This window comes from Cupriavidus sp. 05N38 (assembly GCF_056397345.1).
In genome coordinates this window covers 57,184-114,722 of the sequence record NZ_JBFTNF010000017.1, presented here as the reverse complement: position 1 = coordinate 114,722, position 57,539 = coordinate 57,184, and the positions used below count along the sequence as shown (strand labels likewise).

The following is a 57,539-nucleotide window of genomic DNA, read 5'->3' as shown; positions in this document are numbered from 1 at the left end:
TGGCGGTCGGGCCATACTTCATGGCACGCCTGCAGAACCTGGTGTGGAACCACACCACGCTGGCGCCGCACGCGTTCCGCAGCGAGGTGAAGGCGAGCCGGCTGTTCTTTATCTTCGTCACCAACATGATCGCCAATGTGCTGACGCTGGGCCTGTTCATGCCATTCGCCAAGGTGCGCTCGATGCGCTACCGCATCGAAGCCATGACCATGCTGGCGGCGGCGCCGCTGGATGCCTTCGTGGCCGGCGAGACCGAGCAGGTCGGCGCGCTGGGCGATGCGGCGGTGGACTGGTACGACATCGACATCGCGCTCTGAACCACCTTGCTCTTCTTTGTCACCTAAGGACGCCAGGGCCCCGATGCCGGATTCCTCCCAAGCCCAGGCGGCTGCTCCGGTAGCCGCCACCTATTTCGATGGCCGCTCGTCGCGCGCCCATGCGGTCCGCTTGTCGATCGAAGGGCGCGAGGCGGTACTGCGCGAAGCCGGCGGCACGGTGCTGCGCAGCGCGCCGTTGTCGACGCTGCGTGTTTCCGAGCGGGTCAAGCGCGCACCGCGCCTGGTGACATTTGCCGACGGCGCGTTCTGCGAGATCACCGACCACGCCGGCCTGGCCGCGCTGCTTGCCGTCAGCGGCCATCGCGAGGGCTGGGTGGTGCGCGCGCAGAATAGCTGGCGGCTGGCCTTGTTGTCCGTGCTCGGGCTGGCGGTGGCGCTGGTGCTGGGCTATTTCCTGGTGTTGCCGTGGGGCGCCCGCATGGTCGCGCGCAGCGTGCCCGCGGCGCTGGAAGCGCGGCTCGGCGAGGCCACGCTGGCCGGCATCGACAACGGCCTGCTCATGCCGTCCGCCTTGCCCGCGGCGCAGCAGGACCGCATCCGCGCGGACTTCGCGGCGCTGCGGCGTCCGCCCGATCCCGGGCACCAGTACCGCATCCTGTTTCGCCGCGGCGGCCGGCTCGGTGCCAATGCGCTGGCCTTGCCGGGCGGCACCATCGTGGTGACCGACGAGCTGGTGAAACTGGCTGGCACAGGCCCCGGGCTGATGGGGGTGCTGGCCCACGAAGCCGGGCATGTGGCGCAGCGCCACGGCCTGCAGCAGATCTTGCAGGCCTCCGCGGTGGGGGCGCTGGCGGCTTACTTCTTCGGCGACTATTCCAGCGTGCTGGCGGGCGTGCCGGCGGCCATGCTGACGCTGCGCTATTCGCGCGACCACGAGCGCGCGGCCGATGCCTACGCCGTCGAAGTCATGCAGCGCAACGGGCTGCCGGTGGCGGATTTCGCCGATGTCCTGCAGGCGCTGGAAAGCGCGCACAAGCGGGAGGTGGATGCGCAGGTGGCCGGGACGGGGGCCGGCGCGCAGGGCGGTGCTTCGGCGGGCAGCGGCGAACGCGAGACCAAGCGCGAGCGGCGCAGCCGCCGTGCCGCCGAAGACAGCGGCGAGGACGACGACAATGGCTTCTTCGCCACCCACCCGCTCACGCGCGAACGCATCGAGGCGCTGCGCGCGGCGCAGCGGGCCCAGCATTAGTGGCTAATATTGGTGCCCAGCACTAGGGCCGCGCCGGAGCAGCCCCCGGGCTAGACGGCAGCGGGCCGGGCAGCTTCCGGCGGCGACGGGGCCGCCACCTGTTCCTGCAGCCAGGCATGGAATTGCTGGATGGTCTTCTCGCGCGGATTGGCCTCGCGCCATGTGACCCAGTAGTGAAGGCTGGAGGGGATGCGCGTGGTGCCCAGCTGCACCAGCTCGCCGCTGGCGATATAGTCGCGCGCCAGTTGCAGGCGCGCGGTCGCTGCGCCCAGTCCGGCCACCGCCGACTGCAGCATCATCCCCGCGTCCTGGAAGATCGGCCCGCGCTCGGGCTCGCTGGCGGGCAGGCCGGCGGCCTCCAGCCAGTCGCGCCACGGCCGCAAGGCAAAGCGCAGCATCGGCAGGCGCGGCAGGTCGGCCAGCGTGAAGCCGGGGTAGCGCGCCAGCAGCGCCGGGCTGGCCACCGCGACCACGTGGTCTTCGGTCAGGTTGTGGCAGGCAAAGCCGGGCAGGTCCACGCGCTGGTGCCAGATGCCCACGTCCACCGAGTAAGGATCCGGCGGGCTGATCTCGGCGTGCAGTCGCAGGTGCAGGTCCAGCCCCGGCATGATGGCGTGCAGGCTGGGCAGGCGGCGGATCAGCCAGGCATTGGCCAGGTCCGCCATGACGCTGACTTCGAGTTGCACCACCTGCGGCGCGCAGCCGTTGCTGGCTTCGCGCAGGCCGTCTTCCAGCTCGGCCAGGCCGTCGCGGATGCGCGCGGCCAGGCGCGTGCCCACATTGGTGGGCACCATCAGGTGCGCGGTGCGCTGGAACAGCTTGGTAGCCAGGTTGTCCTCCAGCGCTCGGATATGGTGGCTGATGGCACTGTGGGTCAGGGACAGTTCTTCCGCCGCGCGCGAAAAACTGCGGTGGCGGGCGGCGGCTTCCATGGCGCGCAGTGCCTGCAGCGCGGGCAGGTGCGGTGTCGTGCGCGGGCGCGTGGCGCCGGGTGCCAGCGTGCATTCGGGCTCGCCGGCCGCGGCCGTGGAAGCGGCGGGGGCAGCCGGGGGCGTTGCCGGACGGGCGGGTTTGGGGGCTCGGGAAGTCATTGCCGTCAAATTCTACTCACAATTGCGGCAGGTATCTTTCGTTGGCCTTGCACCTCGAGACTGAGGACAATGCGGAGATGAATTCTGCCAATCCCGCTTCTTCCGCTTCTTCTGCTTCCTCCGCTTCCTCCGCTTCCCCGGCGCCCCGTGCCGCGAGCCGGCCCGGGCCCGCCCTGCCGCGCGATGCCGGCATGCGCTGGCGCGTACTCTGCATTTTCTCGCTGGGTTTCCTGGTTTCCTATATCTTCCGGGGCGTCAACCTGGGCTTCGCGCCGCACCTGATCCGCGAGATGGGCCTGAGCGCCGCCGATCTCGGCCTGCTGACCAGTTTCTATTTCCTGGGCTTCGCCTGTGCCCAGATTCCGGCGGGGCTGCTGCTCGACCGCTTCGGCCCGCGCCGCACCGAGGCGGTGCTGCTGCTGGCCGCGGTGGCGGGTGCGCTGGTGTTTGCCAGCGCACCCAATATGGCCACGCTGGCGGCCGGCCGCCTGCTGATCGGCATCGGCGTGTCGGTCTGCCTGGGCGCCGCCATCCAGGCACTGTCGATCTGGTTCCCGCTGTCGCGCATGCCGCTGCTCAACGGAGTGGTCATGGCCATCGGCGGCCTCGGTGCCGTCGTGGTGGGTGCGCCACTGGGATGGCTGCTGTCCTGGRCGGACTGGCGCACGGTCAGCTACGGCCTGGCCGGCCTGACGCTGGCCATGGCCGCGCTGCTGTGGTTCGCGGCCCCCGAGGCCGGCGGCGCGGGCAAGCAGCGCCTGGCCGAGCAGTTGCGCGGCACCTGGCAGGTATTCCGCAACGAGCGATTCCTGCGCGTAGTGCCGCTGGCGCTGCTCAATCAGGGCATCTTCCTGTCGGTGCAGACCTTGTGGGTGGGCGCCTTCCTGCGCGATGTGGCGGGCTATTCACCGGAGCAAGGCGCGCGGCTGGTGTCGGTGATCGGCTTCGCCATGATGGGCGGCTGCGTGTTCGCCGGCTGGGCCGCGCGGCACCTCGAGCGCGCCGGGCTGAGCCTGTACGCCTTTGCCGGCCTCGGCATGAGTGGCTTTATCGTGGTCCAGTGCCTGATCATCGCCGGCGTGCCGCTGCCGCCGGCATTGATGTGGGCCGCCTACGGCGTGTTCGGCTCGAGCGGCATCCTGGCCTACGCCGTGCTGGCGCGCAGCTTCCCCGACGCACTGATCGGCCGCGCCACCACGGCGCTGACCCTGACGGTTTTTCTGGCGACGTTCGCCTGCCAGGTCGGTGTCGGCCTGGTGCTCGATCTCTGGCCGGCCACGGATGGCCGCTATCCGGCACAGGCGCACCTGACCGTCTGGGGCGGCCTGGTGGCGCTGCAGGTGGCCGCCGCGGTCTGGTATGCGCTGGGTAGCAAGCGGGGCGCCGCGCCGGCAGCAGCGGGGCGCTAATACTTTGGAATGACCCCCTAAAGAGCGATGCCGTGGCAGCGCGCCATGGCATAGAGTGGCCCAAAAGGCTTTCCGGCGGGCGCAGGCCCGACTGGACGGCTCCAAGGGGGAGGGTCTATGAAGCCGAGCAATCCGGTTGCCGGTGCCATGCCAGCGGCGGGTGCCAATCCTGGTATCGCCGCGCACGAAGCCTTGCGCTGGCGGCATGCGCTCTGCGTTCTCTTCTTCTTTTCGGGATTCCCGGCGCTGATCTACCAGTTGATCTGGCAGCGCGCGCTGTTTCGCATCTTCGGCGTCAATATCGAATCGGTGACGATCGTCGTCACGGCTTTCATGCTGGGACTGGGGCTGGGCAGCCTGGCCGGCGGCCTGCTGTCGAGGCGGCGCGGGCTGCCACTGCTGCCGCTGCTGGCGGCGATCGAGCTGCTCACCGGCGCGTTCGGGCTGGTCTCGCTCGATATCTTCGACTGGGCCGGTTCGCTGGCGCTCGGCATGCCGCTGGGCGTGACGGCACTGGTCGCGCTGGCGCTGGTGCTGGTCCCCACGCTGCTCATGGGCGCGACATTGCCGGTGCTGGTCGGGCACCTGGCGCGCCGTTCCGGCAATGTGGGCGGCACCGTCGGACTCCTTTACTACGTCAATACGCTGGGTGCCGGCGTTGCGTGCCTGATCAGCGCCGCTGCGCTGTTTCCCTTCCTCGGCATGCAGGCCGCCGTCCATGTGGCCGTGGCGATCAATGCGACCGTGGCGGCCGGCGCGCTCGCGGTGCACTGGCTGGTCGGCGACGCGCCCGATGCCGCGGCGGCGCAGGCGCGGCAGGGCGTGTCCGCCGCGGTTCCCGCGGCCACGCCGGTCCTGCGCTTCTGTGCGGTTTCGATCCTGGCCTGCGCCGGCGGGGCAATCTCGCTGTCGTACGAAATCTTCTTCTTCCGCGCGGTGTCCTATGCCACCGGCGGCAGCGCCTCGGCCTTTGCGCTCACGCTGGGCGTCTTCCTGCTCGGCATTGCGTCGGGCGCGCACCATGCGGGGCGCTGGTGCCACGGCGCCGCGGAGCAGGGGATGCAGCGGCTGGCAATCAGCCTGCTCGTGGCGAATCTCGCCGGCTTGCTGTTCCTGCCCATGCTGGCGCACCTTGTCGCGTCCGGCGTGGTGCTGCTCTGCGCGATGTGCCTGGTCGYGTTCTGGGTGGCGCGGGCGTGGGGGGCACTGTTGCCGTGCCTGGCGCACTGGGGCGTGGCCGCCGATCACCACGCCGGCATGCGCACGGCACTGCTCTACCTTGCCAATATCGCTGGCTCGGCGGCCGGCAGCCTGCTTACCGGCTTCGTACTGATGGAGTATCTCGGCCTGCTCGGCATCGCGGTGGTGCTGGTCTGCGCCGGCGTGGCATGTTCCTTCCTGCTCGGCGCGTGGCTGCCATTGCCGGCCGRCTCGCGGCGGTGGCAGACCGCCGGTGCCGGCGCGCTGTGGGCGCTGGCGGTAGTGGCCTTGCCCGCCTTCGGCGGTGGCGCGCTGGAGAGCCTGCTCTGGAAAGACGCTCCCGATCCCAAGGGGCCCTTCGCACACGTGATCGAAAACCGCAGCGGCATCATCACGGTGGACCGCGAGGGCACCGTGTATGGCGGCGGCATGTATGACGGCCGCTTCAACGTCGACCTGCGCCACGACACCAACGGCATCATCCGTCCCTATGCATTGAACCTGTTCCACCGCCATCCGCGCGATGTCCTGATGGTCGGCCTGTCGTCCGGGTCGTGGGCGCAGGTGATCGCCAACAACCCGGAGGTGCGTTCGCTGACCATCGTGGAGATCAATCCCGGCTATGTGGACCTGGTGGCGCGCATGCCGGCCGAAGCCTCGGTGTTGCGCAACCCCAAGGTGACGATCGTTGCCGACGACGGTCGTCGCTGGCTGCGCATGCATCCCGACCGGCGCTTCGATGCCATCGTGTCGAACACCACGTGGCACTTCCGGGCCAACACCACCAACCTGCTGTCCTCGGAGTTCTTGCGGCTTGCCGGCGATCATCTGGCGCCGGGCGGCGTGCTCTACTACAACACCACCGATTCGCCGCGGGCGCAGCGCACGGCCTGCCTGTCATTCCCTCACGGGGCGCGTTTCAAGAACCATGTGGTCGTATCGCGCGAGGCGCTGCCGTGGGATTTCAAGCACTGGAGCCGGACGCTCGCAGCCTATCGCATCGACGGCCGCCCGGTGCTGGACGCGGGCAGCGGCCAGGGCGCGCGCATCGTCGACGCCATGCAGGCGGACTGGCATGCCGCGCACGCCGGCAGCCGGTCCGGCCCCGGCAATACGATCGAGGAGTGCGCCAGTATCCTGGCCCGCACGACAGGACTGGCATCGGTCACCGATGACAATATGGGCAGCGAGTGGCGTCATCTGATCGGGCTCGACTGAATGCATGACGCAGGCGGTGCGCCTGTCGGCGAAGGGGGCCGGCAGGCACCAGACCGGGGGAATTGACATGGTATCCGGCACGGCGCTCTGGACGCGCGGCGACACCGTCCGCTGGGGTTCGATCCTGGCGGTGCTGGCCGTCGACGCGCTGTGGCTGCGCCTGAGCGGCCGCTCGCTCGCCGCCGAGGCGCTCGAGAGCCGCCTGCTGGCGTTTGCCGTGCTGGGCACGCTGTGCGGCTTGCTGATGCTGGCGGCCAGGGCTTCGGCGGCACGCGGCGCGTCTGGCCGGCAACGGTTGGCGGCGCTGGCGGCGATGATGCAGGCGCTTGCCTGGCTGGTGCTGTTCCTCAATGGCATGTGCGTACTGTCCTACCTGCTGGTCACGATGGCGCCGCCGCTGATCGATGCGCGGCTGGCCGCCATCGATGCCGCCCTTGGTTTCAGGTGGCCCGCGGTGCATGCCTGGGTGCGCGCGCATCCGGACCTGAGCGGCGTGCTGCAGTGGTGCTACGAGGGCGGGCGCATGCAGTTGCTGCTGGTGCCGCTGGCGATCGGCCTGTTTGGCCCGGCCGAGCGCCTGCGCGAGTTCCTTTCCTGCATGATGATTTCGCTCGCGCTGGTGCTGCTGATCTCCACGCCGCTGCCGGCCAGCGGCGCGTACTACTTCTTCGGCCACCTGGGCGGGGTGTCGCCGGCGGAGCTGGCGCAGTATTCCCACTTCGCGCCGCTGCGCGACGGCAGCCTGCGCGTGTTCGATCTCAACACCGCGCAGGGGCTGGTGTCGATGCCGTCGTTTCACACCGTCATGGGCCTGGTCTTTATCCGGGCGATGTGGTGGTCGCGGCTGGCACGGTTCGCGGTGCTGCCGTTCAACGTGGTGATGATCCTGTCCACGCCCAGCCAGGGCGGGCACTACCTGGTGGACGTGCTGGCCGGCGTGGCAGTGTGGGCGGCGACTTTCCTGCTGGTGCGCGCCTTGCACCAGGCGCGCGAGCCGCGGCCATGGCGCGCGGCGCTGCCCGCCGTGTCTTTGGCGCGCCCGCGCGGGGCGATGGAAAACTAGTGCGCTGCCGCTGTCGTGGGCGGCAGATACCCGCCCACGACAGCGGCAGCGCGGACTACAGCACGATTGGCCGGTCGTCCAGCTCGTTGCGGTTGGGTTTGCCGCCTTCGGCAGGGAAGTGCAGGGCAAGCAGGTGGTGGATCTTCTCCACCGCCGCCAGCACCGGCCTGACCGATAGCTCGCGCGCGAGTCCGGCGGCCAGGTCGTCGCAGATCGCGTGCCAGGTGTCCGGGCCGACGCGCGCGTCGATGCCGCGGTCGGCCAGCAGTTCCACTGCGTGATCGGCCAGGTTGATGTACAGCAGCACGCCGGTATGGCCTTCGGTGTTCCACACTTCGAGCGCGCCGAACAGCGCGCGCGCGCGTGCGCGCGGCGTGGTGCCGGCGAAGGCCAGTGATACGGGCAGGCTGGATTCGATCACCACCCGCACTTCGCCCAGGTGCCGCTGCTCGCCGGCGGCGACCGCCTGTTGCAGCTGCTGCCTGGCATCGGCGGGGAAGTGCCTGGCGGCGACGCCGGGCCGGGTGCCGAGATGACGCAGGGCGCGTTTGAAATGTGGCATGCGTGGCTACCAGTTGCCGGAGGCACCGCCCCCGTCGAATCCGCCGCCGCCACCGCCGCCGAAGCCACCACCACCTCCGCCACCCCCGCCGAAGCCGCCACCGCCACCACCACGTCCCCAGCCACCGCCGAGCCCGCCGAGGGTGCCGCCGAGGCCGCCGGCGGCGGCATCCCAGCCGCGCCGTCCGGTCACGATCTGCGGGCCGCGCGGGCGCCGTGCCGCGGAGGTGAAGAAGAACAGGATGATGGCGAGCGGGAACAGCACCGGCAGCCAGTCGGTCCACGAGCCGCGCTGGGCCGGCTTGCCGCCGGCCTGCGGCCCGGCCAGGCCTTCCTTGTCGATGGTGGCCTGGATGGCCGAGACGCCGGCCGCGAGGCCGCCGTAGAAGTCGTTCTGGCGGAAATGCGGCGCCATCACGTCCTGCAGGATGCGCTTGGACATCGCATCGGTGAGCGAGCCTTGCACGCCGCGGCCTACCTCCAGCCGCATCTTGCGCAGCCCGGGCGGGTTGTCCTTGGCGATCAGCAGGATCACGCCGTCGTCGATGCCCTTGCGTCCGGCGCGCCAGGCGTCGGCCACGCGGATGCTGTAGGCGTCGATCGGCTCGGGCTCGGTGGTCGGCACCATCAGCACGAAGATCTGGCTGCCGCGCTGCTGCTCGTACTCGGCCAGCACGTTTTCCAGCGCGCTGCGCTGGCCGGCGCTGAGCGTGCCGGTGAGATCGGTCACGCGCTGGGTCAGCGCCGGCACCGGCACGAAGCCATCGGCGCCGGCCGCCGCGGCGGCCAGCGCTGGCCATGCCAGCAGCGCGCCGAGCATCGCCGCCAGCATCAGCAGCGGCGCCAGCACGGTGGCGCGCCCGCCGCGCAGGATGCGCTCAGCGTGCGTCGGGGAGAGTCGGGCCAGGTCTTGCCGCATGCGCTTTGCCTTTTGCCGCCGGGCTCAGAACTTCACTGTCGGGGGCGCCGAGATCGCCTTCTCGTTCTCCACCGTGAACGACGGCTTGACCGGGTACTTGAACACCATTGCGGTCAGGTTGGTGGGGAAGCTGCGTGCCAGGACGTTGTAGTCGCGCACCGCGACGATATAGCGCTGGCGCGCCACGGTGATGCGGTTCTCGGTGCCTTCGAGCTGCGACTGCAGGTCGCGGAAGGACGCGTCCGCCTTGAGCTGGGGATAGTTTTCCGACACCGCCAGCAGGCGCGACAGCGCGCCGCTCAGCTCGCCCTGGGCTTGCTGGAAGCGCTTGAATGCTTCCGGGTCGTTGAGTGTCTCGGGTGAGACCTGGATGCTGGTGGCCGCCGCGCGGGCCTTGGTGACCGCCTCGAGCGTCTCGCGCTCGTGCGTCGCATAGCCCTTGACGGTATTGACCAGGTTGGGGATCAGGTCGGCGCGGCGCTGGTACTGGTTGATCACCTCGCCCCAGGCCGCCTTGACGGCCTCGTCCTTGGTCTGGAAGTCGTTGTACCCGCAGGCGGACAGCAAGCTGGCGCACAGGGCCAGCAAGAGCCAGCGCAAGACAGACCGCGGCGAAGACAGGGAAAGGGCTGCGCGCATCGGAGACTCCGGAATTCGTGGAAACACCAGTGTAGCGCAGGGGCCGGCGCGGGCAAGCGATTCGTCCCGGCGCAGTTGACGGGGGGATGCCGGCACCGGTAGATTGTCGGTTTTGGCGCGGTCGGCTCTCCAGACTTGCACCACGCCTGCACCACCCTGCATCACCGCACAGCCATCGATCACCAGCCTGCCATGCGCGCCTTTTCGCCGGTTTCCGCTCCTGCTTCCGCTGCCTCGCAGCGGCAGGTGCTCGCGCGCGCCAAAGCCAAAAAACAGCCGCTCGTCTGACCGGGGCGTGCTGTTCCGTCAGATGAGCGACGGAACGGCACCTGCGATCAGGGGCGAGGCCAGGTTCATGCCCCTTCACTGCCCCTAGCGGGCCCAGCTGCCACCCGGCGCACTTCTGCACGGTTTCTTCCTGACCGGTCGCACAGGAGTGTTTCATGCAGCAGACAGAACAAGCAGTTCAGGCAGTTCAAGCAGATCAAGCACGGCAAGCAGGACAGGTCTTCTCGGGAATCTGGCTGCCGCTGGTGACGCCGTTCGCCGGGAGCGACGTCGATCATGCAGCGCTGGCGCGGCTGGTGCGTCGCTATGCGGACAGCGGTATCGCGGGCCTCGTGGTGTGCGGCAGCACGGGCGAGGCGGCAGCGCTCGACGAAGACGAGCAACTGGCCGTGCTGGACACCGTGCTGGATGCCGCCGGCGGCCTGCCGGTGACGATTGGGGGTGTCCGGCAGCAATGCGCGGCAGGCTCAGGCGCGCGTGCGGCGCCTGGCCGGGCGTCCGCTGGCGGGCTTGCTGACGCCTGCGCCCGCCTATGTGCGGCCGTCGCAAGCCGGGTTGCGCGATTACTTCGGCATGCTGGCCGACAGCGCCGCCGCCCCGCTGGTGTTGTACGACATTCCTTACCGCACCGGCGTGAAGCTGGACACCGACACCATCCTGGCGCTGGCCGCGCATCCGAATATCCTCGCCATCAAGGATTGCGGCGGGGACTACCACGGCACCCAGGCCGTGATCGCCGACGGACGCCTGGCGGTGCTGGCCGGCGAGGACCACCAGCTGCTGGGCACGCTGTGCCTGGGTGGCCGGGGCGCGATCATCGCCTCGGCGCATCTCTATCCGGAGCTGTTCGTGGCGCTCGCGCGCGCGGTGGCGGAGCAGCGCCTGGAACAGGCAAGGCGCCTGTTCCATGCCCTGATGCCGATGATCCGGCTGCTGTTCGCGCAGCCCAATCCCGGTCCCGTCAAGGCCATGCTGGCGCGCGAGGGCTGGCTGCGCAATGCGCTGCGCGCGCCGATGACGCCGGCCAGCGAGGCACTCGAGACGGCGCTGGCGCGCGCCTGCGCGGACCTCGGCGAGGCCGCCGCCGCCCTGCGCGGCTAGCGCCGGCAGGGGCGCAGCGCTCAGCCGGCGGCGAACGCCTTGCGCGCCGCTTCGATGGTGGTGGCGAGGATGGCGTCGTCGTGCTGCGCCGAGACGAAGCCGGCCTCGAAGGCGGACGGCGCCAGGTACACGCCGGCATCCAGCATGGCGTGGAAGAAGCGGTTGAAGCGCGCRGTGTCGCATTGCGTGACTTCGGCGAAGCTGCCCGGCACGCCGTCGCGGAAGTACATGCCGAACATGCCGCCGATGGCGTCGGCCGCGAACGGCACCCCGGCTTCGCGCGCCGCCGCGGCGAGGCCGTCGGCCAGCTTGCGGGTCTGCACGGCGAGGCGCTCATGGAAGCCGGGCGCCTGGATCAGCTTGAGCGTGGTCAGCCCGGCCGCCACCGCCAGCGGGTTGCCCGACAGCGTGCCGGCCTGGTAGACGCCGCCCAGCGGCGCCAGGCAGGCCATGATGTCGCGCCGGCCACCGAAGGCCGCGGCCGGCATGCCGCCGCCGATCACCTTGCCCAGGCAGGTCATGTCCGGGGTGATGCCGTAGTGCGCCTGCGCGCCGCCCAGCGCCACGCGGAAGCCCGTCATGACCTCGTCGAAGATCAGCACGGCGCCATGCCTGGTGCACAGCGCGCGCATGGCCTGCAGGAAGGCATCGCTGGCGCGCACCAGGTTCATGTTGCCGGCCACCGGCTCGACGATCACCGCGGCGATCTCGCCCTGGTGCTTGACGAAGGCCTGCTCGAGCTGCTCGACGTTGTTGTACTCCAGCACCATGGTGTGCTTGGTCACGTCGGCTGGCACGCCGGCCGAGGAAGGCGCATTCTTCGTGGTGTCGGCGAAGGTCAGCAGGCCGGAGCCGGCCTTGACCAGCAGGCTGTCGGCATGGCCGTGGTAGCAACCCTCGAACTTCACGATCAGGTCGCGCTTGGTGAAGCCGCGCGCCAGGCGCAGCGCGCTCATGGTGGCCTCGGTGCCGGACGATACCAGCCGGACCTGCTCGATCGACGGCACCAGCTTGCAGATTTCCTCGGCCATCTCGATCTCGGCCTCGGTCGGTGCGCCGAACGAAAAGCTCAGGCCGGCGGTTTCCTGCACCGCGCGCACCACCTCCGGGTGGGCGTGGCCGACGATCATCGGGCCCCACGAGCCGATGTAGTCGATGTAGCGCTGGCCGTCGGCGTCCCACATATAGGCGCCTTCGGCGCGCGTGATGAAGCGGGGCGTGCCACCCACCGAGCGGAAGGCGCGCACGGGCGAATTGACGCCGCCGGGGATGGTTTGCTGGGCGCGGTCGAAGAGCTGCTGGTTACGAGACATGGCTTTGCGTGAGGTCAAAAGCGGGAGAAAACGAAGAAACGCGTTCCATCAGGCGCCAAGTCACGCGGAAATGCCTGCAAAAAGGCTGCAATGCGTGGCATTTACGCGGTAACGTGCGCGAACACGGCGTATTTGGCCCGAATCCTGCTTGCCTGGCTGGCGCCGGCGGCGCCGATTCGGTACCATCTGGCCCTGAATTTTAATGGAGAGTGACTGAACCGTTATGGAATACAAGACCTGGATGTGCCTGATCTGCGGGTGGATTTACGACGAAGCCGCCGGCGCGCCCGAAGACGGCATTGCGCCCGGCACCAAGTGGGAAGACGTACCCATCAACTGGACTTGCCCGGAATGCGGCGCGCGCAAGGAAGATTTCGAGATGGTGGCCCTGTAAGAGGCACGATCGAAAAGAGCCTGGCGTCGTTGCGCGGCACGGCAAGTGCCACTTGTACTGCCTGCGGCCGCGCCCTTGCAGGGCGCATGCGCGCTGGCTGGCGCGCACCGCCAAGCAGGCGGATCGCCATGCGATCCGAATTCCCCGCTCCGCCCTGGCCAGGACGGCCTCGCTTTATGTCGATAGCGTGATAGCGCTTCTTGGGCCACGTCTTCGGCCACGTGAAGTTGCCATGGACCGTGGGGCGGCAGACGGCCGCCGCCGTGCCGGGCAGATCGGCGTGACGCGCCCATGACGGATCCGCCCCCGGCAGGCCAGTCCGCGTTGCCGCGTCGCGTCGATGCGACAGATCGCCAGGGGCTGGCCGGGATTCCGGATTGACGGCCCCACGGCGACTTGTCACACTCTGTTTCAAATTTGAAAATCCGCCCTTTGGGGGGTGGACCAGGCAGGCGCGGGTACCACGCGCCGCCATTTGCCAGCCGCGGGCCACCGCGGCGGCGTGTTTTTCGGGAATCAGGACGTATTGTTTCGGGGGCCGCCGGAGCAGCCAGGCTGCGCCGCGCGGAAGTTCTCAAGTCAATGCCGGCGTGTCCCGCAGGGGGCGCGCTGGTTGCGGGAACGGTATGCGGGTCGATCAACTACAAGAAAGTATTCGGGTCAGCCTGGGGGTCAACCCCGGAGTCAGCGGCGTGGTCGAAGCCGGTAAAGCCGGCGGCGGTGCTGCGCCCGCGCGGCGCAAGGTGCTCGTCATCGACGACTCCAGCACCATCCGCCGCACCGCCGAGATCTTCCTGTCGCAGGCGGGCTGCCAGGTGCTGCTGGCCGAAGACGGCTTCGAAGCCCTCGCCAAGGTGGGCGACATGCATCCGGACCTGATCTTCTGCGACATCCTGATGCCGCGGCTGGACGGTTACCAGACCTGCGCCCTGATCAAGAAAAGCCCGCGCTTCCATGCCATTCCGGTGATCATGCTGTCGTCCCGCGACGGCGTGTTCGACCGCTCGCGCGGCCGCCTCGTCGGCGCGCGCGACCATCTCGCCAAGCCGTTCACCCGCGAATCGCTGCTGCAGGCGGTAGACGCCTGCCTGCCATGTGCCGCCGCCGTGGCCAGCGCCGAGCCGGCCTGAGCGCATACCCAGGAATACTCATGACTACCAGCAAGACCATCAGCAAGATCCTCATCGTCGACGACTCCCCGACCGAAGCCCTGTTCATGTCCGACCTGCTCGGCAAGAAGGGTTTCAAGGTCTCGGTGGCCGGCAACAGCGACCAGGCCTTCGCCAGGCTCGAGAACGAACGCTTCGACCTGATCCTGATGGACGTGGTGATGCCAGGCCAGAACGGCTACCAGGCCACCCGCGCCATCAAGCGCGACGACCGCTTCAAGGATATCCCGGTCATCATGTGCACCAGCAAGGGCCTGGATACCGACCGCATCTGGGGCATGCGCCAGGGCGCGTCCGACTACATCGTCAAGCCGGTCGACGGCGAAGAGCTGCTCGGCAAGATTGCGGCGCTGGCCCACTGAGGCGAGCCCGCGCGGCCACCCGTTACCCCTCCTTCCTCTCACCGGAAATCCGCTCATGAACGCGCCGCGCCAGGACCTCCGTGCCCGCCAGACCCGGCTGCAGGACTACCAAGCCATGCTGGCCCGCCGCTTGCGCGAGGCGCGCAGCCTGCCCGCGGTGGAGAGCTACCTCGGCCTGCAGGTGGGCCAGCGCCACTGGCTGCTGCCGCTGCTGGAGACCGGCGAGGTGATGGAGATGCGCCAGCCCAGCCGCGTGCCGCTGACGCAGGGCTGGTACACGGGGCTGGTCAATGCGCGCGGCAGCCTCCTGGGCGTGATCGATTTCAGCCTGTTCTGCGGCGAGGGAGCCACCCCGCTGCAGCCGGGCAGCAAGATCGTGGTGTTGTCGCGCCAGGTCGAGCGCGCGTGCGGCATCCTGGCCACGCGCGTGATCGGCCTGCGCCATGCGGGCGAGCTGAGCCTGCCGGCCGGGACGCAAGGCAGCCGGCCGGAGAGCCCGTCCGAGGGCGCGCCCGAATGGGAGGGCGCGCGCTTCGCCGACCGCGACGGGCGGGACTGGCAGGTGCTGGACGTGCGCCGCCTGCTGGCGTCGCCCGCCTTCCTCCAGGTGGGCCGGCAGGCCGCCTGAGCGCGCAGCGGGCAGGGCAGCGGTACGGATGGGGAGGGGGCGGGTCCGCGCATGGTCGCGGGCGCGCCGCAGAGAAACCAAGAATCGAAAAATAACGAACAGAGGGTGGGTGCTATGGGTTTCAAGAACTTCAGCCTGGGTCGCCGCGGGCCGGTGGCCGCCGCCGCCGAGATGGCGGTGAATGCCGGCGCGCCGGCGGCAAGGAGCACCCCGGCCGAGCGTATCGCGGACAGGCTTGGCCGCATCCCGTTCGCCAGCCAGCAGCGCGCGCTCACCGGCGGCGTGATGCTGTCCCTGGTGGCGCTGCTGGTCTCGGTCTATGCCGATAATCGCGAAGCCAACAACGGCGCGGCACAGATCGAGATCGCCGGCGACATGCTGATGCACTCGCAGCGCCTGGCCAAGGCGGTGCCGGTGGCGCTGCTGGGCAATGCGCAGGCCTTTACCCAGCTGCGCCAGTCCAGGGAGGAACTGGCGGGCGACTTGCAGGCCCTGCAGAACGGCAGCGACACCAAGCACGTGCGCGCCAGCAGCGGCGCCGCCGTGCCGCTGCTGGAAAAGGCCACGGAATCCTGGCGCCGCACCGAGAAGAGCGCGGGCGACGTGCTGGCGCAGTTGCCCACCCTGATCACCATCGGCCAGACGCTGCAGATCTTCAACGCCTCCAACCCCGAACTGCTGGAAAGCGCGGAGCAGGTGGCGGCAATCAAGCTGCAGAGCGGCGCCAACGCACGCGAGGTGGCCGCCTCCGCGCAGCTGGTGATGCTGACGCAGCGCCTGGGCAAGAACCTCAACGAATTCCTGGCAGGCGAAGGCGTCAACCCGGAAACCGCGTTCCTGCTGGGCAAGGACACCAATACCTTCCGCGAAACCCTGGACGGGCTGCTCAACGGCAGCGAGGCGCTGCGCCTGTCGGCCGCCGGCGATGCCGAGACCCGCACCTACCTGCAGCAACTCTCGCAGCGTTTCGACGCCGTGCAGAAGACCACGCAGACCATCCTGCAGAACCTGCCCGGCCTGATCGCCRCCAAGCRTGCCCAGCAGCAGATCTTCAACGACAACGAAGCCCTGCGCGGCGAGCTGTCGCAGTTGCAGGCCGCCTACGCGGAAGGCGCGCGCGTGCGTCCGCTGACGCTTGGCGCCACCATCGTCTCGGCCGCGCTGACGCTGCTGTTCCTGGCCGGCCTGGCCGCGCTCTACCTGCGCGACTCGCGCGCCAAGGCGCTGGAAGCCGAAGCCCGCGAGCACGAAGCCGACGCGCGCCGCCTGGATGAAAAGCGCAACAACGACGCGACCCAGAAGGCGATTCTGCAGCTGATGAACGAACTGCAGGACATCGCCGACGGCGACCTGACCAAGCAGGCCACCGTGACCGAGGACATCACCGGCGCCATTGCCGACTCGGTGAACTACACGGTGGAAGAATTGCGCGAGCTGGTGGGCCGTGTGCAGCAGACCGCCGGCGAGGTCACGCAGGCTTCCGGCCAGGTGCAGGACACGTCGATCGAACTGGTGGCCGCATCCGAGGAACAGTCGCGCCAGATCCGCCAGACCGGCGAGTCGGTGGTGGAAATGGCGGACCGCATCACGCAGGTGTCGCGCGGCGCCGCCGAGTCGGCCAACGTGGCGCGCGCCTCGCTGGCCGCCGCCGAGCAAGGCCAGCACGCGGTGCAGAACGCCATCCTCGGCATGAACGACATCCGCGAGCAGATCCAGGACACCTCCAAGCGGATCAAGCGCCTGGGCGAATCGTCGCAGGAGATCGGTGAAATCGTCGAACTGATTTCCGACATTACCGAGCAGACCAACGTGCTGGCACTCAACGCCGCCATCCAGGCCGCATCGGCCGGCGAAGCCGGGCGTGGCTTCTCGGTGGTGGCCGAGGAAGTGCAGCGCCTGGCGGAACGCTCCGGCGAGGCAACCAAGCAGATCGGCGCGCTGATCCGCACCATCCAGACCGACACGCAGGACGCGGTGCACGCCATGGAGCGCAGCACGCAGGGCGTGGTCGAAGGGGCCAAGCTGTCCGACAATGCCGGCGCCGCGCTGGTGGAGATCGGCCGCGTGTCGCGCCAGCTTGCCGAGCTGATCGAGCAGATTTCCCAGACCACTTCGCACGAGGCGGGCCTCGCCACCGCGGTGGCACGCAATATCGAAGGGATCCTGCAGGTGACCGAGCAAACGTCGTCCGGCACGCGCCAGACTGCGTTGTCGGTGCGCCAGCTGACCCTGCTGACCGAGGAACTGCGCAATTCCGTGCTGCGATTCAAGATCGCCTGACGAGTTACGCGAGCCCGCGCCATCGCGGGCCACGGACCGGCGCCACCGCATTGGACGCATTGGATGCAGTCATGTCATTGAATTTCCCTGTCTCGCGCGACGCCGCCGGCGCTGACCCGGCCCGGCAGGAAGCACCGGTTCCGGCAGCCCCGGGCGCCGACGCCGGTGCCGAACCCGCCGCCAGCCCCGTGGCGCGCGACCTTTCCGTGCTGGGTTGGCTGGCGCCGAGCCTGCGCGCCGCGCTGGACGATGCCGCGGCCGAACTGGGCCACTATGTCGACGAAGTGCAGCAGGCGCCCGAGGCGCTGGGCGCGCGCGACACCACTTCGCTGCGGCTGGCCGGCCAGCACCTGCACCAGGCCGCGGGCGCCGTGCATATCGTCGGCCTGCGTGGTGTGGACCCTTACTGCCAGGCGTTGCGCCGCCTGCTCGACGGCATCGACGCCGGCGCCGTGCCGGCCGATGCAAGGACCCTGGACGTGTTCCGCCTCGGCGTGCAGGCGCTGGCCGAGTACGTCGACGATCTGATGGCCGGCGACGACGAAGACCCGGTGCGCCTGTTCCGTTCCTACGCCGACGTGCTGGACCGGATCGGCGAAGACCGCGTGCATCCGGCCGACCTGTGGGTGGACGAGCTGCAGATGCTGCCGGGCATCGTGCTGCCGATGCGCATGGCTGCCACCGTCACGCGCGCGCGCCAGCGTTTCGAAGCGGCACTGCTCAAGGCGCTGCGCCTGCCGGTGCCTTGCCATGACGCGAGCCTGCTGCTCGAAGCCTACCTGCCGCTGGAGTCCGCGCTCGAAGACGTACGCGCCAGCGAGCAGGAATTGCGCCGCGCCACCGACCATCCGGATCGCGGCGTATGGCACGTGCTGGCACTGGTGTTCGGGGCGCTGGCCCACGGCCTGCTTGCCTCCGACCTGCTCGCCAAGCGCCTGGCGGGGCGTTCCCACCTGCTGCTGCGGCAGTACCTGCAAGGCCAGGTGCGCGTGCCGCAGGCGCTGCTCAACGACGCGGTCTACCTGCTTGTCACCACCACCGGCGCCGGCGCGGCAGTGCCAGCCGGCGAGACGGAAGCTCCAGCCGTGCTGGTGCTGCGCTCGGCCATCCGCGCGTGCCTGCAAGCGTTCCGCATCGACGCGGCGCACGCGGCGGTACACGCCGACTTCCGCGTGCGCTACTACGGCTGGCTCGATCCCATCGACACGCGCAACCTGCAGCAGGCCGCCGCCGCGATGGAGCGCGCAGCCGCCGATCCGCAGCACGGGGGCTGGCACGACGCCCTCGCCGCGCTGGCCGAGGCGGCGCAACCGCTGGCCCAGCCGGCACTGCTGCGCTGCCTGGACGCCGCCGCGCATCCCGCCCTGCTGGCCGATGGCACCGATACCACCGATGGTGCCGGCGGCGGCGACGACGCCATCGGCATCGGCGCCATCGCCCTGTTCCTTGGCCGCGCCCTGGCCTTGCCGTGGCGCGTGCATGGCAGCACCGGCCATGCGTGCGCTGCCGAGTTCGCGCATCGCTGCGACGAGCTGGCCGCCTATCTTGGCGCGCGCCGGCGCGGCGAGGCCGCCGTGCAAGCCCCGCGCTGGCTCATGCAGATGGTCGAGCAGGCCCGCGCGCAGCGGCTGCGCGAGGCCGCCGTGGCGCAGTTGCGCGGTCATCTCGACAGCGCCGAATCCTGGCTCGATGCATACGACCGCGACGCCACCCGTGGCGAGGCCGGCGCGCACCTGCGCGATGCCGATCGCGCGTTCGCCGCGCTCGGCGCCACGCTCGAACAGTTGCAGCAGGCCAACGCCCTGCCGCAGACGCTGCGTGACGAGGCGCTCGCCGTTGGCGTGGCGCTGCAGCGCGTGACGCTGTCGCTCGGCCTGCTGGCCGGCGCGCGCGCCGTGCAGGTAACGGACGCCGCCGAAGCCGACGCCGCCGGCGAGCGCGCCGGCTGGCTGGCCGCGATTGCCGGCGAGCTCGGTGCGGTGCATGCCTTTATCGACGCACTCGCATTCGGCCGCAGCAGCGCCGCCGCCAGCGCGCCGGATGCCAGCGCCGCCGGCGCCGCCAGCCTGGCCGGGGAGGGCGGCGCGTTGTCCCACGCGGCGCTGCTGGCCAATGCGCGCGCTGCCGCCAGCGAGGTGGTGCGCCACGCGCCCGCCGCCGACGCGCCTGAGGTCAAGGCGCTGCGCACGGCGCTGCAGGCGCTCGGCGAACAAGCCGCCATTGACGACGCGGCCAGCCTGCGCCGCCATGCCAACGAGGCCACTACCCAGCTCAATGCCTGGCTGGCCGGCTCCCACGGCGCGGGAGAGCGCCTGGTGGTGGCCCTGGCCGATACGCTGCCGTCCGCCGAGGCGAGCCAGCCCGCCACGCCGGCGCCGCCGGCGGCGACGGACAGTGCCGCCATCGACGCCGAGCTGCTGGACATCTTCCTTACCGAAGCCGACGAAGTGCTGGGCGAGGTTGCCAGCGACCTGCGCGGCGGCTCGGCGGCGCTGGCCGATACCGATACCGTCAGCCGCCTGCGGCGCGCTTTCCATACGCTCAAGGGATCGAGCCGCATGGTGGGCCTGCACCGCTACGGCGAAGCGGCCTGGGCCATCGAGCAGGTGATGAACCTGTGGATCGCCGAGGCGCGCGGGCCGTCGAAGGCAGTGGTCGACCTGCTGCTGCGCGCGCACGACGAGCTGGCGGCATGGGTGACGGCGCTGCACGACAACCCGCTGGCCGCGCACGCGACCGCAGGCCTGCTGGCCGCGGCGCAAGCGGTGCGTGCCGGTGCGGACGCGGACGACGGACAGCAGGGACAGGATGGACAGGCGGGACAGGCACAGTCCGCGGCGCGCGAACCGGTGCGCGAGGCCGTGCAAGGCACCGCAGGCGAGGTGGCGAGCGAGATTGCGAACGAAGCAGAGAACCAGGCACCGGTCGATGCGTCGCTTAATGCGTCGGTCGCTGCGTCGGACGGCCTGCCCGCCGAGGCCACCGTCGCGGATGCCAAGGTCATTCCGTTCCGCTTCGCCAGCACGCCGGCCGAGCAGAGCGATCATTTCAAGCTGATCGGCCCGGTCCGCATCAGCTTGCCGCTCTACAACGTCTACCTGCAGGAAGCCGACGACCTGGTCCGCCAGTTCGCCACCGATGTCTCGGAATGGCACCACGAGGGCCGCCCGTGCCCGAGCGAACTGGCGCTGCGTGTTGCGCACACCCTGCAAGGCAGCGCCTCCACGGTAGGGCTCGAGCCGGTGCGTGCCATTGCCGAAGCGCTCGAACGCCTGATGCTGCAGCTTGGCGCGCATCCGGTGGCCATGCATCCCGGGGACTTCCGCTTGCTGGAGCAGGCGGTCGAGCGTGTACGCGGCATGCTGCACCAGTTCGCCGCGGGGATCTGGCCTGATGCCGACGAGGCGCTTTGCCGCAGCCTGGCCGAGCTCGGCGAGCGCGCCATGGTGCGCCCGCGCCTGGCGATGCCCGAGCCCGTCGGCCTGGCGCCGGAGGCGGAAGACGCGCCGGTCGCGCTGCTGTTCGGCAAGCTGCCGTCGGCGGCCGCTGCCGAGCCCGAGCAAGCTGGCGGGACGTCGCAGGCGCTTGCGAGCATTCCCTTTTCAGCTCCGGTGCTGGCTCCCCCCCTGGCGGCGCCGGAACCTGCGCCCGCCCCGGTGGCCGAACGCGCCGAGCAACCGCTCGATGCCGCGCTCGTCGAGATCTTCCTCGAAGAGGCGCATGGCAGCCTGCCCGAACTCGGCAAGCTGGTGCGCGGATGGGAAGCCGCCTCCGGTGATGGGCAGCACGCCAGCCACGCCGGCCTGATCCTGCGTGCACTTCATACGCTCAAGGGCAGTGCGCGCATGGCCGGTGCGATGGCGCTGGGCCAGGCCGCGCACGAGATGGAGACGCTGCTCGACGCCGCCGTGCGCGGTGACCGCGTCGGGCCGACGCTGTTCGTGCGCCTGTATGCCTGGTACGACCGCATCCTCGCGCATGGCGAGGCGCTGCAGGCCGGCCGTCTGCTGCCCGTGGACGATCCGGAGCTGGTCAATGCGACGGATGCCGGTAGCGACACCGTGGCGTCCGCGCCCGCCGACGCGCAGGCCGCGGACGCCGCGCCGCGCGCCCAGGCGCTGCCGCTGCCATTGAGCGTGGTGGGCGTGGGCACGCTGCCGCCCCAGCCTGCCGGTGGCGTGCCGGCCGTGGCCGACGCCGTCGAACGCCAGCGCGCGCTGGTGCGCGTGCAGGCGCGCACGCTCGACACGCTGATCACCGATGCCGGCGAAGTCGGCGCCACGCGCGCGCGGCTGGAGAGCGAGCTCGAAGCGCTGCGCAGCTATCTCGGTGAACTCAACGACAACGTGGGGCGCTTGCGTGGCCAGTTGCGCGAGATTGAAATCCAGGCAGAGTCTCAGATGGCTTCGCGCATCGCCGACGCCCAGCACAAGCAGGATTTCGACCCGCTCGAGTTCGACCGCTTCACACGCTTCCAGGAACTGACCCGGATGATGGCCGAGTCGGTCAACGACGTGGCCACGGTCGAGCAGAACCTGCAACGGGGTTTCGACCGTGCCGCGGGCGACCTCGATGCGCAGGCGCGTCTCACGCGCGGCCTGCAGCGCAGCCTGATGCAGGCGCGCATGGTGCAGTTCGACGCGCTGGCCGAGCGGCTATACCGCGTGGCGCGCCAGGCCGCCAGCGAGACCGGCAAGGAAGTGCGGCTGCTGATCAAGGGTGGCACCGTGGAGGTCGACCGCTCGGTGCTGGACCGCATGGCCGGCCCGATCGAACACCTGATCCGCAACGCGGTGGTGCACGGCATCGAATCCGCGCAGGCCCGCCGTGCGGCGGGCAAGCCGGCCACCGGGGCGCTTACCCTCGAAGTGCAGCAAGAAGGCAACGAGGTCGTGCTGCATTTCGTCGACGACGGTGGCGGCCTGGACCTGGCACGCATCCGTGCGCGCGCCATCGAGCGCGAGCTGCTGGCGCCGGACGACGACGCTGGCGAGGCTCGCCTGACCGAGCTGATCTTCTCGCCCGGCTTCAGCACCGCCGAGTCGGTCTCCGAACTCGCCGGCCGCGGCGTCGGCATGGACGTGGTGCGGGCCGAGACCGTGGCGCTGGGCGGGCGCATCGCGCTGTCCACGCAAGCCGGGCAGGGCACCCGCTTTACCGTGCACCTGCCCCTGACCACGGCGATCACGCAGGTGCTGCTGGTCACGCTGGGCGGGCGCCCGTTCGCTATCCCCAGCGGCATGATCGACCAGGTGCAGCAACTGCGCTCGCAGGGCCTGCTGGATGCCTATAACCGGGGCCGCCTCGACGCGCCCGGCGGCGAGGTACCGTTCCACTATTTCGGCACGCTCCTGGAAGAAGCCCCGGCGATCGCCGCGGGGCGCAAATACTCGCCCGTCGTGGTGGTGCGCAGCGGTGCCGAACGCATCGCCGTGCATATCGACGAAGTGATCGGCAACCGCGAAGTGGTGGTCAAGCACATCGGTCCGCACCTGGCACGCCTCGAAGGCATCGCCGGCGCCACCACGCTGGGCGACGGCGAGATCGTGCTGATCTACAACCCGGTCGTGCTGGCGCAGCGCTTCGTGCGCGAGCGCGGCGAACAGCCGCGCCTGACGGCGCCCGCGCTGGAGACGCAGGCGCGGCAGCCCGCGCTCGGCGCCGTGGCCGAGTTCGGCCAGGACGGCAGCGCGCCGGTGGCTGGCCTGGGCTCGCAGCCCACCATCATGGTGGTGGACGATTCGCTCACGGTGCGCAAGGTCTCGCATCGCCTGCTCACCCGCGCCGGCTACCAGGTCGTGCTGGCGCGCGACGGCGTGGACGCGCTGCGGCAGTTGCAGGAAGTGATGCCGGACGCCATGCTGGTGGATATCGAGATGCCGCATATGGATGGCTTCGACCTGACCCGCAATGTGCGCGCGGACGGCCGGACCGCGCATATGCCGCTGGTGATGATCACCTCGCGCACGGCGGAGAAGCACCGCCGCTATGCCGCCGAGATCGGCGTGAACGTCTACCTGGGCAAGCCGTACAACGAGGATGAACTGCTGACCACCTTGCACCACCTGCTGGGCGAGAGGGCGGCCGGGACGGCGGGTTCGGTGGCGGCAATGCTGGGGGAAAACACGGGGAGCTGACGGGGCGGCGCAGAGGCGCCTGCCCGACCCGGCAGCTTGCGCCCGGGCCGCTCGCAGTGCCCGACGATGGTCACGCCCTCTCCGCGCATGGGGAGAGGGGCGCAGGCCGCGGACATTGCATCCGCCGCCAGGCGCGTCGTCCTACTTGTTCACCATCTTCGCCGGCACCGACAAAGTCAGCGCGGCGCCAGCCACCAGGCAGGCGGCCAGCAGGTACATGCCCGAATCCGTGCTCTGCGTCAGATCCTTGAGCCAGCCCACCGCATACGGGCTGATGAAGCCAGCCAGGTTGCCCAGCGAATTGATCAGCGCGATTCCCGCAGCCGCTCCGGTACCTGCCAGGAAGGCTGTCGGCAGGCTCCAGAACAGCGGCAGCGTGGTCAGGATGCCGATGGTGGCCAGCGTGAGCCCGAGCAGGGCCAGCGTGGTATTGGCGTGCCAGTACACCGACAACAGCAAGCCGAGCGCGCCCAGCAGGGCGGGGATGGCGATATGCCAGCGGCGCTCGCGGCTGCGGTCGGCGCTGTAGGCCACCAGCACCATGCCGATCACCGCGCAGCCGTAGGGAATGGCGGTGAGCAGGCCGATGTCGAACGGGTTTTTCACGCCGGTCTGCTTGATGATGGTGGGCAGCCAGAAGCTGACGCCGTACAGCCCCATCACGAAGCAGAAATAGATCGCGCTCATCAGCCACACGCGCGGGCTGGTCAGCACCTGGCCGACCGGCGCGTCTTCCTTGTGCATGTCCTCGTTGGCGATATTGCGCTGGAGCAGCGCTTTCTCGTCGTCGCTGAGCCACTTGGCGTGGGCGATGCGGTCATCCAGGTAGGCCAGCACCAGCAGCCCCACCAGCACCGAGGGCACGCCTTCGATCAGGAACATCCACTGCCAGCCGGACCAGCCGTTGTGGCCGTCGAAGGCCTGCATCACCCAGCCCGACAGCGGGCCGCCGATCACGCCGGACAGGGCGATGGCGGTCATGAAGAAGGTGGTGGTGCGCCCGCGCCGGTGGGCCGGGTACCAGTAGGTCAGGTAGAGGATGATGCCGGGAAAGAAGCCCGCTTCCGCGATGCCCAGCAGGAAGCGCAGCACGTAGAACATGGTCGGGGTGGTGACAAACATCATCGCCCCCGAGATCAGTCCCCAGGTGATCATGATGCGTGCGATCCAGATGCGCGCGCCCACCTTGTGCAGGATGACGTTGCTCGGCACCTCGAACAGGAAGTAGCCGATGAAGAAGATGCCGGCGCCCAGCCCGTAGATGGTCTCGCTGAACTTGAGGTCGTTGAGCATCTGCAGCTTGGCGAAGCCCACGTTGACGCGGTCCAGGTAGGCCACGACGTAGCAAAGCAGCAGGAAGGGCACCAGGCGCCAGCTGACCTTGCGGTAGGTGGCGTCCTCGAAGGCGGTGCCTGCGGCACCGGGATGTACTGCGGTCGTTGTCATGCTGTCTCCTCTTGGATTTACTCTCTGTGATTGCACGAATACCGCGGGATGGGGCGCCGCCTGATGCGCGCGGCGCCGGGAAACTGGCCTGAAGGCTTGCCTTGCAGGCTGGTCGGGAAGGGACGCGACGCTGCTCTGGCCAGGCGTGCGGCCAGCGGGCCGTGCACCGTCACAAGGCGGCGCAACGACGCGAGAATCCCTTCCGGACGCGCTGCTAGTGGGCGAAGGGGCCGCGGCCGCGCAGGGCGTTGGCCGTCATCATCAATGCCAGCAGGAAAGGCAGCGCCACGTAGAGGCACCAGTGCACGCGGTCGCCCAGGGTGTCGCCCCACTTGCGCTTGAAGACCTGCAGGCGCGGCATGGCCGACGGGTTGGTGGCGCGCTTGTTTCTGACGTGCCACGCCATCCAGAAGAAGAAAATGGCGAAGGCGACCGACAGGAAGTTGATATTACCCATGTTGAATTGCGATGGTTTTCAGTGTGGTGAATCCGTACAGGGCCTCGAAGCCCTTTTCACGGCCGTAGCCTGACTGCCCGCTGCCGCCGAAGGGCAGTTCCACCCCGCCGCCGGCACCGTAGTTGTTGATAAAGACCTGGCCCGCGCGCAGCTTGTGCGCCAGCCTCAGCTGGCGCGCGCCGTCGCGCGTCCAGACGCCGGCGACCAGGCCGTAGGGCGTGCCGTTGGCCAGGGCAATGGCTTCGGCCTCGGTGTCGAAGGGCGTCGCCGCCAGCAGCGGGCCGAAGACTTCTTCCTGCGCCAGCCGGTGCGAGGGGGGCACGTCGCGGAACAACATCGGCACCTGGTAGTAGCCGGATTCCGGCGCTTCGGCCACGATCTGGCCCTGCGCCATGGCGGCGATGCCGGCATGCTGCGCGTCGGAGACGAAATCCCATACGCGTTGCTGCTGCTTGCGGCTGATCAGCGGGCCGCATTCCAGGTCCAGCGCCGACGGCCCCACGCGCAAGGACTCGAACACCGTGGCAAGGCGGTCGAGCACGGCGTTGTAGAGCGGGCGCTCCACCAGCACGCGGCTGCCCGCCGAGCAGGTCTGGCCGGCGTTCTGCACGATGCCGTTGACGATGACCGGCACCAGTGCGTCGAGGTCGGCATCGGCGAATACGATCTGGGGCGACTTGCCGCCGAGTTCCAGCGTCACCGGGACGTGGTTCTCGGCTGCCATCTGCGCGATCAGCTTGCCGGTCTGCGGCGAACCGGTGAAGGAGATGTGGTTGATGCCGGGATGGCGCGCCAGCGCGGCGCCGGCTTCATGGCCGTAGCCGGTGACGATGTTCAGTGCGCCCTCGGGCAGGCCGGCCTCGGCGGCCAGTTCCGCCACGCGCAGCAGCGACAGGCAGGCATCCTCGGCGGGCTTTACCACGCAGGCATTGCCGGTGGCGAGCGCCGCGCCGACACTGCGCCCGAAGATCTGCAGCGGGTAGTTCCACGGGATGATGTGGCCGGTCACGCCATGCGGCTCGCGCACCGTCAGCACGGTGTAGCCGGGCTGGTAGGGAATGGTCTGGCCGTGCAGCTTGTCGACCGCGCCGGCATAGAACTCGAAGTAGCGCGCCACGGCGCGCGCATCGGCGGCGGCCTGGCGCAGGGGCTTGCCGGTGTCGCGCGCTTCCAGCGCTGCCAGTTCGGCCTCGTGCTCGATCAGGATCAGCGCCACGCGGTTGAGCAGGCGCACGCGCTCGGCCGGCGCCATGGCGCCCCAGGTGCCCTCGGCGGCCTGGCGGGCGGCACGGACGGCCACATTGATGTCGACGGCGTTGCCGCGCGCGATCTCGGCGAAGGGTTCGCCGCTGGAGGGGTCGAAGACCTTGATGCGCATGCCGGAATCCGGCGCGATCAGGCGGTTGGCAACGAAATGCTGGGCATGCATTGGTGGGGCTCCGGCTGGATGCGACTGCCGCCGGGTGGCTGGCGGTGCGCCTGTCGATGCGTGGTTCGGACAATTCGCCATTATCACTCACCGCGCGAGACGCGCAAGGCACGCGCGGCGCGCAAGACGTCGGGGCCGGGTCAGCTCCGGGTCAGCTTTGACCCGTTATAATGCCCGCCATCCACAAACACAGGCATCTGGAGAACTCGCATGAGCTTCAACCTCGTCTCCCCGGGCAAGGACATCCCCAACGATTTCAACGTCATCATCGAGATCTCCGCCCAGAGCGATCCGGTGAAGTACGAGGCCGACAAGGAAACCGGCCTGCTGTTCGTCGACCGTTTCATCGGCACCGGCATGCGCTATCCGGCCAACTACGGCTTCATCCCCCAGACCCTGTCGGGCGACGGCGACCCCGTCGACGTGCTGGTGCTGTCGCCGTTCCCGATCCTGGCCGGCGCGGTAGTGCGCTGCCGCGCGCTGGGCATGCTGAAGATGACCGACGAGTCCGGCGTGGATGCCAAGCTGGTCGCCGTGCCCCTGGACAAGCTGTCGCCGGCCACCGCCTTCATGAAGGGCCTGTCGGACGTGCCGCAGAACCTGCTGGACCAGATCAAGCACTTCTTTGAGAACTACAAGGCGCTCGAAGCCGGCAAGTGGGTCAAGGTCGAAGGCTGGGCCGGCATCGAGGAAGCCCACAAGGAAATCACCGACGGCGTGGCGAACTACAAGAAGTAAGCCCTGCCACCGGCGCGGCACCGGCGGCCATGCGTGCATGGCCGTTTCCGGTACCGGACCCAACCCGCTGCGGCGGGTTTTTTTGTCGCCGTGGCCTTGATCAGGGCCAAGTACGGCTCGGTGCCGCCAAGTTAAGCTTCAGGCATATACCAGACGGAGCCTTGTCCCATGAACGCGATCTCCCCCACCTCGGCGTTGCCCGCGGCACGGCGCTATGCCGCTCCTGCCCTGTTCTTCCACTGGGCTGTCTTCCTGCTGATTGCCGTCGCCTATGCTGCGATCGAGCTGAAGGGCTTCACGGCACGCGGCAGCGCCGCCCGCTTCGCGGCCATGGCAGCGCACGAATGGGCCGGCGTGCTGGTGCTGGCGCTGGCTGTTCCCCGCCTGCTGTGGCGCCTGCTGCGCGGCGCGCCGGCACCCGAACCCGGCCCGCGCTGGATGCGGCTGGCGGGCGCCGCCATGCACCTGGTGCTCTACCTGTTTATCTTCGCGCAGCCGCTGCTAGGCCTGCTGACGGTCAATGCCGCCGGCCACGTGCTGGCGCTGCCGGCGCTGGGCCTGGAAGTGCCTGCGCTGATCGCGCCGGATCCGGCCCTCAAGGGCACGTTCAAGGAGATCCACGAGACCCTCGGCACCGCCTTCTACACCGTGATCGGGCTGCATGCGCTGGCGGCGCTGTTCCACCATTACATGCTCGGCGACGACACGCTGCGGCGTATGTGGCGCAGGCGCGCAGGCCTGGCCCGCTAGCGCCCGTCGGCCTCAGCCGCGGGCGAACGGCGTACGGTCGTTGAGTTCGTCGAGATAGGCGTCGATGCCCTGGCGCTCGCGCTCCAGGAAGCGCTCGACCGCATCGGCAAAGGACGGATGCGCCAGCCAGTGGGCCGAGCGCGTCGCCACCGGCAGGAAGCCCCGCGCCATCTTGTGCTCCCCCTGGGCGCCGCCCTCGAAGGTGCGGATGCCTTCGGCGATGCAGAATTCCAGCGGCTGGTAGTAGGCGGTTTCGAAATGCAGGCAGGGATGGTGTTCGAGCGCGCCCCAGTAGCGCCCGAACAGCGCGCTGCGGGCCGGGTCGGCATCGTAGACCACCAGCGAGGCGGCGATCGGCTTGTCTTCGCGCTCGGCTATCACCAGAAGCAGGTTCTCCGGCATTGCCGCGCCGATGCGCAGGAAGAAGTCCAGGTTCAGGTAGGGCGTGGAATGGTGTTCGCGGTAGGTCTGGCGATAGCAGCGATGGAAGAAGCGCCAGGCCTGTTCGTCGATTTCGTGGCCGCGCAGCTGGTGCAGGCTGATGCCGGCCTCTGCCACGCGGCGCCGCTCGGCGCGGATGTTCTTGCGCTTCTTCTGCGACAGCGTGGCCAGGAAGGCCTCGAAGCTCTCGTAGCCGGGGTTGGTCCAGTGGAACTGCACGCCATGGCGCATCAGCATGCCGGCGCCGTCCATCAGCGCGGCCTCGTCCTCGTCCGGGAACAGCACATGCAGCGAAGACAGCTGGCTCTGCTCGGCCAGCGCCAGCGCCGTCCGGAGCAGCAGGCGGCGCTCGCCTTCGTCGCGCGCCAGCAGGCGCGCGCCCTGCACCGGGGTGAACGGGATCGCGCACAGCAGCTTGGGATAGTAGGGCAGGCGGTGCTGGGCGTAGGCGTCGGCCCAGGCCCAGTCGAACACATATTCCCCATAAGAGTGCGACTTGGCGTATAGCGGCATGGCGGCGGCGAGGCGTTCGCCGTCCTGGCTGCCACCATCGTCATGCGCCGCCCACAGGGTCAGGTAGCGCGGGCTCCAGCCGGTTTCGTCGCAGGCGCTGCCGCTGGCGTGCAGGGCATGCAGGAAGGCGTGGCGCAGGAACGGCGTGGCGCCGGGCTGGGCGGATACCAGGCGGTCCCATTCGGCCGCCGGGATCTCCGCCAGATCGGAAACGATCTGCGTGCGATAATCCCCCGTCCGCCTGGGTTCCTGTCCGTCTTGTGCCGAAGCCGCCCCCGTGGCGCCGCCGGCGGGATGGTCCGGGCCGGGCTTGCAAGATTCCGACTGCATTGCGCTAGATTCACTCACCATTTTGCCTGCCGGCCGAGTCTACCGGAAACGGGCGGGTGGTGCAGCGCGGCATGCGGGTGGCCGGCAAGGCCGGGCGAGTTGGCCGGAGCGCCGTGGTGCGCCAGCCAACACCCCCGTCCCGGCCGCCGGGCTAGAATCTCTCACTAACCAACGACAAGACAAGGGGCCAACATGAAGCAGATTACCGCCATCATCAAACCGTTCAAGCTGGACGAAGTGCGCGAGGCGCTGGCAGACGTGGGCGTCACCGGGCTGACGGTTACCGAGGTGAAAGGCTTTGGCCGCCAGAAGGGGCATACGGAGCTGTACCGTGGCGCCGAGTACGTGGTCGACTTCCTGCCCAAGATCAAGATCGAGGTGGTGGTGGCCGAGAACCAGCTCGACACCGTGCTGGACGCCATCGTCAAGGCCGCCCACACCGGCAAGATCGGCGACGGCAAGATCTTCGTGACCGAGATCGAGCGTGTCATCCGCATCCGCACCGGCGAGCAGGACGAAGCCGCGGTCTGAGTTCACGGGGTTGAGCTCGAGGGTGTCTTTGGCGTGTGTGCTTCAAAGTCAAAGGCTTTCGCGCCCCCGGCGCGACCTACTTTCTTTTGTCCGAAAAGAAAGTAGGCCAAGAAAGCGGACTGCCTTGCCGGCAGGGGCAGAAACGTTGGGGTTTCTGGTGTTTCTGGTTTCGGGGTGGGGCCTTTGGTTCTGCTTTGTTCCGCCGGTACCGGTGCGGGCGGCCACTGATCTGCGGATGTCGTTGGTTTCGGGGTCAGGCCTATGATGGCGGGCGCACTGCCTGTTCGGGCATCTGCCGTTACCGGCGCTGGCCGCTACGACATAGCGCCCTCATGGTTTCGTGGTGGGCGTGGTGGACGGTGCACTGGTGTCAGCAGTTTAAGTCCGGCCGCGGGGCGCAGGCGCATCGGGCCGGCACGGTTCGAAGTTGACGCCCCTTAGCTCGGCAGCTTCCAGCCGAAGCGCACCGACAGCAGGCGCGTCGCCGTGATGGTGATCGCGCCCGCCAGCAGCGCCACTTCCTGGTCGGCCCGCAGCCAGGTCAGGCCGATATAGACCCAGCAGCCCACGAAGGCGCAGGTGGCGTAGGGCGAGCGGTCGCGCAGGATCATCGGCACCTCGTTGCACAGCACGTCGCGCACCACGCCGCCGAACACCGAAGAGATGATGCCCATCATGACCGCGACGGTCGGGGTCATCTGCGCCACCAGCGCCAGCGAGGTGCCGGTGACCGAGAACAGCCCCAGGCCGATCGCGTCGGCCGTGATCATGGTGCGCTCGGAGGCCACGCGGCTGACCACCCGCAGCACCAGCGAGGCGCTCAGCGAGAGCAGGAAGATCAGGATCACGTAGCCTTCGTGGTCGACCCAGTAGAAGGGCCGCCGGTCGAGCAGCACGTCGCGCACCGTGCCGCCGCCGAAGGCCGTGGCGAACGCCACCACGAAGGTGCCCACGGCATCGAAGCGCTGCTTGCGCGCATCGACCACGCCGGAGATGGCGAAGGCCAGCACGCCCGTGACTTCCATCACATGCAGGATGAGGGGCAACCGCCCCATCAGGAGATCGAGCGGCAGGTGCATCGTGCGCGCGCGATCAGGCGTGCGGCTGGCGCAGCAGCACCATCAGCGCGCCGGCACCGCCTTCGGCGCCGCGCGCCTGCACGAATGCCAGCACTTCTTCCTTCTGCACCAGCCAGCTGCGCACCTTGCCCTTGAGCACGGGGGTCTTGTCCGGCGAGCCGTTGCCCTTGCCGTGGATCACGCGCACGCAGCGCACGCCACGCTTGACCGAGCGCCGCACGAACTCGGCCAGCGCCTCGCGCGCCTCGTCGCTGCGCAGGCCGTGCAGGTCGATCTTGTCCTGCGGCACCCATTCTCCGCGGCGCAGCTTCTTTACCACGTCGATGCCGATGCCGGGGCGGCGGAACGACAGCGTCTCGTCGGTATCGAGCAGGTTTTCGACGTCGAATTCGTCGGAAAGCGACGCGGCCAGCACGGCCTTGTCGTCGAGCTGGGTCTGCACCGGCACGGGCGCGGGATGCTTCGGCGCGGGCGTGACGCGGTTGCGGTCGCGCAGCGTGTTGACGTTGCCCACGCTGCTGCGGAACACATCGGCCTCCTCGCGGGCGCGCTGCGCCGCTGCCTCGGCTTCGCGGCGCTCGGCTTCGCGTCGCTCGGTGTCGGCCTTGAGGGAATCGCGCAGGCCGGACAGGTTGGTCAGGTCGAAACGCTTGGGCTGGCTGGCGGGTTTCTTGGCGCCATGCGGCATGGGGGCTTCTCCGGAAGGCTCGGGCTGGTCTCGGGGTGATTATAGGGGAGGCGGGGTAAACGGAAAAAGGGCGCCGGCAAGCCGCCGGCGCCCCCTTGCTGGTGCGCCTGCCGGCGCGCAGCTTACTGCAGCGCTTCCACGTAGCGCTGCGCGTCGAGCGCCGCCATGCAGCCGGTGCCGGCGCTGGTGATGGCCTGGCGGTAGACGTGATCCTGCACGTCGCCCGCGGCGAACACGCCCGGGATGCTGGTGGCGGTGGCATCGCCGGCCAGGCCGGTCTTGGTCACGATGTAGCCGTTGTGCATGTCGAGCTGCCCTTCGAACAGGTCCGTATTGGGCTTGTGGCCGATGGCAATGAACACGCCCGCCAGCTTGAGCTCTTCCACCTTGTCGGTCTGCGTGCTGCGCACCTTGAGGCCGGTCACGCCGGAATCATCGCCCACCACCTCGTCCAGCACGGTGTTGTAGCGGATTTCGATACGGCCTTCCTTCTCGCGCTGGCGCAGGCGGTCGACCAGGATCGGCTCGGCACGGAACTTGTCGCGGCGGTGCAGAAGGGTGACCTTGCTGGCGATATGCGACAGGTAGAGGGCTTCTTCCACGGCGGTGTTGCCGCCGCCGACCACGGCGACTTCCTGGTTCTTGTAGAAGAAACCATCGCAGGTGGCGCAGGCCGACACGCCGCGGCCCATGAAGCTCTCTTCGGAGGGCAGGCCAAGGTACTGGGCCGAGGCGCCGGTGGCGATGATCAGCGAGTCGCAAGTGTATTCGCCGGCATCGCCGACCAGGCGGATCGGGCGCTCCGTCAGCTTGGCCGTGTGGATGTGATCGAAGATGATTTCGGTGTTGAAGCGCTCGGCATGCTCCAGGAAGCGCTGCATCAGTTCCGGGCCTTGCACGCCGTTGGCGTCGGCGGGCCAGTTTTCCACGTCGGTAGTGGTCATCAGCTGGCCGCCCTGGGCCAGGCCGGTGATCAGCACGGGCTGCAGGTTGGCGCGGGCCGCGTAGACGGCGGCGGTATAGCCGGCGGGGCCGGAACCGAGAATCAGCACTTTTGCGTGTTTGGCCATGATGCTTTCCTGTGGCCGGTGCACCTTGCTGCGCACCAGCATGAATCGAAACCAGCATTATAAGTGGACCGGCGTTTGCTCACTGTTGCAAATTCCAATGAGAGCGATAGCCCCGGCCAAGGTTAAAATGGCCGCCACGACAACCCTTAGACGGCAACCCAGACCAGGCATGGCCCGAGCTACCACCACCACCCGTACCGACCCATCCGCGCTGCCTTCGCGCATCGGCAAGCTGCTGGGCGAGGTGCGCTGGTTCCTGCTGCTGGCTGTCACACTGGCCTTCGTCTGCATCCTGGCCAGCTACAGCAAGGCCGATCCCGGCTGGTCGCACGCCAACCAGGTAGCCGATATCCACAACCTGGGCGGCCGCGTGGGCGCCTGGCTGGCCGACGTGCTGTTCTTCGTCTTCGGCTTTTCCGCCTACTGGTGGGCGGTGCTGCTGGTGCGGCGCTGCTGGCGCGGCTGGCGCGCCCTGACCGCCGAGCTGCCCGAGCGCACCAGCGAGGCGCGCCAGGGCCTGGTGGTGAGCTGGATCGGCTTCGGCCTGGCGCTGACCGCCAGCATGGGGCTGGAGGCCATCCGCATGTATCCGCTGCGCTCGGCGCTGCCGCGCGCCCCGGGCGGCGTGCTGGGCGACCTGCTGGGCGGCTGGATGCAGATGGCGCTGGGCTTCACCGGCGCCACGCTGCTGCTGCTGATGACGCTGGCCATCGGCCTGTCGCTGTTCTTCCATTTCTCGTGGCTGTCGGTGGCCGAGCATATCGGCGGCTTCGTCGAGAACCTCTTCCTCGGTTTCAAGGCGCGCCGCGAAAGCAAGCAGGACCGCATCATCGGCGAGGCCGCCAAGGTCGAGCGCACCGAGACCGTGGAAGTGCAGCGGGTCAAGATCGAGGAGGCGGTGCCGGTGCAGATCGTGCGCCCGCAGGCCGTGCCCAAGCACGAGCGCGTGGAGCGCGAAAAGCAGCAGCCGCTGTTCGCCGATATCCAGGACTCCGACCTGCCGCCGCTGGCGCTGCTCGACCCGATCCCGGCGCACCAGGAAACCGTGAGCGCCGAAACGCTCGAATTCACCTCGCGCCTGATCGAGAAGAAGCTCAAGGACTTCGGCGTCGAGGTCAAGGTGGTGGCGGCCTATCCGGGCCCGGTCATCACCCGCTACGAGATCGAGCCGGCCACCGGCGTCAAGGGCAGCCAGGTGGTCAACCTGGCGCGCGACCTGGCGCGTTCGCTGTCGCTGGTGTCGATCCGCGTGGTCGAGACCATTCCCGGCAAGAACTACATGGGGCTGGAGCTGCCCAATCCCAAGCGCCAGACCGTGCGGCTGTCCGAGATCCTCGGCTCGCAGGTCTACAACGAAAGCGCGTCGATGCTGACCATGGCGCTCGGCAAGGACATCGCCGGCAAGCCGATGGTGGCCGACCTGGCCAAGATGCCGCACTGCATGGTGGCCGGCACCACGGGCTCGGGCAAGTCGGTCGGCATCAACGCCATGATCCTGTCGCTGCTGTACAAGGCCAAGGCCGAGTCGGTGCGGCTGATCCTGATCGACCCCAAGATGCTTGAAATGAGCGTCTACGAGGGCATCCCGCACTTGCTGTGCCCGGTGGTCACCGACATGCGCCAGGCCGGCAACGCGCTGAACTGGTCGGTCGGCGAGATGGAGCGGCGCTACAAGCTGATGAGCAAGCTCGGCGTGCGCAACCTGGCCGGCTACAACAAGAAGATCGACGAAGCCGCCGCGCGCGAGGAGAAGATCCCCAACCCGTTCAGCCTGACCCCGGACGCGCCCGAGCCGCTCGACAAGCTGCCGGTCATCGTCATCGTCATCGACGAGCTGGCCGACCTGATGATGGTGGTGGGCAAGAAGGTGGAAGAGCTGATCGCGCGCATCGCGCAGAAGGCGCGCGCCGCCGGCATCCACCTGGTGCTGGCCACGCAGCGCCCGTCCGTGGACGTCATCACCGGGCTGATCAAGGCCAACGTGCCGACCCGCATCGCCTTCCAGGTCAGCAGCAAGATCGATTCGCGCACCATCCTCGACCAGCAGGGCGCGGAGGCGCTGCTCGGCATGGGTGACATGCTGTACCTCGCGCCCGGCACCGGGCTGCCGATCCGCGTGCACGGCGCCTTTGTCTCCGACGAAGAAGTGCACCGCGTGGTGGATAAGCTCAAGGAGGGCGGCGAAGCCAACTATATCGAGGGCATCCTCGAAGGCGGGCTGGCCGAGGGTGATGCCGGCGGCGACAGCATGGGTGGCGGCGCCGGTATCGGCGGTGGCGGCGGCGAAGCCGATCCGCTCTACGACCAGGCCGTCGAAGTGGTGCTGAAGAACCGCCGGGCCTCGATCTCGCTGGTCCAGCGCCACCTGCGCATCGGCTACAACCGCGCCGCCCGCCTGCTCGAGGACATGGAGAAGTCCGGGCTGGTCTCGGCCATGTCGGGCAACGGCAACCGGGACATCCTGGCCCAGCCGGGGGCCGCGCGCGAAGACGACTGAGGCGGCGCGGGTAATATGCACTTGGGTAACATGCAGTTACGCAAGATGCACCCGGTTGCGGAATCCGCGCCGCGCCTGCCGCTCTAACCGTTCATGCGGCGCCGTCGCCCCGGCGCGGCGGCACCTCCACCAAGCAAGGACAAATACATGCGAAACCGCTTTCTCGTGTCGGCATGCGCCGCCTTGGTCATGTCGCTGGCAGTGCCGGCGGCCATGGCGGCCGGCGTCGACCAGCTCCAGAGCTTCGTCGCCAGCGTCAAGAGCGCGCGCGGCGAATTCACCCAGCGCCAGGTCAAGGGGCAGGGCGACAGCCTCAAGGTCACCGGCACCTCCAGCGGCACCTTCGCCTTCGCGCGCCCGGGCAAGTTCACGTGGCGCTATATCAAGCCCTACGACCAGCTACTGCAGGCCGATGGCCAGACGCTCTACATCTACGACAAGGACCTGAACCAGGTCACCGAGCGCAAGCTCGACGGGGCGCTGGGCTCGAGCCCGGCGGCGATCCTGTTCGGCAGCAATGACCTGGAGAAGAACTTCGTGGTGAAGAACGGTCCGGCGCGCGACGGCGTGGAGTGGATCGAACTGACGCCGAAGGCCAAGGACACGCAGTTCGAGCGCATCGGCATCGGCTTCAAGAGCGGCAACCTGGAAGCGATGGAGCTGCGCGACGCGTTCGGCAACACCACGCTGCTGACCTTCAGCGCGATGCAGAAGAATCCCTCGCTGCCCGCCGATACGTTCCGGTTCACGGTGCCCAAGGGTGCCGATGTGATGAAGCAATGAGGCGACGCATGCATACCGTTCTTTCTTTCCGGCCGGCCCTGCGCCGCGCGGGCGCCAGCGTCGGCGCGGCAGCGGCCATGCTGCTCGCGGCCTGCGCCGGTCCTGGCGGCGCCAGCAAGCATTTCGATGTCGATGCGTTCCTGCGGGCCTCCGACACGGCCTTGCCCGAAGTGCTCTCCAACCCCGATTTCCTCTCCGCCACGCAGGCGCCGGCCAACGATTGCGCCGTGCTGCTGCAATCGGTCAGCAGCGGCGTGCTGGAAGGCTTGCCGGCGACCGGCAGCGGGCGCGGTCCGGCCTGGCTGCTGCATCCGGCCGGCGCGCCGGACAAGGTGTGGCTGGTGGTGAGCAAGGCCAGCGGCGAGCGGACCTGCCATGGCCCGTTGCCGGCCGATGCGATGAAAGCCCTGGCGGCGCGCGCCGGCGGCTGAGGCAGGGCGGGCGGCTCACGGCGGCAGAAGATGGCGGCGCGAGCCGCCATTTTTCATGGCTTGGGCGCGGGCTTCGGCCTGGGCTTCGTGCTGCCGGGCGCGGCTGCCTTGCCATCTTCCACGGGTCGGAAGCGCAGCTTGGCGCCGCGTTCCTTGTGGCGCTCGAACATCAGCTTCAGTTGCTCGCGCCGCCGCACATGCATATGGCCAACGGTGCCGTCGGCATAGGGCAGTTTGGCAATCACGCCGCCTGCCGTGTGCTTGGCCAGCAGTTCGTCGAGCGCCTGCCGTGCGCGCACCTGCGCCTGGAGCAGCGCGTCGGCCGGATTGGCGCGCGCGCGCGTCAGGTCGTACGGCAGCTGCACCGGGCCGGCCAGCTGGCGCAGCATGGCGCGGATCTCGGGGCTGTCGAGTTTCGCTTCGTGCAGTATCCAGGCCGCGTCGTGGCGCAGCCACGGCTCGGGGTCGCGCAACTTGCGCAGCAGCGCCTGGCGCAGGTCTGCCTGGCGGTAGCCGTGGGCACGCCGTACCGCGTTCAGCGCGATGCGCCTGACGTGGCCGTTGCCGTGCTCGAACAGGTCCGCCACCAGGCGTTCCACCATGCCGGGCTTTTCGATCTGCTCGGCGATCTGGCCGGCGAGGGCGATCTCGTCCACTGCGCTGATCCGCTCATGCGCGGACATCCGGCTCAGCTTGAACACGAGCATGCGGTAACGAAGCTGCATAACACTCCCTGGAGACCAGAAAACGCTGCGGAACGCGCGCCGGGCAGGATTGCGCCCGGCACGGTCATGGTGCGGCGCGAAGCGGGCCGGTGGCGGCGGGGACCGGTTGACGCGCAAAACGGCGCGTGCGAGAGGGGAGGCCTCGGGCTAAAGGAATATCGGCACGGCGGTCCCCGACTTTAGCGCCCGGCCATGGGACTACCTGCCGAACTTCACGGCGATCGGCTATGCCATGCCCTTGTCGGGCGGGCGCCGTGAGCGCCTGGCGCACGCGCGTCGGCAGCGAGCGCGCCGGCGTGCTGGAGGCCTTCGTGCGCAACGAGCGCGCGCCAAGGTGGGGCGTTCCAGGGCGTCCCGGAGAGCTGCGCCAGGGGGGGTCGCCCGGGCCGCCTGCCGCGATGGTCTACACTGTCGGGTTCCGGGGCGCCGCGGCCCGCCGTGCGCGCCCGCCCTGACCATGAGGCCTGATTACCGTGGCGGACACGCTGTTCTCCGAAGCTCCCGACCGTTCCCAGCAACCGCTGGCCGAGCGCCTGCGCCCGCGCAATATCGACGAGGTCATCGGCCAGCAGCACCTGCTGGGCGCCGGCAAGCCGCTGCGCGTGGCCTTTGCCTCCGGCGAGCCGCATTCCATGATCCTGTGGGGTCCGCCCGGCGTGGGCAAGACCACGCTGGCGCGGCTCATGGCCACCGCCTTCGACGCCGAGTTCATCGCGCTGTCGGCGGTGCTGTCCGGCGTCAAGGATATCCGCGAGGCGGTGGAGCGGGCCGAGCAATACCGTGCCCACGGCCGCCGCACGCTGGTGTTCGTCGACGAAGTGCACCGCTTCAACAAGAGCCAGCAGGATGCCTTCCTGCCGCACGTGGAAAGCGGGCTGTTCACCTTTATCGGCGCCACCACCGAGAACCCCTCGTTCGAGGTCAATGGCGCCTTGCTGTCGCGCGCCGCCGTCTACGTGCTCAAGAGCCTCGACGATGCGGAGCTGACGCAACTGGCCCGGCGCGCCAGCGAGGAACTGGGTGGCCTGCAATGGGAGGACGAGGCACTGGCGCTGACCGTGGCTTCTGCCGACGGCGACGGCCGCAAGCTGCTCAACAATATCGAGATCGTGGCGCGCGCCGCGCGCAATGCCGGCGCCGTCATCGTCGACACTGCGCTGCTCGGCAGCGCCCTGTCGGAAAACCTGCGCCGCTTCGACAAGGGCGGCGATGCCTTCTACGACCAGATCAGCGCGCTGCACAAGTCGGTGCGCGGCTCCGATCCGGATGCCACGCTCTACTGGTTCTGCCGCATGCTCGACGGCGGCGCGGACCCGCGTTATCTCGCCCGCCGCATCGTGCGCATGGCATGGGAAGACATCGGCCTGGCCGATCCGCGTGCCGCCCGCATCACGCTCGACGCGGCCGAGACCTACGAGCGCCTGGGTTCGCCCGAAGGGGAGCTCGCGCTGGCCCAGGCCCTGGTGTACCTGGCGGTGGCGCCGAAGTCCAATGCGGGCTACAACGCCTACAACGCGGCGCGCGCCTTCGTCGCCAAGGACAAGTCGCGCGGCGTGCCGGTGCACCTGCGCAACGCGCCGACCAAGCTGATGAAGGAACTCGGCCACGGCCACGCCTACCGCTATGCGCATGACGAGCCGGAGGCCTACGCCGCCGGCGAACATTATTTCCCGGACGACCTCAAGCGCCAGGGCTGGTACCAGCCCACCCCGCGCGGGCTGGAGGGCAAGATCGCCGACAAGCTGCGGCATCTGCGCGATCTGGACGCGCAGTGGCTGCGCCAGCAGGGCAAAGGCAAGGGCAAGGACGGCGACGGCGGGGCGCAGTAAGGCGTCGGCGCCGGCACCGGGCCGGCTGTCCCGCGGAACAGCGGCCGTGCGGCCGGCCTGTTCCGCGCCGGCCGGATCGGCGTGCCGCCCGGCCGGTGCAGTAAAATGGCGGGTCCGCCGGCATGTCGCTGGCCCAGCACCCTCCACACAAGCAACATGCTAGACATCCAGCTGTTCCGCAAAGACATCGACGCCGTGGCGCAACGCCTTGCCGCACGCGGTTTCCAACTCGACGTAGCGGCCTTCCAGGCACTCGAAGCCGAGCGCAAGCAACTGCAGACCCAGACCGAGGAACTGCAGGCGCGCCGCAACAGCCTGTCCAAGCAGATCGGCATGCTCAAGGGCAAGGGCGAGGACGCCTCGGCCGTGATGGCGGAAGTCGGCGGCATCGGCGACGCGCTCAAGGCCTCGGCCGCGCGCCTGGAGGAGATCCAGGCCCAGTTGTCCGAGCTCATGCTGGCCATTCCCAACCTGCCGCACGAAAGCGTGCCGGTGGGCCGCGACGAAAGCGAGAACGTGGAAGTGCGCCGTGTCGGCACGCCGCGCAGCTTCGATTTCGCGGTGAAGGACCATGTCGACGTGGGCGAACGCCTCGGGCTCGATTTCGAGACCGCGACCAAGGTCACCGGCTCGCGCTTCGCCATGCTGCGCGGCGGCGTCGCGCGCATGCACCGTGCGCTGGTGCAGCTGATGCTGGACACGCACACGCTCGAGCACGGCTATACCGAGATGTACGTGCCGTACATCGTCAATGCCGCCTCCATGCGCGGCACCGGCCAGTTGCCCAAGTTCGAGGAAGACCTGTTCAAGGTGCCGCGCAAGGTTGGCGGCGAGAGCAGCGAAGGTGGCGAGCGCACCGAGAACTTCTACCTGATCCCCACCGCCGAGGTGCCGCTGACCAATATCGTGCGCGACGCCATCGTGGCCGGCGACGATCTGCCGCTGCGCTTCGTCGCCCACACGCCTTGCTTCCGCTCGGAAGCCGGCTCCTACGGCCGCGACACGCGCGGCATGATCCGCCAGCACCAGTTCGACAAGGTGGAACTTGTGCAGGTGGTGACGCCCGAGCAATCGTTCGATGCGCTCGAGCAGCTCACCGGCCACGCCGAGGCCATCCTCAAGAAGCTCGACCTGCCGTACCGCACCATCGTGCTGTGCACCGGCGACATGGGCTTCGGCAGCACCAAGACCTACGACCTGGAGGTGTGGATCCCCGCGCAGAACACCTATCGCGAGATCAGCTCCTGCTCGAACATGGGCGACTTCCAGGCGCGCCGCATGCAGGCCCGCTTCCGCGCGGGGCAGGGCAAGCCGGAACTGCTGCACACGCTCAACGGCTCCGGCCTGGCCGTGGGCCGCACGCTGGTGGCGATCCTGGAGAACTACCAGAACGCCGATGGCTCGCTGACGGTGCCGGCCGCGCTGCAGCCGTATCTGGGCGGCCTGACGCGCCTCGAACCCGAAGCGTAAATTTTCTCGCGCAAAGGGCTTGCGGTCGTGATGGACTTCACCCTATAATCTTGTTCTTCGCGACACGCGACCAAGTTACCGGAGAGGTGGCAGAGTGGTCGAATGTACCTGACTCGAAATCAGGCGTACCGGCGACGGTACCGTGGGTTCGAATCCCACCCTCTCCGCCAGCAGTAAGCAAAACCCCACGATTCCTCACCGGATCGTGGGGTTTTTGCTTTGGGGCAGCGCCCGGCATTCCGGCGAAGGCCAGGGCGCGATGCCGCGCGAACGATGCCCTATCATGTCGTTGCACCGAACCGGACCGCCTCTCCTCTCCATGACCCAGCCTGCTTCCCCATCTTCCAGTCCCGCCCACGCCGGCACGCCCGACGACTTCCTGCCGGGCATGCCATACCGCCATTACAAGGGCGGCGCCTATGCCATCGCGGGGCTCGGTCGTATCGAATCGGACCTCTCGCGCGTGGTGGTGTACGAGTCGATGCGCGACCGCACCGAATTGTGGGTGCGGCCGCTGGACGTCTTCACCGAAGCCGTGGCGACGCCGCAAGGCACGCAGCCGCGCTTCGCGCCGGACTGGCCGGTGGCGCTGGCCTGCCTGGATTTCCTGCCGCGCGCGGCGGTGCTGCAGGTGCTGGCCTGCTACGACGCCCCGTATCGTCGCTATCACGACCGCCGGCATGTGCTCGAGATGTTCGAGGTGGCGCAGGCGCGCGGTATCGCGCTCTCGCCTGCGCAGGCGCTGGCGGTGCTGTTCCATGACGCGGTCTATGTGCCGGGATGCGAGCACAACGAGGCCGCCTCGGCGGCGCTGATCGAGACCATGGCCAGCGGCGTGGAGGCGCAGGCGATGGCGCTGGCCGCGCGCATCGTGATGGATACCTGCGGGCATCATGCCTCGGTACCGGAATCGGGGGTCGTGCTGGACCTGGACCTCCATCGCCTGGCCGCGCTGCAGCCGCAATTCGATGGCTATACCGACGCCGTGTTCGAGGAGAACCGCGCCTTGCTGGCCAATCGTTCCGGCTTGTCCGGCGAGCCCTTGCATGCGGCGTTCCTGCAGCGACGCATTGCCTTCCTGCAGGCGATGGCCCGGCGCGACCGCCTCTTCCTCACCCCGGCCTTTGCCGATTGCGAGGCGCCCGCGCGCGCCAATATCGCGCGCATGGCCGCGGCGGGCTGAATCCGGTGGAGGCTGCCATGGTCGCCGCTCCTGCTCCCTGGCTGACACCGGGCACCGCGCTGGGCGTGGTAGGCCTGCTGGCCGTGTTCGCGCTGCTGGCGCTGTGCGTGGTGCGCGGCCTGCTGCTGGCGATCCGGCCGCTGGTGCGCCGGCTCGACGGCGCTCGCCTGCGCGGGCGCGAAGCGCTGCGCGCGCGATCCGCGCACGCATGGCCGCGCGTGGCGCGCCTGCTGGAGCGCGATATCGCCGAGCTGCTCCTGCTGGTCCTGGCCGGCGTGCTGCTGCTGGCCTGCGGCGCCGCGCTGCTGTGGCTGGGCACGTCGATCGCGCACGGCGCGCCGCTGGTGCGGCTCGACCACGCCGTGTTCGCGCAGTTGCGCGCGTGGCAGCAGGACTGGCTCGATACGGCCATGGTGGCCATCACCGAGCTCGGCGGCGCGCGCGTTTCCGTGGCGGTGGGGGTGACGGTGTTCGCATGGCTGGCGTGGCGTCGGGCCTGGGTGGCCGCCGCTTACTGGGTGGGCGCGCTGGTGGGCGCGCGCGCCTGCGTGATGGTGCTCAAGCTGGTGCTGGAGCGCAGCCGCCCGGCCAGCATCTACGGCGGCCTGGAGTCGTKTTCGTTTCCCAGCGGCCACGCCACCAGCAGCATGGTGACCTACGGCTTCCTGGCCTTCCTGCTGTGCCTGCGCCAGCCGTGGCGCATACGCATGCCGGTGGTGGCGCTGACGGCGGTCGCGGTGACGCTGATCTGCCTGTCGYGGCTGTACCTGGGCATGCACTGGCTGTCGGACGTGCTGGCCGGCTGCGCGCTGGGTCTTGCCTGGATCGTGCTGCTGGGTTGCGCATACCTGACGCTGCACGCGCCGGAGCGCCTGGCGCCGCTGCGCCTGGGCGCGGCCGCCGCGGCCGCGGTGCTGGTGGTGGGGACGTGGATCCTGGTGTTCCAGCTCGCCGGGACGGTGGAGCGCTACCGCCGCGCGCTCACGGCTGGAACGGCGCCGCCGGCGGCAGCTTCGAAACCAGGAGCTGGTCGATCTTGTGATGGTCGATGTCCAGCACTTCAAAGCGATAGCCCGCCACCTCGATGAATTCCGACTTCTTCGGGATGCGCTTGAGCGAGTAGATTACCAGCCCGGCGGCGGTGTCGACATAGTCCTCGCCGGGCAGCTCGTCGAGCTCCAGCGCCTTCTTCAGGTCCACCAGCGGCGTCACGCCGTCCACCAGCCACGAGCCGTCGTCGCGCCGCACGATCTGTTCGTCTTCGCTCGAGTAGATGATGTTGCCCATCAGCGCGCCGACGATATCGTCCAGCGTGACGATGCCCACCACCAGCCCGTACTCGTTCATCACCACCGCGAAGCTCTGGTGCATCTCGCGAAAGCGCGTGAGCGCCTCGGTGAGGGTCAGCGTGTCGGGGATCACCAGCACGTTCTTGTCGTGGTGCTTGCCGATATTGCCGATGTTGCCGATCACGCCGGTGGAATCGTCGGCCAGGAACATCTGCAGGATGTCCTTCGAATCGATGTAGCCCAGCACGTCGTCGAGGTTGTGCCCGCACACCGGGTACTGCGCATGCGGATGGTTGACTAGCTTGCGGCGCAGGCTGTCGGCGGGCTCGTCCAGGCCGATGTAGACCACATCGTCGCGCGGCGTCATCACCGCGGTGACGTTCTTGGCGTCCAGTTCGAACACGTTTTCGATCAGGTGGATCTCGTGCTTGTGCAGCACGCCGGCTTCCGCGCCGGCGTCCACCATGGCGGCGATGTCTTCCGATGTGATCTGGTCGATCTGCTTGGTGGGCAGGCCGAACATGCGCAGGGTGGCGTCGGCCGTGGCGTTGAACACCCAGACCAGCGGCTTGAAGATCTTGATCATGGTCAGCATGGGCCCGATCACCAGCAGCGCGCAGGGCTCGGGGAAGCTCATGGCGATACGCTTGGGGATCAGGTCGGCGAACTGGATGAACAGCAGCGTGACCACCAGGAAGGAACCGACGTTGGCGATCTGCCCGGCGACCGGCGCCTCGAAGTAGGGCAGCAGCGCCGAGTGCAGCAGGTCGGACACGTGCTTCTCGCCGACGATACCGGCGAGGATGGCCACGCTGTTGACGCCGATCTGCACGATGGTGAAGAAATTGCCGGGCTCCTCCTTGAGCAGCATGATCTTGGTGGCGCGGCGGTCGCCGCGCTCGGACAGCGTCTGCAGCTTGGTGCGGCGCGATGCGGTCAGCGCGATCTCGGAAGTCGAGAAGAAGGCGCTGACCAGGATGAGCAGAAGCAGGATTAGGGCAAACATAGGACTCGGGAAGCACCAGATGGGCGCCTCAGGCGCTCTGATAATGGTGCACGGCGCATATTGCTGTCAAATTTCACGGCTTGCGCAAGCGCTATTTCGGGACATGCTCCAAGCTGACCGCGGGCGCCTCCAGGCGCACGGGCAGCGTCGCCGCGAGTTGCCGTGCGGCGTCGGCGAACTGCGCGCACATGTCGTCGGCCAGGCTGGAACTGCCCCTGTGGCTGGCGCGCAGCGCCTGGATCTCGAACGCCAGCGCCGGCTTCACCGCATGCAGCGAGACCTGTCCGGGATTGGCGCCAAGCGCCGTGTACTGGTCGAGCAAGGTCAGGCCGAGGCCGGCATCGACCAGCGCCAGCGCCAGCGAGTAGGTCTGGACTTCCAGCATCGAACGCGGCTCGAGCGCATTGCGCGCCAGCGTCTGGCGCACCAGCAGGCCGAGCGAGCTGTTGTCGTCGTAGGCGATGAACGGACGGTCCACCAGTCGCTGCATCGGCACGTCGGCGCGCCGCGCGCGGGTCGACAGCGGTTCGCCGCGCGGCACCGCCAGCAGCATCTGTCCGCTGGCCACCGGTTCGCTGGCGATGGCCTCGTGGCGCGGCGGCGCGAAGGCGAAGCCCAGATCGATCTGGTTGGCCAGCAAGCCTTGCACGATCTCGTCGGTATGGTGGGTCAGCACCTGCACCTGCGTGTCCGGGTGGCGCGCGCAGAAGCGGCGCACGGCGGGCACCAGCAAGGGGTTGGCCAGGCTCGGCGTGGCGGCCACCCGCAGCCGGCCGGCACCTTTGTGGCGCAGGCTTTCCGAGACGCGCCGCACGCGTTCGATCTCGCCGTAGAGCCGTTCGACGTCGCCGTAGAGGGCATTGGCTTCCGGCGTGGCCTGCAGCCGGCCCTTGATGCGCTCGAACAGGCGGAAGCCGAGCGTGGCCTCGGCGTGCTGCAGCACGCGCGTCACCACGGGCTGGGACACGTGCAGCAGGCGCGCTGCCTCGCTGACGGTGCCGGTCAGCATGACGGCGCGGAAGACCTCGATCTGGCGCAGGCGCATCGGGACGGACGGGTACCTGGGAGCACCCATAGCCTAAAGACATATTCTGGCACGTATTCGCATTGGGCAAGCCGGCCGGGCTGGGCTACGCTGCGCGCATCGGATCGGACGGCAGCGGAGCAGGCAGGCAATGAAGGTTGTGATCGTGGGCGCGGGGGTGGTGGGGATGAGTACGGCCTGGCGGCTGGCGGCCGAGGGGCACGAAGTGAGCGTGCTCGAACGGTGCGCCGGCCCGGGCGAGGAAACCAGCTTCGCCAACGGCGGGCAGCTCAGCTACAGCTATGTGGCGCCGCTGGCCGGGCCGGGTGTGCTGGGCAAGGTGCCGGGCTGGCTGCTGCGCGCCGATTCGCCGATGCGCTTCCGGCCTTCGCTGGACCCGGCGCAATGGCGCTGGCTGGTCGCCTTCGCGCGCGCCTGCAACGCGGCCACCAGCGAAGCCACCACGCGCAAGCTGCTGCGGCTGGCCTTCTACTCGCGCGACCTGATGCAGGCTTTCGTCGACAGCGAGCCGGCGGACTTCGGCTTCGCGCGGCGCGGCAAGCTGATCGTGCACCGCGAAGCCGCCAGCTTTGACGCGGCCTGCCGCCTGCTCGACTACCAGGCCAGCCTGGGCTGCGAACAGCAGGCGCTGGACCGCGATGCCACGGTGGCGCTGGAGCCGGCGCTGGCCGGCATCCGCGGCGACATCGCCGGCGCCATCTACACGCCCAGCGAGGAGGTGGCCGATTGCCATCGCTTCTGCCTGTCGCTGGCATGGTTGCTGCGAGACCGTCCCGGCGTGTCGCTGCGCTTCGGTACCGATGTGCAGGGCATCGAGCGCCAGGGCGAGCGCGTCATCGGCGTGCGCACCGGCAACGGCATCGAGCAGGCCGACGCGGTGGTGGTGGCCGGCGGCATGGGCAGCGTGGCGCTGCTGCGCCCGCTGGGACTGCGTGCGCCGCTGTGGCCGCTCAAGGGCTACAGCATCACCGTGCCGATCCGCGACGGCGCCACCGCGCCGCACATCAGCATCACGGACTTCGCGCGCAAGATCGTCTATGCCCGTATCGGCAATACGCTGCGCGTGGCGGGCATGGCCGACCTGGTGCGCGGGGATACCGTCATCGATCGCAGTCGCATTGCCACGCTGGCCGGCGAGACCGGCGCGCTGTTCGGCGGCATGGCGCGGGACGCGGCGATGCCGGAGCTGCTGCAGCCATGGACCGGACTGCGCCCGGCCACGCCGAGCGGGTTGCCGCTGGTGGGGCAGTCGCGCCTGCGCGGGCTGTGGCTCAACATTGGCCACGGCGCGCTGGGCTTCACGCTGGCGATGGGCAGCGCGGGCCTGCTGGCCGACCTCCTTGCCGGGCGCAAGCCGGCGGTCGAGGCCGGGGATTTCAGCGCGGTGCTGGCGTGAGCCGGCCGGGCATCGAGGGTAGATCACAGTTGCACAGACATTGCGCCGCGTAGTCATATAGCCGCGCGGCCATGGCGCAGCAAATCGCGCAGAAGTACCGCAGCACAGGCCGGCAAGCGGCCTGGCAACGACACGAGCCGTCCCTTCAACCCAAGGAGAAAAACGAGATGAAACTGCACGCACGCCTGCCCCGCCTGAACAGGATTTCCCGCTGCCTGCTGGCGGCCGCCATGCTCGCGGGCGCCGCCGGCGCGGCCAGCGCCGACGACGGCGACACGCTGCGCAAGATCAAGGACACCGGCGTGATCTCGCTGGGCTACCGCGAGTCGTCGATCCCGTTCTCCTATACGAACGGCAAGGACGTGATGGGCTATTCGCACGAGATCCTGCTGCAGATCGTCGACAAGGTAAAAGCCCAGCTGCAGATGCCTGGCCTGCAGGTCAAGCTGATCCCGATCACCTCGCAGAACCGCATCTCGCTGATGCAGAACGGCACCATCGATATCGAGTGTGGCACCACCACCAACAATATCGAGCGGCAGAAGCAGGTGGCGTTTTCCAACAGCCTGTTCGTCTATGGCCTGCGCATGCTGACCAGGAAGGACTCGGGCGTGAAGGACTTCCCCGATCTGAAGGACCGCAACGTGGTGACCACCGCGGGCACCACCGACGAGCGCCTGCTGGTCAAGATGAACGGCGAGAAGGCCATGAACATGAACCTGATCAGCACCAAGGACCATGGCCAGTCCTTCCTGATCCTGGAAAGCGGCCGCGCGGTGGCCTTCGTCATGGACGAGCCGCTGCTCTACGGCGAGCTGACCAAGGCCAAGAGCGCCGGCGACTGGACCGTGGTTGGCACGCCGCTGCAGACCGAGAACTACGCCTGCATGTTCCGCAAGGACGATCCTTCCTTCAAGAAGCTGGCCGACGACGTGATCGCCGGGCTGATGACCAGCGGGCGTGCCGAGCAGCTCTACAAGAAGTGGTTCCAGTCGCCGATTCCGCCGCGCAATATCAACCTCAACTACCCGCTGTCCGCCGACATGAAGGATCTGTACGCCCATCCGAACGACAAGGCGTTCCAGTAAGCGGGCGTCCGGGCGAAGAGGGCAGGGCGGAGGGCACGGACCAAGGCGCGGACCAAGGCGGGGATGAAGGCAGGGACGAAGGCAAGGACGAAGGCAAGGACAGGCAGGGCGAATCGTTATTGCTGAGCGGCGCGGAGTTGCGGTAGGCTCCAAGCCGGACTACGCTCCTATGTGGGCCGCAATCGCGGCCGGCATGCAAGGGCGGACGGTATTCGCCGCGGGTGGCGCGGGCTCCGGTTGCGCGCTGCCTGTTCTGACTGGAGATTTTATGCGATCACTTCGTACCGGCTGCCTGCGGGCATTGTTCGCCGCCGCGCTGCTGGCGACCGGCGCCGCCGCCCAGGCCGCCGACCTGCTCGACACCGTGAAGCAGGCCGGCGTGCTGAGGATCGGGCTCGAGGGCACCTATCCGCCCTTCAACTACCGCGGCACCAGCAACCAGCTCGAAGGCTTCGACGTCGACGTGGCGAAGGGCGTGGCGACCAAGCTGGGCGTCAAGCCGGAGTTCGTCACCACCGAGTGGAGCGGAATCATTGCCGGGCTGCAGGCCGGCAAGTTCGATGTCATCGTCAACCAGGTCGCGGTGACACCGGCGCGCAAGCAGGTGCTGGACTTTTCCACGCCCTACGTCTACTCGGCGGCGCAGCTGATCCAGCGCAAGGACGACAAGCGCCAGTTCAAGTCCCTGGACGACCTCAAGGGCAAGAAGCTGGGCGTGAGCCTGGGCAGCAACTACAACGAGCTGGCCAAGTCGGTGGCCGGCATCGACGTCAAGACCTATCCCGGCGCGCCCGAGTACCTGCGCGACCTGGCCTCGCAGCGCGTGGACGCGGCGCTCAACGACCGCCTGATGATCGGCTACCTGATCAAGACCTCCAACCTGCCGCTGCGGCCCGGCGCCATCGTCGAAGGCGGCAGTTCCGAGGTGGCGATCCCCTTCCGCAAGGACAATCCCAGGTTCGCGCAGGCCATCGACCGCGCGCTCGACGACATGCGCAAGGACGGCTCGCTCGGCAAGCTGTCGGCGAAGTGGTTCGGCAGCGACGTGACCAAGCCAGTCAAGTAAGCGGGCGGCACCTCCTGCCTTAGTTCATGTCCGCTCTCCAGCTCGTCGTCGATTCGCTGCCAGTGCTGATGTAGGGCATGCTGCTCACCATCAAGTTCGCGCTGTCGTCGATGGCCTTCGGGCTGGTGATCGGCATCGTGGTGGCGCTGATGGGCATCAGCCACCGGGCCGTGCCGCGCGCGATCGCGCGCACCTATGTCAGCCTGATGCGCGGCACGCCGCTGCTGGTACAGATCTTCGTGGTGTACTACGGGCTGCCCGGCATCGGCATCGCGCTGGAGCCGACACCGGCAGGCGTGCTCACGCTCAGCCTGAACGTGGGCGCGTATCTTTCCGAGAGCATGCGCGGCGCCATCCAGGGGATCCCGCGCGGCCAGTGGCTGGCGGCCTACAGCCTGGGCCTGACGCAGGGCCAGACGCTGCGCTACGTGGTGGGCCCGCAGGCCCTGCGGCTGGCCGTGCCCAGCTTGTCGAACAGCCTGATCAGCCTGATCAAGGACACCTCGCTGGTGTCGGTGATCACGGTGACCGAGTTGCTGCGTACCGCGCAGGAAGTGATCGCGGCCACTTACCAGCCACTGCCGCTCTATCTTGCGGTGGCGGCCATCTACTGGGTGCTCAGCACGGCGCTGTCGCAGGTGCAGCGGGTGCTGGAGCGGCGCTTGTCGCTGCCGGGGCGGCACTAGGCGCTGACTGCCCGGGCAAAGAAAAAGCCAGCCCGAAGGCTGGCTTTTTCTTTGCCGGCGATACCACGGAACACGGAAGGCAAGTTTTTCTCCCCCTCTCCCATTTCATGAAAGAGGGGCAGGCGTGCCGTGCACCCTACGCCGCTTCGCCGATGCGCTTGGCGATATGGTCAAGCGCCTCTTCCACCTGGTCCACCAGGATCAGGCACAGGTCGCCGGGCTGCAGGTGCTCCAGGGCGGTATCGATGGCGAGGAATTCCCCCCGGATCTCTTGCACCGCGCTGGCGCGCTTTGCGCCCTCCAGGCCTTCGCGCAGCAAGGCCAGCACTTCGCCGTCTTCCCGCCCGCGCTGGCACTGGTCCTGGTACAGCACCACCTGGTCGAACACGCCGCCGAGGATTTCGGTCTGGCGGCGGATGTCGACGTCGCGGCGGTCGCCGGCGCCGCTGATCACCACCGAGCGGCGCTTGGCCGGCATGCCTTCGATGGCGTCGCACAGGGCCTGGATGGCGTCCGGGTTGTGGCCGTAGTCGGCGATCAGGGTGGCGCCCTTGTAGTCGAACACATTGAAGCGCCCCGGGGCGGTGGCCGCATCGTTGACGAAGGTGGCCAGGCCACGGCGGATCACTTCCCAGTCGATGCCGAGCGCCCATGCCGCCGCGGTGGCCGACATGGCGTTCTCGACCTGGAAGCCGATGGCGCCGCCGCGCGTGAGCGGGATGGAGGACAGCGCGAGGCGGACCTGGGTGTCGCCCTCGGCGGCCACGATATGGCCGTCCTCGACGAACACCACACGCTTGCCTTGCGCGCGGTGCGTGGCCATCACGGGGTTGTTCGTGTCGGCGGTGAAGAAGGTCACGGAGCCGGGGCAGGCATCGGCCATGCGCACCACCATGGGATCGGCCGCGTTGAGCACGGCCATGCCGTGCGGCGCCACGTTCTGCACGATGACGCTCTTGAGCACGGCCAGGTCTTCCACGGTGCTGATGTAGGACAGGCCGAGGTGATCGCCTTCGCCCACATTGGTGACCACGGCGACGTCGCAGCGGTCGAAGGCCAGGCCTTCGCGCAGCAGGCCGCCGCGCGCGGTCTCGAACACGGCGGCGTCCACGTCCGGGTGCATCAGCACATTGCGCGCGCTGCGCGGGCCGCTGCAGTCACCGGTGTCGATGCGCTCGCCCCTGATATAGACGCCGTCGGTGCCCGTCATGCCCATGCGCAGGCCGCTGGAGGCGAGCAGGTGGGTGATCAGGCGGACCGTGGTGGTCTTGCCATTGGTGCCCGACACCGCCACCACCGGGATGCGGCCGTCGTCGCCGTCGGCGAACATGGTGGAGATGATGGCTTCGCCAACCGCGCGGCCTTTGCCGTAGGACGGCTGCAGGTGCATGCGCAGGCCCGGCGCGGCGTTGACCTCGACGATGCCGCCGGCCTGTTCCTCGAACGGCTTGAGCACGGTTTCGCAGACTGCGTCGACGCCGCAGATATCGAGCCCGACCATCTGCGCCGCGGCCACGGCGCGCGCGGCCATGTCGGGGTGCACGTCGTCGGTGACGTCGGTGGCGCTACCGCCGGTGGACAGGTTGGCGTTGTTGCGCAGGACCACGCGGGTGCCCTTGGCCGGCACCGAGTCGGCGGTCAGGTTTTGCTTGGCCAGCGTAGCCAGCGCGATATCGTCGAAACGGATCTTGGTCAGCGAGGTGGCGTGGCCCTCGCCGCGGCGCGGGTCGCGGTTGACCTCGTCGACCAGTTCGCGCACGGTGTGCCTGCCGTCGCCGGTGACCTGCGGCGGATCGCGGCGGGCGGCGGCAACCAGGTGCTTGCCGACCACCAGCAGGCGGAAGTCGTGACCGGGGATATAGCGCTCGACGATCACGTCGGAGCTGATGTCGGCGGCAACCTCGAAGGCAGCGGTGACTTCCTCGCGGGTGCGGATGCGCACGGCCACGCCCTTGCCCTGGTTGCCGTCGCGGGGCTTGACCACCACCGGCGCGTTGATTTCCTGGGCCGCGGCCCAGGCTTCGTCGGCATCCGTCACGGTGCGGCCCAGCGGCACCGGCACGCCGGCGGCGTGCAGCAGGGTCTTGGTGAGGTCCTTGTCCTGCGCGATCGATTCCGAGACCGCGCTGGTCATGTCGGTCTCGGCAGCCTGGATGCGGCGCTGCTTGCTGCCCCAGCCGAACTGCACCATGCTGCCCTGGGTCAGGCGGCGGTAAGGGATGCCGCGAGCCACGCCGGCATAGACGATGGAGCCGGTGCTCGGCCCCAGGCGCACATCCTCGTCGAGCTCGCGCAGGCGATGCAGCGCATCGGCAAGGTCGAAGGGCATGTCGTCGCGCGCGGCGCGGCACAGCGTGGCGGCCAGTTCCAGCGCGAGCCGGCCGACTTCTTCCTCGCTGTACTGGACCACCACCTGGTAGGTGCCGGGTTCGACCGTGGGCGCGGTGCGGCTGAAGCTGACCGGGCAGCCGGCTTCGGCCTGCAGGCGCATCGCCGCGCATTCGAGCGCGTGCGCCAGCGACACCACGCCTTCGTTGTCGTCGGGCCGCAGCGGACCGACTTCGGGAAAGCGCGCGCGCAGGCGCTCTTCGAAGCCAGGCAGCTGGGCCAGGGTGTGGGCCTCGTCCGAACACGAAACGATGGCTTCGATGGCGGTGTGGCGGCACCACAGGTTGGGGCCGCGCAGGGCCCGGATACGTGAGACTTCCATGAAATCAGTTTCCTCTTGGATCCGTTCTTCTGCGGTCCGGATCAGGCGCGGCGGCCCGGCTGGCCCATCCACTGGTGGACCAGGTCGATCGTCGGCAGGGTCGAGCCTTCGTCGCACTGCAGGACCAGCAGGTCGCCGGCCACCACTTGTGCGAGCGCGGCCTCGATGGCCTGGCGGCGCGAGCCTTCGTCGATGATCTTGGTCACGCGGCGGCCTTCGTACAGGCCTTGCTTGAGCAGCGCGCGCGCCTCGGCATCGGGCAGGGGGCTCTCGACGGAGCGGTCCTCGCACAGGAAGACGCGGTCGAACGAGGCGCCCAGCACCTTGCCCTGCTTGACCATGTCTTCGTCGCGGCGCCGCAGTCCGGCGCCGTACGCCACCACGCGGCGTTCGGTCGGGAAGCGCTCCAGCGCCGCCACCAGCGCTTCCAGCGCGGGGGCGTTGTGGGCGTCGTCGATCACCACGATGGCGCCGTTGCGCTCGAACAGCGTGAAGCGGCCCGGCACGTCCACCTGGCCGACGTCGAAGGTCACCACGCCGGCGCGGATCAGGTCGTGCGAGATGCCCAGCGCCCAGCCGGTGGCCACTGCCGCCAGCACGTTCTCGACCTGGAAGGCCACGCGCCCGGCATAGGTCAGGGGGATGGCGGCGACATCGGTCAGCGGCGTCTCGCGGCTGCCGGTGGCCAGCACCACCTTGCCGTCGCGCACATACACGGTGCGGCGGCCGGCCGCGCGGTGCGCGGCGATGGCGGGCAGGTCGGCCGAGAGGCCGAAGAAGATCACGTCGCCATCGCACAGCTCGGCCATCTCGACCACCAGCGGGTCGCGCGCGTTGAGCACGGCCACGCCGCCGTCGAGCACCACGTCGACCTGCGTGCGCAGCACGTTGTACATCTTCTCGACTTCCTCGACGTAGTACTGGCCGAGGTGGTCTGGCACGTCGATATTGGTGACCACGCCGACCTGGCAGCGGTCATAGGCGAGGCCTTCGGAGAGGATGGCGCCGCTGTCGTTCTCGAGCACGGCGGCATCGACCGCGCGGTTCATCAGGATGCGGTGCGCGGCGTCCCAGTTGGCGCAATCGCCGCCTTCGACCCGGCGGCGGTCGAGGTAGAGGCCGTCGCTGCAGGCCAGGCCGGTGTGCTTGCCGGACAGTTGCAGCAGGCGCGCCACCAGCTTGGCCACCACGGTCTTGCCATTGGTGCCGGTGATGCCCACCACCGGGATGCGGCCGTTGTCGTCGCCTTCGCCGGCGGGGAACAGGTGGTCCACCACCGCGCGCCCGACCGGGCGCGCTTCGCCGTTGGAGGGCTTGAGGTGCATCAGCAGGCCGGGGCCGGCATTGACCTCGACGATGGCGCCGCGCTGCTCGGCCAGCGGGCGCGAGATGTCTTGCGCCACCAGGTCGACGCCGGCGATGTCCAGGCCCACCACGCGGGCGGCCAGCGAGGCATGCGCGGCCACGCTCGGGTGCACGCGGTCGGTCACGTCGAAGGCGACATTGCCGTTGCGCTGGATCAGCACGTGCTTGCCTTCCGGCGGCACGGAGGCGGCGTCGTAGCCCTGGCGCTTGAGTTCGAGGCGCGCGGCGGAATCCAGGCGCACCTTGTTGAGCGGGTGGTCCTCGGTGCTGCCGCGGCGCGGATCCGAATTGATCTGCAGCTCGATCAGCTCGTCGATGGTCGACTTGCCGTCGCCGGTCACGCTGGCGGTCTCGCCCATGGCGGCGGCGACCAGGCGGCCGCCCACCACCAGCAGGCGGTGTTCGTTGCCGAGCACGAAGCGCTCGACGATGACGCCGCTGCCTTCGTCGATGGCCACCGCATAGGCGGTCTCGACTTCTTCGCGCGTGGTCAGGTTGGTGAACACGCCGCGGCCGTGGTTGCCGTCATACGGCTTGACCACCACCGGCACGCCGATGTCCTCGGCGGCGTCCCAGGCGTCGGCGGCACTTTCCACCAGGCGGCCTTCGGGCACGGGCACGCCGCAGGATTCGAGCAGGCTCTTGGTCAGGTCCTTGTCGCGCGAGATGCTCTCGGCGATGGCGCTGGTGCGGTCGGTCTCGGCGGTCCAGATGCGGCGCTGGCGGCTGCCGTAGCCGAGCTGCACCAGGTTGCCTTCGGACAGGCGCAGGGCGGGGATGTCGCGGTCATCGGCGGCATCGACGATGCAGGCGGTGCTCGGGCCCAGGCAATGCCGGTCGACCAGGCGGCGCAGGTGGTCCACGGTCTCCTGGACGTCGTAGGGACGGTCCTCGATGGCAGCCATCACCAGGTCGCGCGCGGCGAACAGGGCGGCGCGGGTGACGTCTTCGTGCCAGGCCCGCACGATCACCTTGTAGACGCCGCGGATCGGGGTCTCGCGCGCCTTGCCGAAGCCGCCGGGCATGCCCGCCAGGTTCTGCAGTTCAAGCGTGACGTGTTCCAGGATATGGCCCGGCCAGGTGCCTTCCTTGAGGCGCTGGAGGAACCCGCCGCGCTCGCCGATGCTGCAGCGGTGCTCGATCAGCGAGGGCAGCCAGGTCGACAGGCGTTCGTAGAATCCCGGGATAGTGTTGGAGGGAAAATCCTCCAGTTCCCCGATATCGACCCACGCCTCCAGCACGGGCCGATATGTCCACATATTCGGGCCGCGCAGCGACATGACATCGAAAATCTCAATGTCCTTCTTTTTCATTGATTTAGCTTGAGGCAGTGGGCGAGTGCCCGAGAAATAGAAGCCTAACCTTTCACTAACGTTACAACGGTCAGCCGGTTGACTTTCTTGATTAAAAAGCGATTGTGCAATGCATCAGGACGCCCGTGCGTTTGGCCTTATGTATACTGCGGGCAAATTGACGGGCCGCCAGAGCGTGCCCGCCCTAAATTGTTTCAAGTTATGTCCATGCCAGGGACGCAGCATGCCGTGCCAACGATGACCCGACCTTCCTTGCCCGCGATTGATACCGACGCCCAGAACGAACCGTGGCGCAACGAACTCGGCACCCGCCTGGTGCCCGGCGAGGCCGTGCTGGCCTGGCTGGAGGTGGATCTCGACGCGAGGCTGCATTTTACCCAAGGCTGGGTACTTGTGACGGATCGTCGTCTGCTGGCACGCACGCCGGGCCAGGATGACTGGCAGGAATGGGCCATCGAGGCCGGATTATCGCTGCATCACATCGATCATGCCGGCGTCGGCACGCTCGAACTGCAGGGCGCCGGGCGGGTGCTGGCCAGCTGGCGCTACACGCTGGGCCACAACCCGGCCGCGCTGCGCCTGATCGACCAGTTCCATGCCCAGCGCGACCTCACGCAATCGGGCCGGCTGGGGCTGGCCGGTGCCGAGACCGAGAACATCTGCCCGACCTGCAAGGCGCCGCTGGCGCCGGACGACGAACAATGTCCGCAATGTAGCCGCGACCTGGAAACGCCGCCTTCGACGTGGGCACTGCTGCGTTTGTGGCGCTTTGCCCGGCCGTACCGCTTCGAATTGCTGGCCGGTTTCCTGCTGACGCTGCTGTCGACGGCCGCCACGCTGGTGCCGCCGTACCTGACCATGCCGCTGATGGACAATGTCCTGATTCCGTACCAGAACGGCGTGCCGATCGACCATGACCGGGTCAAGCTCTACCTGGCCGGCCTGCTGGGCGCCGCGCTGGTGGCGTGGAGCCTGGGATGGGCGCGCACCTACCTGCTGGCGCGCGTATCCGAGCGCATCGGCGCCGACCTGCGCACCACCACCTACGAACACCTGCTGCGCCTGTCGCTGGAGTATTTCGGCGGCAAGCGCACCGGCGACCTGATGGCCCGCATCGGCTCGGAGAGCGACCGSATCTGCGTGTTCCTGTCGTTGCATCTGCTSGAYTTCGCCACCGACGTGCTGATGATCGTCATGACGGCGGCCATCCTGATTTCCATCAATCCGTGGCTGGCGCTGGTGACGCTGGTGCCGCTGCCGTTCATCGCGTGGATGATCCACCTGGTGCGCGACCGCCTGCGCCACGGCTTCGAGAAGATCGACCGGATCTGGTCCGAGATCACCAACGTGCTGGCCGATACCATCCCGGGCATCCGCGTGGTGAAGGCTTTCGCCCAGGAAAAGCGCGAAGTGGAGCGTTTCCGCGAGGCCAACCGACACAACCTGGCGATCAACGACCGCGTCAACGCGGTATGGTCGGTGTTCACGCCGACCGTCACGCTGCTCACCGAGATCGGCCTGCTGGTGGTGTGGATCTTCGGCATCTGGCAGGTGTCGCATAACGCCATCACGGTCGGCGTGCTGGTGGCCTTCCTGACCTATATCAGCCGCTTCTACACGCGCCTGGATTCGATGAGCCGCATTGTCTCGGTCACGCAGAAGGCGGCCGCGGGCGCCAAGCGCATCTTCGACATCCTCGACCATGTATCGAGCGTGCCGGAGCCGGTGCGTCCGGTGCACCTGGAGCGCGTGGAAGGCGCAATCGAGCTGCGCGACCTGGGCTTCCGCTATGGCAACCGTGCCGTGATCCGCGGGCTCAACCTGTCGATCSMGCCGGGCGAGATGATCGGCCTGGTGGGKCACAGCGGWTCSGGCAAGAGCACGCTGGTCAAYCTGATCTGCCGYTTCTAYGAYGTSTCCGARGGGGCGATCCGCGTSGACGGCGTGGATATCCGCTCGCTGCCGGTGTCGGAGTTCCGTCGCCATATCGGGCTGGTGCTGCAGGAGCCGTTCCTGTTCTTCGGCACGATTGCCGAGAACATCGCCTACGGCAAGCCGGGCGCGACCCGCGAGGAAATCATCGGCGCCGCGCGCGCGGCCCACGCGCACGAATTCATCCTGCGCCTGCCGCACGGCTACGATTCGCTGGTGGGCGAGCGCGGGCAGGCGCTGTCCGGCGGCGAGCGCCAGCGCATCTCGATCGCGCGCGCGCTGCTGATCAACCCGCGCGTCCTGATCATGGACGAGGCCACCTCGTCGGTGGATACCGCCACCGAGAAGGAGATCCAGAAGGCGCTGGACAACCTGGTGCAGGGCCGCACTACCATCGCCATCGCGCACCGCCTCTCCACGTTGCGCAAGGCGGACCGGCTGGTGGTGATGGACCGCGGGCAGATCGTGGAAGTGGGCGGGCACGAAGAGCTGCTGGCCCGCGAAGGCGCCTACTACAAGCTCTACCAGGCGCAGGCCCGCAATGTCGACACCGACGCGGACCAGGATCTCGATACCGCCGAAGCGGTCAACGTGTAAGCAGGCGGCACTCATGCAGAAACACGAGCAGCAAAACGATCAACACGCCGTTCAACAAGCCGTTCAACAAGTCGATTTCAAGCTCTCCCGCAATGCCTTCGGCCGCCTGGTGATGACCATGGCGGACGGTGTCGTGCACGAAGGCGTGGTACCCGTGCGCGCGTTCCCCATTGCCGCGCCCGACGACGGCGTGGGCATGATCAGTACCGATGGCCGCGAGCTGGCCTGGCTGCCGCGCCTGGACAGCTTGCCCGCGCCGCTGCGCGAGCTGATCGAGGCCGAACTGGCCAGCCGCGAATTCATGCCCGAGATCCGCCGCATCCGTTCGGTGTCGACGTTCGCCACGCCCAGTACCTG

At 68.7% G+C, this 57,539-nt stretch carries 44 protein-coding genes, 1 tRNA gene and 1 pseudogene (2 of these 46 only partly in view); 29 read left to right on the top strand and 17 right to left on the bottom strand.

The features are described 5' to 3' along the window. Both AC1DK4_RS15165 and AC1DK4_RS15160 read left to right on the top strand, forming a co-directional pair. Positions 1–317, top strand: the 3' end of a protein-coding gene (locus tag AC1DK4_RS15165; RefSeq protein WP_441612576.1) for a YjgN family protein. Its footprint begins 778 nt before the window's first position; the window shows 317 of its 1,095 coding nt (coding positions 779–1,095); its start codon lies beyond the left edge, outside the window; it ends in the stop codon at positions 315–317. Positions 318–360: 43 nt separating this feature from the next. Beyond that, positions 361–1,527 carry a M48 family metallopeptidase gene (locus tag AC1DK4_RS15160; RefSeq protein ID WP_441612575.1) on the top strand — a complete coding sequence of 389 codons (1,167 nt, stop codon included), beginning with the start codon at positions 361–363 and terminating at the stop codon, positions 1,525–1,527. A 50-nt stretch (positions 1,528–1,577) separates the two neighbouring features. Here the strand turns inward: AC1DK4_RS15160 and AC1DK4_RS15155 are convergent, their stop codons facing one another. Next, positions 1,578–2,618: a LysR substrate-binding domain-containing protein gene (locus AC1DK4_RS15155; protein WP_441650446.1), complete on the bottom strand. Its 1,041-nt coding sequence runs from the start codon at positions 2,616–2,618 to the stop codon at positions 1,578–1,580. Between the two features lie 77 nt (positions 2,619–2,695). Here AC1DK4_RS15155 and AC1DK4_RS15150 point away from each other — a divergent pair, with 77 nt between their 5' ends. The 3 genes from AC1DK4_RS15150 to AC1DK4_RS15140 all read left to right on the top strand — a co-directional run bounded on the left by AC1DK4_RS15150 (position 2,696) and on the right by AC1DK4_RS15140 (position 7,508). Beyond that, a complete protein-coding gene (locus AC1DK4_RS15150; RefSeq protein ID WP_477131618.1) occupies positions 2,696–4,027 on the top strand; it encodes an MFS transporter in 1,332 nt (443 codons plus the stop codon). Positions 4,028–4,144: 117 nt separating this feature from the next. Further along, a complete protein-coding gene (locus tag AC1DK4_RS15145) occupies positions 4,145–6,445 on the top strand; it encodes a spermine/spermidine synthase domain-containing protein (protein ID WP_477131617.1) in 2,301 nt (766 codons plus the stop codon). A gap of 67 nt (positions 6,446–6,512) precedes the next feature. Beyond that, a complete protein-coding gene (locus tag AC1DK4_RS15140) occupies positions 6,513–7,508 on the top strand; it encodes a phosphatase PAP2 family protein (protein ID WP_441612571.1) in 996 nt (331 codons plus the stop codon). Between the two features lie 55 nt (positions 7,509–7,563). Here AC1DK4_RS15140 and AC1DK4_RS15135 read toward each other — a convergent pair whose 3' ends face one another. The 3 genes from AC1DK4_RS15135 to AC1DK4_RS15125 form a co-directional block, all read right to left on the bottom strand. Beyond that, positions 7,564–8,070, bottom strand: a complete 507-nt coding sequence (locus AC1DK4_RS15135) for a TPM domain-containing protein (protein ID WP_441612570.1) — start codon at positions 8,068–8,070, stop codon at positions 7,564–7,566. Positions 8,071–8,076: 6 nt separating this feature from the next. Further along, positions 8,077–8,901, bottom strand: coding sequence for a TPM domain-containing protein (locus tag AC1DK4_RS15130; protein WP_441612729.1), 825 nt, complete (start codon positions 8,899–8,901; stop codon positions 8,077–8,079). Between the two features lie 111 nt (positions 8,902–9,012). Beyond that, positions 9,013–9,627: a LemA family protein gene (locus AC1DK4_RS15125; protein ID WP_441612569.1), complete on the bottom strand. Its 615-nt coding sequence runs from the start codon at positions 9,625–9,627 to the stop codon at positions 9,013–9,015. A 443-nt stretch (positions 9,628–10,070) separates the two neighbouring features. On the opposite strand from AC1DK4_RS15125, the pseudogene dapA reads away from it, so the two are divergent. Then, positions 10,071–11,016 (top strand): annotated as a pseudogene (gene dapA, locus AC1DK4_RS15120) (4-hydroxy-tetrahydrodipicolinate synthase). A gap of 20 nt (positions 11,017–11,036) precedes the next feature. On the opposite strand, the gene hemL reads toward dapA, so the two are convergent. After that, positions 11,037–12,329, bottom strand: coding sequence for a glutamate-1-semialdehyde 2,1-aminomutase (gene hemL / locus AC1DK4_RS15115; protein ID WP_441612568.1), 1,293 nt, complete (start codon positions 12,327–12,329; stop codon positions 11,037–11,039). Positions 12,330–12,552: 223 nt separating this feature from the next. Between hemL and AC1DK4_RS15110 the strand changes: the two genes are divergently transcribed. The 6 genes from AC1DK4_RS15110 (at position 12,553) to AC1DK4_RS15085 (ending at position 23,299) form a co-directional block, all read left to right on the top strand. Further along, a complete protein-coding gene (locus AC1DK4_RS15110) occupies positions 12,553–12,723 on the top strand; it encodes a rubredoxin (protein WP_017225880.1) in 171 nt (56 codons plus the stop codon). Positions 12,724–13,349: 626 nt separating this feature from the next. Further along, entirely contained in the window at positions 13,350–13,853 is a 504-nt protein-coding gene (locus tag AC1DK4_RS15105; protein WP_441612567.1) for a response regulator, read from the top strand. A 20-nt stretch (positions 13,854–13,873) separates the two neighbouring features. Next, on the top strand, positions 13,874–14,254 hold the full coding sequence (locus AC1DK4_RS15100; RefSeq protein WP_441612566.1) for a response regulator: 381 nt from the start codon (positions 13,874–13,876) through the stop codon (positions 14,252–14,254). Between the two features lie 55 nt (positions 14,255–14,309). Continuing rightward, a complete protein-coding gene (locus AC1DK4_RS15095) occupies positions 14,310–14,882 on the top strand; it encodes a chemotaxis protein CheW (RefSeq protein WP_441612565.1) in 573 nt (190 codons plus the stop codon). A 114-nt stretch (positions 14,883–14,996) separates the two neighbouring features. Beyond that, complete coding sequence (locus AC1DK4_RS15090; RefSeq protein ID WP_477131616.1) at positions 14,997–17,162, top strand: methyl-accepting chemotaxis protein; 2,166 nt, start codon at positions 14,997–14,999, stop codon at positions 17,160–17,162. Positions 17,163–17,233: 71 nt separating this feature from the next. Continuing rightward, entirely contained in the window at positions 17,234–23,299 is a 6,066-nt protein-coding gene (locus tag AC1DK4_RS15085; protein ID WP_441612561.1) for a hybrid sensor histidine kinase/response regulator, read from the top strand. Positions 23,300–23,440: 141 nt separating this feature from the next. Here AC1DK4_RS15085 and AC1DK4_RS15080 read toward each other — a convergent pair whose 3' ends face one another. The 3 genes from AC1DK4_RS15080 to AC1DK4_RS15070 all read right to left on the bottom strand — a co-directional run bounded on the left by AC1DK4_RS15080 (position 23,441) and on the right by AC1DK4_RS15070 (position 26,631). After that, entirely contained in the window at positions 23,441–24,745 is a 1,305-nt protein-coding gene (locus tag AC1DK4_RS15080) for an MFS transporter (protein WP_441612560.1), read from the bottom strand. A 214-nt stretch (positions 24,746–24,959) separates the two neighbouring features. Then, positions 24,960–25,202: a hypothetical protein gene (locus tag AC1DK4_RS15075; protein WP_441612559.1), complete on the bottom strand. Its 243-nt coding sequence runs from the start codon at positions 25,200–25,202 to the stop codon at positions 24,960–24,962. After that, complete coding sequence (locus tag AC1DK4_RS15070) at positions 25,195–26,631, bottom strand: aldehyde dehydrogenase family protein (protein WP_441612558.1); 1,437 nt, start codon at positions 26,629–26,631, stop codon at positions 25,195–25,197. The genes AC1DK4_RS15075 and AC1DK4_RS15070 overlap by 8 nt, the downstream gene beginning before the upstream one ends. Positions 26,632–26,841: 210 nt before the next feature. On the opposite strand from AC1DK4_RS15070, the gene ppa reads away from it, so the two are divergent. Both ppa and AC1DK4_RS15060 read left to right on the top strand, forming a co-directional pair. Further along, positions 26,842–27,369: an inorganic diphosphatase gene (ppa, locus tag AC1DK4_RS15065; RefSeq protein WP_017228479.1), complete on the top strand. Its 528-nt coding sequence runs from the start codon at positions 26,842–26,844 to the stop codon at positions 27,367–27,369. 168 nt (positions 27,370–27,537) lie between these two features. After that, positions 27,538–28,119, top strand: a complete 582-nt coding sequence (locus AC1DK4_RS15060; RefSeq protein ID WP_441612557.1) for a cytochrome b — start codon at positions 27,538–27,540, stop codon at positions 28,117–28,119. 12 nt (positions 28,120–28,131) lie between these two features. Here AC1DK4_RS15060 and AC1DK4_RS15055 read toward each other — a convergent pair whose 3' ends face one another. Then, positions 28,132–29,403: a GNAT family N-acetyltransferase gene (locus AC1DK4_RS15055; protein WP_441612556.1), complete on the bottom strand. Its 1,272-nt coding sequence runs from the start codon at positions 29,401–29,403 to the stop codon at positions 28,132–28,134. 192 nt (positions 29,404–29,595) lie between these two features. On the opposite strand from AC1DK4_RS15055, the gene glnK reads away from it, so the two are divergent. Beyond that, positions 29,596–29,934 (top strand): P-II family nitrogen regulator, encoded by a 339-nt coding sequence (glnK, locus tag AC1DK4_RS15050; protein ID WP_006162803.1) that lies wholly within the window; start codon positions 29,596–29,598, stop codon positions 29,932–29,934. A gap of 437 nt (positions 29,935–30,371) precedes the next feature. Here glnK and AC1DK4_RS15045 read toward each other — a convergent pair whose 3' ends face one another. The 3 genes from AC1DK4_RS15045 to trxB form a co-directional block, all read right to left on the bottom strand. Continuing rightward, positions 30,372–31,013: a trimeric intracellular cation channel family protein gene (locus tag AC1DK4_RS15045; protein WP_441612555.1), complete on the bottom strand. Its 642-nt coding sequence runs from the start codon at positions 31,011–31,013 to the stop codon at positions 30,372–30,374. A 13-nt stretch (positions 31,014–31,026) separates the two neighbouring features. After that, positions 31,027–31,701 (bottom strand): Smr/MutS family protein, encoded by a 675-nt coding sequence (locus AC1DK4_RS15040; RefSeq protein ID WP_441612554.1) that lies wholly within the window; start codon positions 31,699–31,701, stop codon positions 31,027–31,029. 122 nt (positions 31,702–31,823) lie between these two features. Then, positions 31,824–32,771 (bottom strand): thioredoxin-disulfide reductase, encoded by a 948-nt coding sequence (gene trxB, locus AC1DK4_RS15035; protein ID WP_441612553.1) that lies wholly within the window; start codon positions 32,769–32,771, stop codon positions 31,824–31,826. A gap of 169 nt (positions 32,772–32,940) precedes the next feature. Here trxB and AC1DK4_RS15030 point away from each other — a divergent pair, with 169 nt between their 5' ends. From AC1DK4_RS15030 to AC1DK4_RS15020, 3 genes are all read left to right on the top strand, one after another. After that, positions 32,941–35,268 carry a DNA translocase FtsK gene (locus tag AC1DK4_RS15030; protein ID WP_441612552.1) on the top strand — a complete coding sequence of 776 codons (2,328 nt, stop codon included), beginning with the start codon at positions 32,941–32,943 and terminating at the stop codon, positions 35,266–35,268. A 147-nt stretch (positions 35,269–35,415) separates the two neighbouring features. After that, a complete protein-coding gene (lolA, locus tag AC1DK4_RS15025) occupies positions 35,416–36,051 on the top strand; it encodes an outer membrane lipoprotein chaperone LolA (protein ID WP_441612551.1) in 636 nt (211 codons plus the stop codon). Positions 36,052–36,059: 8 nt separating this feature from the next. Then, the gene (locus AC1DK4_RS15020; protein ID WP_441612549.1) at positions 36,060–36,482 is read left to right on the top strand and encodes a hypothetical protein; all 423 of its coding nucleotides are present in this window, start codon (positions 36,060–36,062) and stop codon (positions 36,480–36,482) included. Positions 36,483–36,535: 53 nt separating this feature from the next. On the opposite strand, the gene AC1DK4_RS15015 is transcribed toward AC1DK4_RS15020, so the two are convergent. Further along, positions 36,536–37,207 (bottom strand): hypothetical protein, encoded by a 672-nt coding sequence (locus tag AC1DK4_RS15015; RefSeq protein WP_441612548.1) that lies wholly within the window; start codon positions 37,205–37,207, stop codon positions 36,536–36,538. 473 nt (positions 37,208–37,680) lie between these two features. On the opposite strand from AC1DK4_RS15015, the gene AC1DK4_RS15010 reads away from it, so the two are divergent. From AC1DK4_RS15010 to AC1DK4_RS14990, 5 genes are all read left to right on the top strand, one after another. Then, a complete protein-coding gene (locus AC1DK4_RS15010; RefSeq protein WP_441612547.1) occupies positions 37,681–39,036 on the top strand; it encodes a replication-associated recombination protein A in 1,356 nt (451 codons plus the stop codon). Positions 39,037–39,192: 156 nt separating this feature from the next. Then, positions 39,193–40,506, top strand: coding sequence for a serine--tRNA ligase (gene serS, locus AC1DK4_RS15005; RefSeq protein WP_441612546.1), 1,314 nt, complete (start codon positions 39,193–39,195; stop codon positions 40,504–40,506). Between the two features lie 80 nt (positions 40,507–40,586). Further along, positions 40,587–40,676: transfer RNA gene (locus tag AC1DK4_RS15000), tRNA-Ser, on the top strand. A 149-nt stretch (positions 40,677–40,825) separates the two neighbouring features. Next, entirely contained in the window at positions 40,826–41,689 is an 864-nt protein-coding gene (locus AC1DK4_RS14995; protein ID WP_441612545.1) for a DUF1653 domain-containing protein, read from the top strand. Between the two features lie 17 nt (positions 41,690–41,706). Beyond that, a complete protein-coding gene (locus AC1DK4_RS14990; protein ID WP_477131615.1) occupies positions 41,707–42,777 on the top strand; it encodes a phosphatase PAP2 family protein in 1,071 nt (356 codons plus the stop codon). Here the strand turns inward: AC1DK4_RS14990 and paeA are convergent. Both paeA and AC1DK4_RS14980 read right to left on the bottom strand, forming a co-directional pair. Continuing rightward, complete coding sequence (gene paeA, locus AC1DK4_RS14985) at positions 42,671–43,984, bottom strand: polyamine export protein PaeA (RefSeq protein ID WP_441612543.1); 1,314 nt, start codon at positions 43,982–43,984, stop codon at positions 42,671–42,673. The genes AC1DK4_RS14990 and paeA overlap by 107 nt on opposite strands. A 91-nt stretch (positions 43,985–44,075) precedes the next feature. Continuing rightward, positions 44,076–45,029 carry a LysR family transcriptional regulator gene (locus tag AC1DK4_RS14980; protein ID WP_441612728.1) on the bottom strand — a complete coding sequence of 318 codons (954 nt, stop codon included), beginning with the start codon at positions 45,027–45,029 and terminating at the stop codon, positions 44,076–44,078. 130 nt (positions 45,030–45,159) lie between these two features. Between AC1DK4_RS14980 and AC1DK4_RS14975 the strand changes: the two genes are divergently transcribed. The 4 genes from AC1DK4_RS14975 (at position 45,160) to AC1DK4_RS14960 (ending at position 49,265) form a co-directional block, all read left to right on the top strand. Continuing rightward, positions 45,160–46,425 carry a D-amino acid dehydrogenase gene (locus AC1DK4_RS14975; protein WP_441612542.1) on the top strand — a complete coding sequence of 422 codons (1,266 nt, stop codon included), beginning with the start codon at positions 45,160–45,162 and terminating at the stop codon, positions 46,423–46,425. A gap of 167 nt (positions 46,426–46,592) precedes the next feature. Further along, positions 46,593–47,513, top strand: coding sequence for a glutamate/aspartate ABC transporter substrate-binding protein (locus AC1DK4_RS14970; protein ID WP_441612541.1), 921 nt, complete (start codon positions 46,593–46,595; stop codon positions 47,511–47,513). Between the two features lie 268 nt (positions 47,514–47,781). Continuing rightward, positions 47,782–48,579, top strand: a complete 798-nt coding sequence (locus tag AC1DK4_RS14965; protein WP_441612540.1) for a transporter substrate-binding domain-containing protein — start codon at positions 47,782–47,784, stop codon at positions 48,577–48,579. Between the two features lie 77 nt (positions 48,580–48,656). After that, positions 48,657–49,265, top strand: coding sequence for an amino acid ABC transporter permease (locus tag AC1DK4_RS14960; protein ID WP_441612539.1), 609 nt, complete (start codon positions 48,657–48,659; stop codon positions 49,263–49,265). Positions 49,266–49,401: 136 nt separating this feature from the next. On the opposite strand, the gene cphA (AC1DK4_RS14955) is transcribed toward AC1DK4_RS14960, so the two are convergent. Continuing rightward, entirely contained in the window at positions 49,402–51,975 is a 2,574-nt protein-coding gene (gene cphA, locus AC1DK4_RS14955; RefSeq protein ID WP_441612538.1) for a cyanophycin synthetase, read from the bottom strand. A 41-nt stretch (positions 51,976–52,016) separates the two neighbouring features. After that, on the bottom strand, positions 52,017–54,653 hold the full coding sequence (gene cphA, locus AC1DK4_RS14950; protein WP_477131614.1) for a cyanophycin synthetase: 2,637 nt from the start codon (positions 54,651–54,653) through the stop codon (positions 52,017–52,019). Positions 54,654–54,890: 237 nt separating this feature from the next. Here cphA (AC1DK4_RS14950) and AC1DK4_RS14945 point away from each other — a divergent pair, with 237 nt between their 5' ends. Both AC1DK4_RS14945 and AC1DK4_RS14940 read left to right on the top strand, forming a co-directional pair. Then, positions 54,891–57,182, top strand: coding sequence for a cyanophycin metabolism-associated ABC transporter (locus AC1DK4_RS14945; protein WP_477131613.1), 2,292 nt, complete (start codon positions 54,891–54,893; stop codon positions 57,180–57,182). Between the two features lie 13 nt (positions 57,183–57,195). After that, on the top strand, positions 57,196–57,539 hold the 5' portion of the coding sequence (locus tag AC1DK4_RS14940) for a cyanophycin metabolism-associated DUF1854 family protein (protein WP_441612535.1). The gene runs 175 nt beyond the window's last position; only the first 344 of its 519 coding nucleotides appear in the window; it begins with the start codon at positions 57,196–57,198; its stop codon lies beyond the right edge, outside the window.

What these genes read in the sequence shown, in the direction of transcription:
- AC1DK4_RS15160 (WP_441612575.1), top strand. Translation starts at nt 361, where the DNA reads ATGCCGGATTCCTCCCAAGCCCAGGCGGCTGCTCCGGTAGCCGCCACC.
- AC1DK4_RS15155 (WP_441650446.1), bottom strand. Translation starts at nt 2,618, where the DNA reads ATGACTTCCCGAGCCCCCAAACCCGCCCGTCCGGCAACGCCCCCGGCT.
- AC1DK4_RS15140 (WP_441612571.1), top strand. Translation starts at nt 6,513, where the DNA reads ATGGTATCCGGCACGGCGCTCTGGACGCGCGGCGACACCGTCCGCTGG.
- AC1DK4_RS15135 (WP_441612570.1), bottom strand. Translation starts at nt 8,070, where the DNA reads ATGCCACATTTCAAACGCGCCCTGCGTCATCTCGGCACCCGGCCCGGC.
- AC1DK4_RS15130 (WP_441612729.1), bottom strand. Translation starts at nt 8,901, where the DNA reads ATGCTGGCGGCGATGCTCGGCGCGCTGCTGGCATGGCCAGCGCTGGCC.
- AC1DK4_RS15125 (WP_441612569.1), bottom strand. Translation starts at nt 9,627, where the DNA reads ATGCGCGCAGCCCTTTCCCTGTCTTCGCCGCGGTCTGTCTTGCGCTGG.
- AC1DK4_RS15110 (WP_017225880.1), top strand. Translation starts at nt 12,553, where the DNA reads ATGGAATACAAGACCTGGATGTGCCTGATCTGCGGGTGGATTTACGAC.
- AC1DK4_RS15105 (WP_441612567.1), top strand. Translation starts at nt 13,350, where the DNA reads ATGCGGGTCGATCAACTACAAGAAAGTATTCGGGTCAGCCTGGGGGTC.
- AC1DK4_RS15100 (WP_441612566.1), top strand. Translation starts at nt 13,874, where the DNA reads ATGACTACCAGCAAGACCATCAGCAAGATCCTCATCGTCGACGACTCC.
- AC1DK4_RS15095 (WP_441612565.1), top strand. Translation starts at nt 14,310, where the DNA reads ATGAACGCGCCGCGCCAGGACCTCCGTGCCCGCCAGACCCGGCTGCAG.
- AC1DK4_RS15085 (WP_441612561.1), top strand. Translation starts at nt 17,234, where the DNA reads ATGTCATTGAATTTCCCTGTCTCGCGCGACGCCGCCGGCGCTGACCCG.
- AC1DK4_RS15080 (WP_441612560.1), bottom strand. Translation starts at nt 24,745, where the DNA reads ATGACAACGACCGCAGTACATCCCGGTGCCGCAGGCACCGCCTTCGAG.
- AC1DK4_RS15075 (WP_441612559.1), bottom strand. Translation starts at nt 25,202, where the DNA reads ATGGGTAATATCAACTTCCTGTCGGTCGCCTTCGCCATTTTCTTCTTC.
- AC1DK4_RS15070 (WP_441612558.1), bottom strand. Translation starts at nt 26,631, where the DNA reads ATGCATGCCCAGCATTTCGTTGCCAACCGCCTGATCGCGCCGGATTCC.
- ppa (WP_017228479.1), top strand. Translation starts at nt 26,842, where the DNA reads ATGAGCTTCAACCTCGTCTCCCCGGGCAAGGACATCCCCAACGATTTC.
- AC1DK4_RS15060 (WP_441612557.1), top strand. Translation starts at nt 27,538, where the DNA reads ATGAACGCGATCTCCCCCACCTCGGCGTTGCCCGCGGCACGGCGCTAT.
- AC1DK4_RS15055 (WP_441612556.1), bottom strand. Translation starts at nt 29,403, where the DNA reads ATGCAGTCGGAATCTTGCAAGCCCGGCCCGGACCATCCCGCCGGCGGC.
- glnK (WP_006162803.1), top strand. Translation starts at nt 29,596, where the DNA reads ATGAAGCAGATTACCGCCATCATCAAACCGTTCAAGCTGGACGAAGTG.
- AC1DK4_RS15045 (WP_441612555.1), bottom strand. Translation starts at nt 31,013, where the DNA reads ATGCACCTGCCGCTCGATCTCCTGATGGGGCGGTTGCCCCTCATCCTG.
- AC1DK4_RS15040 (WP_441612554.1), bottom strand. Translation starts at nt 31,701, where the DNA reads ATGCCGCATGGCGCCAAGAAACCCGCCAGCCAGCCCAAGCGTTTCGAC.
- trxB (WP_441612553.1), bottom strand. Translation starts at nt 32,771, where the DNA reads ATGGCCAAACACGCAAAAGTGCTGATTCTCGGTTCCGGCCCCGCCGGC.
- AC1DK4_RS15030 (WP_441612552.1), top strand. Translation starts at nt 32,941, where the DNA reads ATGGCCCGAGCTACCACCACCACCCGTACCGACCCATCCGCGCTGCCT.
- lolA (WP_441612551.1), top strand. Translation starts at nt 35,416, where the DNA reads ATGCGAAACCGCTTTCTCGTGTCGGCATGCGCCGCCTTGGTCATGTCG.
- AC1DK4_RS15020 (WP_441612549.1), top strand. Translation starts at nt 36,060, where the DNA reads ATGCATACCGTTCTTTCTTTCCGGCCGGCCCTGCGCCGCGCGGGCGCC.
- AC1DK4_RS15015 (WP_441612548.1), bottom strand. Translation starts at nt 37,207, where the DNA reads ATGCAGCTTCGTTACCGCATGCTCGTGTTCAAGCTGAGCCGGATGTCC.
- serS (WP_441612546.1), top strand. Translation starts at nt 39,193, where the DNA reads ATGCTAGACATCCAGCTGTTCCGCAAAGACATCGACGCCGTGGCGCAA.
- AC1DK4_RS14995 (WP_441612545.1), top strand. Translation starts at nt 40,826, where the DNA reads ATGACCCAGCCTGCTTCCCCATCTTCCAGTCCCGCCCACGCCGGCACG.
- paeA (WP_441612543.1), bottom strand. Translation starts at nt 43,984, where the DNA reads ATGTTTGCCCTAATCCTGCTTCTGCTCATCCTGGTCAGCGCCTTCTTC.
- AC1DK4_RS14980 (WP_441612728.1), bottom strand. Translation starts at nt 45,029, where the DNA reads ATGCGCCTGCGCCAGATCGAGGTCTTCCGCGCCGTCATGCTGACCGGC.
- AC1DK4_RS14975 (WP_441612542.1), top strand. Translation starts at nt 45,160, where the DNA reads ATGAAGGTTGTGATCGTGGGCGCGGGGGTGGTGGGGATGAGTACGGCC.
- AC1DK4_RS14970 (WP_441612541.1), top strand. Translation starts at nt 46,593, where the DNA reads ATGAAACTGCACGCACGCCTGCCCCGCCTGAACAGGATTTCCCGCTGC.
- AC1DK4_RS14965 (WP_441612540.1), top strand. Translation starts at nt 47,782, where the DNA reads ATGCGATCACTTCGTACCGGCTGCCTGCGGGCATTGTTCGCCGCCGCG.
- AC1DK4_RS14960 (WP_441612539.1), top strand. Translation starts at nt 48,657, where the DNA reads ATGCTGCTCACCATCAAGTTCGCGCTGTCGTCGATGGCCTTCGGGCTG.
- cphA (WP_441612538.1), bottom strand. Translation starts at nt 51,975, where the DNA reads ATGGAAGTCTCACGTATCCGGGCCCTGCGCGGCCCCAACCTGTGGTGC.
- cphA (WP_477131614.1), bottom strand. Translation starts at nt 54,653, where the DNA reads ATGAAAAAGAAGGACATTGAGATTTTCGATGTCATGTCGCTGCGCGGC.